This is a genomic window from Kluyvera sp. 1366 (genome assembly GCF_054823405.1).
This window is the reverse complement of record NZ_JBTRDW010000010.1, coordinates 51,658-109,053: the sequence shown is the minus strand read 5'-3', so window position 1 is coordinate 109,053 and position 57,396 is coordinate 51,658. Positions and strand designations below refer to the sequence as shown.

Genomic DNA, 57,396 nt, shown 5'->3' with positions numbered 1-57,396 from the left:
CGATGAAGGCGCGACCAGTTCGTACCCCAGCCACAAGCACGACCAGAAAAACAGCCCGGACGAAACCTATCTGGAAGAGACCTACTATCACCGTTTCGATCCTGAGCCAGGTTTCGCCATGCAGCGCGTTTATACCGACGACCGTTCCCTCGACGAGTGCATGGCGCCGTATAACCGCGATGTGGTGACGGTGCCGCGTGGCTATCATCCGGTGGCAACCATTGCCGGGTACGATAACTACTATCTCAACGTGATGGCGGGTCCAAAACGTCTGTGGAAATTTACCTGGGAGAAAGATCACGCCTGGGTGAACAGCGACCAGTATCCGCGTTCGTAACATGCGTACCAACGTAAAAAAGGGCAGCCACTTGGCTGCCTTTTTAGTTGGTGGCCGCCATAAATGGCGACTCTACGGAGTATTTATTCGCTGGCCACGTTGTTGTTCAGCGCCAGCGACACGGCAAGTGTCTGTGCCAGACACAGCGAGGCGACCTGCGAACGGAAGCCATCCACTTGCGCTTCACGCACCACAAAACACACATCGCTGAAGGCGGCCAGCGGGCTGACCTGGCTGTCGGTGATGGCGATCAGATGCGCGCCACGTTTGGCACCCAACTCAACCAACTCCACCGCTTCACGCGCGTATGGCGAATAGCTGATGGCGATCACCACGTCTTTCGGGTTCACCATGCTCAGCTGCTCGGTGAACATGCCGCCGAGGCCGTCGATCAGGAACGCACGACGCTCCAGATGGCGCAGCGCATACACCAGATACGATGCCACGCTGAATGAGCGACGCAGGCCGATGATGTAGATGTTCTCGGCTTCATCGAGCATTTTCACCGCGCGGTTGAGCTGGTCCGGATTTACCTGCATCGCCAGCTGTTGCAGCGCCTGACTATTCACCATGGTGAAGACATTGAGAATTTCGGCCGGGCTCTCTGGTGAAGTGGCGCTGTCGTCAGTGGCGGTCTGGCGGAACAGACGTGCGCGCTCGGTATAGTTAACGGTCTCTTCCATCAGGTGCTGACGGAAAACCTGTTTCATTTCGTTGAAGCCGCTGAAGCCAAAGGCGTTGGCAAAGCGGATCAGCGTGGAGGGCGGCACATCGGCATGTTGTGCAATGGAAGCAACGGTATCGAAAGCGATGCTGTTACTGTTATCAAGGATATAACGAGCCACCTGCTTCAGGCGTTTGCTCAGCGTCTCATAGCGACGACGGATCTCGTCCTGTAACAAGGTTAATTGCGTTGGATTATTGGTCATTACTTCGGCCCGCTAGAAAAGAAAATATGGCTGGATAATGAGCGCTATAGTACCAGATGGATGGAAAATTTCATTTGTTTGACATCATCGTGACGCTTATTTCATCGGTTTATGAAATGCCTCACAGAATATGCAGGTTTTCCCCTCACCCTAACTCTCTCCCGCAAGCGGGCGAGGGAACCGTCTTGTGCGGTACACCGGATCGCGTTCAATACTCAACAATTGCTGGATCGGTCCCTTCTCCCGCTGGCGGGAGAAGGCTAGGATGAGGGCCAGCGAGCACAATCAAAAAAGCGGCCAATTGGCCGCTTTTTCCCAGCTAACTTCGCACTTAACCGCGTACAGCGCGCCAGTAGCCGATCAACCGCAGGTAGTTCCCTTTCACGGTCTCAACCAGCGCTGTATCATCCAGCTCGCCTTGCAGCCACTGGCGTGACGGCTGGCCGAAGATGGTGCGACCTACCGCGAAACCTTTCACCCACGGCGCTTGCGCTGCGGCGGCGAAACCGGCTTTCAGCGTCTCTTCCGGGGCATCGAGGCCCAGCAGCAGAATGCCGCGGCAGTGCGGGTCGTTCTGCTCGATCAACCCGCTGATCGCCTGCCAGCTTTCGGCAGACAGCGGCGGCAGTTTCCACCAGTCTGGCTGAATGCCAAGGCTGTAGAAGTGGCTCAGCATGTCGTAATAGTAAGATTCGTTACGGTCCGGATTGCTCTCCGGCAGAATCAGCTCCAGCAGCAGTTCGTGCCCGCTCTTGTTACAGCCATTCCACACATCGAGCACCAGCTCATCCTGCTCTTTACGCAGTTCCGCGCTGTCGTGCGGATGGTAGAACACCAGACATTTCACCACGTGCTCGGCTGGCCAGTCGACCAGCTGTGAGCCGATGTTGCCGTGCTCAAGACGCAGCGGACGTGAACTTGGCAGCTCAATTGGACGCCCAATCCACCAGTTTTTACCGGTAATCGCGTTCAGCGCTTTCTGGCCGTAAGTGGTATCCGCGAGGATGCCGCTCTTTTCATTCAGGCCGGCTTCATTGGCCGCTTCTTCTGCGGCACGCAGCAGCAGCAGTTTCAATTCTGGGATGCGCGCTTCGCTGACGCCCGCTTCGCGCGCCATATCAGCCAGCTGTTTGCGATGGTCGAAGGCGAACACATTCAGCTCTGGCCACTGCTGTTTACGCGTGGTGACGCGATGCAGGTGATTGAGACGTACATCAAGATCCGGACGTTTCACCTCTTTATCGCGGCTTAGGAAATCATCCAGCTCTTCTTTGGTCGGCATCGCCGGTGCACAGCCGTGGCGCGAAACCACCAGCGCGCCACAGGCGTTCGCGTAACGGCACGCTTGCTCCCAGCTTTCATCATTCAGCCAGCCGCGCAGCAGGCCAGACATAAAGGCATCGCCGGCACCCAGCACGTTCAGCACTTCAACGCGCACGCCGCTCTGCAGTTTGGTCTGTTCCCAACTATCCGGGATCTCGCCCTCAAACACCACGCAACCCAGCGGACCGCGTTTGCACACTAATGTGGCCTGGCTCGATTTACGCACATTTTTCAGCGCGGTCAGCGTATCGGTGCTGCCACCAGCGATATGGAACTCTTCTTCCGTTCCGACCACCAAATCGAAATAGTGCAGCACTTCCTGTAGCTGTTGCGTCACTTCGCCCGATTCAATGAAACGCGTTTCGCCGTCGCCGAGTGAGGTCAATCCCCACAGTACCGGACGATAATCGATATCCAGCGCGGTGCGCAGGCCGTTGCGTTTGGCGATATCCAGCGCTTTCAGTACGGCGGCGCGGGTTTGCGGATGCGAAAGGTGCGTGCCGGTGACGGCGACCGCGCGTGAAGAGGTGATGAAATCTTCGTTAATATCTTCCGGCACCAGCCCCATATCGGCGCAGTTGTCGCGGTAGAAGATCAGCGGGAAGCTCTCTTCATCTTTGATCCCAAGGATCACCAGCCCGGTCAGGCGCTGCTTATCGGTAATCAGGCCATCGGTATTGCAGCCCGCACGTTGCAGCTCTTCACGCAAAAAGCGGCCGTTATGCTCGTCACCTACGCGCGCCAGCATCGCCGATTTCAGGCCCTGGATCGCCGTACCGTAGGCCACGTTGCCGGAAGACCCGCCGAGATATTTGTTGAAGCTGGTCATATCTTCCAGGCGTGATCCAATTTGCTGACCGTAGAGGTCGACGGCGATGCGTCCGATACAAATCACATCAAGCCGCTTCTGTTGTGTACTCATACCTATTGTTTCCTTCTGTGATAAGCAGACACTGCGGGCGCTGCCGCCCAACGTCGAGCGCTTTGCTTCCGGGTTCTCAAGGTGCCTGATTGGCTTTGGTCGCAGTATGAGGAATAAAAATTCCAAATTCAATATGAAATGAAACATCCATCACGATTTTGTGAGCCAGGTAAAACTCTGACCAGGCCGCAAAGCGGCGTTTGAATCGTCGGGAGTTTCAGTGATAGTCAGGCTTGTGAGCCAGGTCTCAGGAAAGTGCTGGCGAATCAAGGAAGCTACTGAAGTGAAATGAAATTTCGTTATGACCTGCAAATGACCTGTTACTGTTCCACTTTTCCCCCTTTCGCGGCTTGCGCAGCCCACGTTTCATTGCTGAATTTGATCTCCATCGCAAAATGAAATGTTTCTTCTGTAATCGTGTTTAATGAAAAAAATATTTGTTTATAATCGCCTCACGTTTCACTTAATCCGCGGGCGCCGTGAACGGCAGTTTTTACCCGAACCGCGATGTACCTCGCCGCAGGTACCAGCATGTAAAGGAAGAAGCATATGGGCACAATCAGACTCACCACGGCACAGGCGCTGGTAAAATTTCTTGATAACCAATACCTGAACGTTGACGGCGTTGAAACCAAATTTGTGAAAGGCATTTTTGCCATTTTCGGTCACGGCAACGTGCTGGGATTGGGACAGGCGCTGGAGCAGGACAGCGGCGATCTGGTGGTGCATCAGGGCCGTAACGAGCAGGGCATGGCGCACGCTGCTATTGGCTTTGCCAAGCAGTCGCTGCGTCGTCAGATTATCGCCTGTACCTCATCGGTCGGTCCCGGCGCGGCCAACATGATTACCGCTGCTGCCACCGCGACCGCCAACCGCATTCCTTTACTGCTGCTGCCGGGCGATGTGTTCGCTACGCGCCAACCGGATCCGGTATTGCAGCAGATCGAACAGAGCCACGATCTCAGCATCAGCACCAATGACGCGTTCCGCGCCGTGAGCAAATACTGGGATCGCGTCAGCCGCCCGGAACAGCTGATGACTGCCTGCATCAACGCCTTGCGCGTGTTGACCGATCCGGCAGAAACCGGCGCGGTGACGATTGCGCTGCCGCAGGACGTGCAGGGCGAAGCCTGGGACTTCCCGGAATACTTTTTCCAGAAACGTGTGCATCGTCTGGATCGCCGCTTGCCAACGGCCGCGCAATTAGAAGATGCGCTGGCGCTGATTGCGCGTAAACACAAGCCGCTGATCATTGTCGGCGGTGGCCTGAAATATTCCGATGCCGGGGATGCGCTGCTGAAATTTGCCGAGCGCTTCAACATTCCGTTTGCCGAAACCCAGGCCGGTAAAGGCACCATCGTTTCCGATCACCCGCTCAATGTCGGCGGCGTGGGCGAAACCGGCTGCCTGGCGGCCAACCTGCTGGCGAAAGAGGCCGATCTGGTGATTGGTATCGGTACGCGTTACACCGACTTCACCACCGCGTCGAAATGGATTTTCCAGAATCCGGACGTCAGCTATCTGAACCTCAACGTCAGCAACTTCGACAGCTACAAGCTGGATGCGGTGCAGCTGCTGGCGGATGCGCGTGAAGGTTTAACCGCGCTGGAAAGCGGGCTGCAAGGTTTCGAAAACCATTGGGGCGACCAGATTGAGCTGTCGCAAAGCAAGCTGTTGAAAGAGACGCAGCGCGTCTATGCCGCCACCTATAACACCGACGATTTCATTCCGGAAATCGCCGACCACGCCGATCGCGAAGCGCTGTTTGCCGAGTTTGAGCGCCTGACGAAATCGGTGCTGACGCAGAGCAGCGTGCTGGGCACCTTAAACGAGCAGCTCCCAAAGGATGCGGTGATCGTCGCGGCAGCGGGCAGTCTGCCGGGCGACCTGCAGCGCGTGTGGCGCACCAAAGATTACAACTCGTACCACGTTGAGTACGGCTACTCCTGTATGGGTTATGAAGTGAATGCCGCGCTGGGCGTAAAGCTGGCGCAGCCGCAGCGTGAAGTCTACGTCATGGTTGGCGACGGTTCGTTCATGATGCTGCACTCCGAGTTGGTCACGTCGATTCAGGAAGGGGCGAAAATCAACGTGGTGCTGCTGGATAACATGACCAACGGTTGTATCAACAACCTGCAGATGGAACACGGCATGGACAGCTTCACCACCGAGTTCCGCTTCCGTAATCCGGAAGGCGGCAAGCTGGATGGCGGCTTTGTGCCAGTGGACTTCGCGGCGATTGCCGGCGGATACGGCTGCAAAACCTACCGCATCACCACGCTGGAACAGCTGGAAGCCGCGTTGATCGACGCGCAGAAGCAGACCGTTTCCGTGCTGTTCGACATCAAAGTGCTGCCAAAAACCATGGTGCACAAATACTTCAGCTGGTGGCACGTCGGCGTGGCGCAAACCTCTACGTCAACGCGCACGCAAGAAGTGGCCGACAACCTTAACGTGCATATCGAACAAGCACGTAAGTATTAAAACCTCTTTTAGGCCGGAGCTCTCCGGCCTTGTTTTACCCTAACTTATCCGACTCTACAGGTGTAATTATGACGCTCAAACTCGGTGTAATTGGTACCGGTGCAATTGGTCAGGAACACATTCGTCGCTGCAATAACGTCTTGCAGGGTGCCAAAGTGGTGGCGGTTTCTGATATCAACGTGGAAGGGGCGCGCGCGGCGCTGCAACGTCTGAATATCGAAGCCGAGGTGTATCAGGATGGTCATCAGGTGATCAACTCGCCAGACGTTGACGCCGTGCTGGTGACATCCTGGGATCCGACCCACGAAGAGTTTACGCTGGCGGCAATCGCGGCCGGCAAACCGGTGTTCTGTGAAAAGCCGCTGGCGCTGAGCGCTGAAGGTTGCCGTCGCATTGTGGATGCCGAGATCAAACACGGTAAACGTCTGGTGCAAGTGGGCTTTATGCGCCCTTACGATGCCGGCTATCGCGCGCTAAAAAAAGTGATCACTGACGGTGAAATCGGCGAACCGCTGATGCTGCACTGCGCGCACCGCAACCAGAGCGTCGGCGAGAATTACACCACCGACATGGCGATCACCAACACCCTGATTCACGAGCTGGACGTGCTGCGCTGGCTGACCGAAGACGACTACAAAACCGTGCAGGTGGTGTTCCCGCGCACCACGTCGAAGTCTCATGCCAATTTGAAAGATCCGCAGATCGTGCTGTTCGAAACGCAGAAAGGTATCCGCATTGATGTGGAGATCTTTGTTAACTGCGCGTACGGCTACGACATTCAGTGTGAAGTGGTGGGCGAAGAGGGCATCGCTAAGCTGCCGGAGCCTTCGGCGATCCAAACGCGCAAAAACGCGCGTCTCGGCGTGCCGCTGCTAACCGACTGGAAAGACCGTTTCATTGATGCTTATGACGTTGAGCTGCAAGCGTTTATTAATGACGTGAAAGACGGCCAACTGACCGGACCTTCTGCCTGGGATGGATTCGCTGCCTCCGTGGCCGCCGATGCCTGCCATAAAGCGCAGAACAGCGGCGCGATTGAGCCGGTAACCATGCCACCGCGTCCGGATTTCTACGCTAAATAACTGAGCTGTGCGCTAAATACTCCTCGGCGGCTCAGCGGCCGCCTCTGTGAATCAGGGACAACAAGATGAACAAAGACAACGTTAAACTGGCGATTGCGCCAATCGGCTGGACTAACGACGACATGCCGGAGCTGGGCAGCGAAAACACCTTCCAGCAAACCGTGAGTGAAATGGCGCTCGCGGGCTTTACCGGCAGCGAAGTGGGCAGCAAATACCCGCGCGATCCGGCGATTCTCAAGCCGATGCTAGATATCCGTGGCATTCAGATCTGCAACGCCTGGTTCAGCACCTTCTTCGCCAACGGCGACAAAGCGAAAACCATTGACGAATTCACCAATCACATGAACTTCCTGCATGCGATGGGCGCGCGCGTGATTGGTTGCTCCGAGCAGAGCAAAAGTATTCAGGGCACCACGCTGGCGGTGCTGGAGCAGAAGCCGATTTTCAGCGATGAAGAGTGGCGCTTAACCGCGGAAGGCTACAACGAGCTGGCGGAGATCGCCGCGAAGAAAGGCATGCGCGTCACGCTGCACCATCACATGGGCACCGGGATTCAGACGCCAGCCGAGATCGACCGCTTTATGGAATCGACCAATGAGAATGTTGGCCTGCTGTACGATACCGGCCACATCTACTATTCCGAAGGTTCACAGCAGGCGATGCTGGATGTGCTGACCAAATATCTGCCGCGTATTTTCCACGTGCATCTGAAAGACGTGCGCGACAGCGTGGTAGCCGAAGTGCGTGAGAAATCGCTGTCGTTCCTGGACGGCGTGAAGAAGGGGACTTTCACCGTGCCGGGCGATGGCGTGATCGATTTTAAACCGGTGTTCAAAATCCTCGATGATTACGGCTATAAAGGCTGGATGGTGGTGGAAGCGGAGCAGGATCCGGCGTTGGCCAATCCGTTCGAATATGCGGTGAAAGCGCGTAAGTACATCCGCGAGAATGCGGGGTTATAAGGGCAAATGCTCGCAATGCATTGCGCCGCTACGGGATGTACACGCATTCGTAGCGGCGCGATTTATCGCGCTGTTTTCCATAAAAAAAGGCCGTTATCCCTTCAGGATAACGGCCTTTTAATTGGCTGAGATTATGACGCTAACGACAACGCCGGTTTCTGTGCGTTGACCGCCAGCCACTCTGCAATGCGCGCCTGCTCGGCTTCGTTCAGCCACATACCTTGTTTGGTACGACGCCAAATCGCATCATCCAGCTCGCGTACCCATTCGTTTTTCACCAGGTAACGCAGCTCGGCTTCGTAGAACTCGTGACCGAAGTTTTCACCCAGATCGTCGATGCTCTTCGCGCCTGCCAGCAGCTCTTCGGTGCGGCTACCGTAAGTCCGCGCAAAGTGACGCGCCATACCTTCGCTAATAAACGGATAGCGACGACGCAGGCTGGCGGTGTAATCCTCGCGTGAACCGGAGAAATCCCCGCCCGGCAATACCGCGTTTTTGGTCCACGCCGGGCCGATATTCGGGTAGTATTTAGTCAGTTTCTCCAGCGCATGTTCCGCCAGCTTACGATAGGTGGTCAGCTTGCCGCCGAACACGGACAGCAGCGGAGCCTGGCCATTGTCGTCATGCACATCCAGCGTGTAATCACGGGTGATGGCCTGCGGCGAATCCGATTCGTCATCGCACAGCGGACGTACGCCCGAGTAAGTCCAGACGATGTCATCTTTGCTCAGCTGCTGTTTGAAGTGTCCATTGAACACGTTCAACAGGTAGCTGATTTCGTTGTCATCGATCTTCACGTCTTTCGGATCGCCTTTGTACTCCACGTCGGTGGTGCCGATGATGGAGAACTCATCCATCCACGGAATCACAAACACGATACGGTTATCTTCGTTTTGCAGGATATACGCCTGCTTTTCGCGATGGACGCGCGGTACCACGATGTGGCTACCTTTGATCAGACGAATGCCGTACGGCGATTTCAGCTTCAGGCCATCGTCGAAGAACTCTTTTACCCACGGACCGGCCGCATTGACCAGACCTTTGGCGCGCCAGGTGTAGGTTTTACCGCTGTCGATATCTTCGGCTTCCACCATCCACAAACCGGCTTCACGCCAGGCGCGGGTCACGCGCGTGCGGGTGCGTACTTCGCCGCCCTGTTTTTCTACTTCCTGCGCATTGAGTACCACCATGCGCGCATCATCAACCCAGCAGTCAGAATATTCGAATCCGCGCGTGATCTCCGGCTTGAGGGCCGAATCCGCGCCAAAACGCAGGCTCTTACTGCCCGGCAGCGTGGTGCGTTTGCCGAGGCGATCGTACATAAACAGGCCCATACGGATCATCCACGCCGGACGCAGATGCGGACGGTGCGGCAGACGGAAGCGCATCGGGAAAGCGATGTGCGGGGCCATTTTCAGCAGCACTTCACGCTCTGCTAACGCTTCGCCCACCAGGCGGAATTCATAGTGTTCAAGGTAGCGCAGGCCGCCGTGAATCAATTTCGAGCTGTTGGAGGAGGTTGCACAGGCCAAATCCCGCGCCTCCAGCATCAGCACCGACAGTCCGCGTCCTGCAGCGTCCACTGCAATGCCGGCTCCGTTAATGCCGCCGCCGATCACGATCAGGTCTTTGGTTTCCACGTCATCTCCTCCGATGTTCGGAATAGTTCTAAAATGTTCGTTTTCGAGCGTAATAATAATCGGAAACCAACATCTACGCCAGCGGTTAACTGAATAAAAACATTTTTGCGTGATATAGCTAACATTCCGACAGGAAAAAAATCACATAACCACAGGACTTGTCAGGTTATCGCGGCGCGTTCTCAGGTTAAACTAGGCGCTAATTGTGATGAAGTAATGAGAGACACCATGGAAACCTTCGAGTGTATTAACGTCCTGCAGGCGCAAGAGCATCTGGCACAAGGTGCGCAGCTGGTGGATATCCGTGATCCGCAGAGCTTTATGATGGGCCACGCGGCGGGCGCGCAGCACCTGACCAACGACAATCTGGCGGATTTCATCGCCAACGCCAATCAGGCTTTGCCGGTGCTAGTGATGTGCTATCACGGCAACAGCAGCAAAGGCGCGGCGCAGTTCCTGCTGGGCCAGGGATTCAGCGCGGCGTACAGCATTGACGGCGGATTTGATGCCTGGCGCGCGGCATTCCCGGCGCAGGTTGCCCTCGGCGACGCCTGAGCCCATCGCATAAGGAAGGAGATCACCGCATGATGCGCATCACCCAGTTCAATAATCCGCGCATGGCGCAGGCGTTTGTCGACTACATGGCGACCCGCGGCGTGACGCTACGCATTGAGCGCGAAAGCCACTTTGTCATTATGTTGGATGACGAAAGCAAGCTGGAGAGGGTCGAAAACGAACTCGCGCAGTTCGTGCGCGATCCCAACCATCCGCGCTATCAGGCGGCCAGCTGGCATAGCGGCAACACCGAAAGTGGCTTGCGCTACGAGCGCACCCACATCTGGGCGAGCATTCGCGAACGCGCAGGTCCGCTCACCATGACCATCATGATCGCCTGCGTCGCGGTATTTATCCTGATGCAGATCGTCGGTGATGATGTGGCGCTGGATTGGCTGGCGTGGCCGGCGGATTCTTCGCAATATTTCCAGGTGTGGCGCTGGTTTAGCCATGCGCTGCTGCACTTCTCGCTACTGCATATCCTGTTCAACCTGATGTGGTGGTGGTATCTCGGCGGTGCGGTCGAGAAGCGTCTCGGCAGCGGCAAGCTGTTTGTGATTATGCTGATCTCGGCGCTGCTAACCGGCTGGATGCAGGCCAAGTTCAGCGGCGTGCTGTTTGGTGGCTTGTCGGGCGTGGTTTACGCGTTGATGGGTTACTGCTGGCTGCGCGGCGAGCGCGATCCCGAAAGTGGTATTTATCTCGAGCGCGGCCTGATTGGCTTTGCGGTCGTATGGTTGGTGATTGGCTGGTACGGCGCATTTGGTCTGTCGATCGCCAACGCCGCGCACGTCACCGGCTTGCTGGTGGGTTTAGCGATGGCATTTGTTGATACGCGTAAGATTACGCGTCGTTAGCAGCACCAATAAAAGAAGCGGCCACGAGCCGAGGAGAGAGATGTGAAGCAGACGCAACGTCATGACGCCATTATCGATCTGGTCCGGCGTCAGGGATATGTCAGTACCGAAGAGCTTGTTGATCACTTTGAAGTCAGCCCGCAAACCATTCGGCGTGACCTGAACGACCTGGCCGATCAGAACAAAATCATGCGCCATCACGGCGGGGCGGCGCTGCCGTCCAGCTCAGAAAATACCGCATGGCAGGATCGTAAAATGATGTGGTCGGCGGAGAAAGCGCGCATCGCTGAGCGTGTGGCGAGCCAGATCCCTGATGGCGCCACGCTGTTTATTGATATCGGCACCACGCCGGAAGCGGTGGCGCATGCGCTGCTCAATCACAACAATCTGCGCGTTGTCACCAACAACCTCAACGTGGCGATTCTGCTGATGGCGAAAGCGGATTTCCGCGTAATTATCGCCGGCGGCGAAGTGCGCACGCGCGATGGCGGCATCATGGGCGAAGCGACGCTGGACTTCATTTCGCAGTTTCGCCTCGATTACGGCATTCTCGGCATCAGCGGCATTGATATGGATGGTTCGCTGCTGGAGTTCGATTATCACGAAGTGCGCACCAAACGCGCCATCATCGAAAACTCGCGCTGCGTGATGCTGGTGGTGGATCACTCGAAGTTTGGCCGTAATGCGATGGTCAACCTCGGCAATATGAGCCTGATTGATTACATGTATACCGATCAAAGCCCGCCGGCCAGCGTGCTGAAAGTGATTGAACAGCACGAAGTTCACCTCGAACTTTGCTAATGCCGTAGCGGCGCAATTTATTGCGCGATAAATCGCGCCGCTACAAAAATCAGCACCGATTTTTTTCACCGCACCTGCATTTCCCTGTCGCTTTTTTCTGCGCCCCCAGCTTTACTTATCCATTCACCTCTTGCGCTCGCCCGGCTTTACCGTTAACGGACTCGAAGGGATTGATATGTCGCAGCAAAAATTCAATAAAACACGTTTCGACGCCGCGCTCACCCGCCAATGGCAGCATCTCGGGCTCACTTCCGCCCAGCAAATGACACCGCAGCAATGGTGGCAAGCGCTGAGCCGCGTGCTGGCAGAAATGCTGGCGACGCAGCCACCTGCGCCAGCCAAACACGGGCAGCGCCACGTCAACTATCTGTCGATGGAGTTTCTGCTGGGGCGTTTGACCGGCAACAATTTGCTCAATCTTGGCTGGTATAACGAAGTGCAAGCCGCGCTGGCGGAACATCAGGTTGAGCTGAGCGAACTGCTGGAAGAGGAGGTGGATCCGGCACTCGGTAACGGCGGATTGGGGCGTTTGGCCGCTTGCTATATGGATTCGATGGCGACCGTCGGCCAGGCTGCGATGGGCCACGGCCTCAACTATCAATACGGCCTGTTTCGTCAGACGTTTGCCGACGGACAGCAGCAGGAAGCGCCGGATGACTGGCAGCGCGATCGCTATCCGTGGTTCCGCTACAACGCCGCGCTGGATGTGCAAGTAGGCCTCGGCGGCAAGGTCAAAGAGAACCACGATGGCAGCCTCAGCTGGCGACCTAAAATTCACCTCAAAGGCGAAGCCTGGGATTTGCCGGTGGTGGGCTATCGCAACGGTATCACGCTGCCGCTACGCTTGTGGAAAGCCAGCAGCGCGCAGCCGTTCGATCTCACCGCGTTCAACAACGGCCAGTTCCTGGAGGCTGAGCAGCAAGGCATTGTAGCCGACAAGCTGACCAAAGTGCTTTATCCCAATGATAATCATGCCGAAGGTAAGCGGCTGCGCCTGATGCAGCAGTATTTCCAGTGCGCCTGCGCGGTGGGCGATATTCTGCGGCGTCATCATCTCGCCGGGCGCGCCATTCGCACCTTGCCAGATTTCGAAGTGATCCAGCTTAACGACACGCATCCCACCATCGCCATCCCGGAGATGCTGCGCGTGCTGCTGGATGAGCATCAACTGAGTTGGGACGATGCGTGGCATATCACCAGCCGCACTTTTGCTTACACTAACCACACGCTGATGCCGGAAGCGCTGGAGCGCTGGGATGAGAAGCTGGTGCGCGACCTGCTGCCGCGCCATATGTTGATCATCCGCGAGATTAATCGCCGCCTGAAAAAGGTGGTGAAGCAACGGTGGCCAGACGATAAAGCGATCTGGCACAAGCTGGCGGTGGTGGCTGATGGTCAGGTGCGCATGGCGAATCTGTGCGTGGTGAGCTGTTTCGCCGTCAACGGCGTGGCGGCGCTGCACTCCGAGCTGGTGGTGAAAGATCTGTTCCCGGAATATCACCTGCTGTGGCCGAACAAATTCCACAACGTGACCAACGGCATCACGCCGCGCCGCTGGTTAAAACAGTGCAATCCGCTGCTGGCGACGCTGATCGATGACAGCCTGCAGGTTGAGTGGGCCAACGATCTCGATGCGCTGGCGTGGCTGGCACCTTTCGCCCGCAAGAAGGCGTTTCGTCAGCAGTTCCGCCACATCAAGCAGCAAAACAAACAGCGGCTGACGCTCTACGTCAAGCGCGTGACCGGCATTGATATCAATCCGGATGCGCTGTTTGACGTGCAGATTAAGCGACTGCATGAGTACAAACGTCAGCACCTCAGTTTGCTGCATATGCTGCACTGCTATCGCCAGCTGCGCGACAACCCGGATAACCCCGACTTCGTGCCGCGCGTGTTCCTGTTTGGCGCCAAAGCCGCGCCCGGCTACTACCTCGCCAAAAATATCATCTATGCCATCAACAAAGTGGCGGAGGTGATCAACAACGATCCACTCGTCGGCGATCGCCTTAAAGTGGTGTTTATCCCGGATTACCGCATCACCGCCGCAGAGCTGATGATTCCGGCCGCCGATCTCTCCGAGCAAATTTCCACCGCCGGTTATGAGGCTTCCGGCACCGGCAATATGAAGCTGGCGCTGAACGGCGCGCTCACCATTGGCACGCTGGACGGCGCCAATGTGGAGATTGCTGAAGCGGTGGGCGCGAAGCATATCTTTATCTTCGGCAACAGCGTGGACGAGGTGAAAGCGCTGAAGGCGGGCGGCTACAGCCCGAAAAAGCTGCGTAAACAGAATCCTTATCTGGATGGTTTGCTGAAGGAGCTGGAGAAGGGCAAGTTCAGCGACGGCGATAAGCATGCGTTTGATTTGATGTTGCAAAGCCTGACCAAAAATGGCGATCCCTGGCTGGTGCTGGCCGACTTTGATGACTACATCGCCGCGCAGCAGCAGGTGGAAGCGTTGTGGAAAAACCCGGACGCCTGGACGCGCGCAGCGATCCTCAATACCGCTCACACCGGCCGCTTCAGCTCTGACCGTTCAATTCGCGATTATCAGCAGCGGATTTGGCAGGCGGCCCGATAAAGACACGATTGATGATTTTGGAGACACGATGACGCTCAACAAGCTGGACCAGGCGACACAGGATGCCGGCATTTCGCTGCGCTTTATCAATGCGCACGGCGAGCCGGAAACCATCAGCGATGAGACCAAACGCGCGTTGCTGGCAGTCATGGAAACGCCAACCGGTAAAGCGCCACCACTGCCGCCGGTGCAGGTATTTGCCGCTCGCAGCAAGCGCCAACTGACGCCACAAGGCAGCGGCACCTTTTCCTGGCAGCTACAAACCGAACAGGGCAAAAGCTTCAGCGGCGAAGTGCAGGGCGGAGAACCGCTCACACTGCCGCCGCGTCTGTCACAGGGTTATCACCAGCTCACGCTGCGCAAAGGTCGCCAGCAGTGGCAAACGCGCATCATCATTGCGCCACGCCGCTGTTTTATCCCGGCATCAGTCGAGCAAGGAGAGAAACTGTGGGGCGCGTTAGTACAGCTTTACACGCTGCGATCGGATGACAATTGGGGCATCGGTGACTTCGGCGATTTGGCGCAAATGCTGGAGAACGTTGCCAATAATGGCGGTGACTTCGTTGGCCTTAATCCTTTGCATGCGCTTTATCCTGCACAGCCAGAACATGCCAGTCCTTACAGCCCAACCTCGCGTCGCTGGCTCAACGTGCTGTATATCGACGTTAATCGGCTGGAGGATTTTCAGCGTAGCGAGGCAGCGCAGCGTTGGTGGCAAAGGGCGAAAACACGCAAAGCGCTGGATCAGGCGCGCGCGGCTGAGTTTGTCGATTACAGCACGGTGGCCAAACTGAAATTGGCCGCGCTGCGCTTTGCCTGGCAGCGCTTTCAGCCGCGCGCCGCTGAAGATGCCGGATTTCAGCAATTTATCGTTGAGGGCGGCGACCATCTGCGTTATCAGGCGGCGTTTGATGGCATTCTCGCCGAACGCAGCCAGCAGCATCCTGATGAATGGGGTTGGACCAACTGGCCGGAAGGCTGGCGCAACGCTTTGCTGCCGGAGGTGCAGCAATGGTGTGCGGAACACGAAGAGGAGATTCAGTTCTGGAGTTGGTTGCAGTGGGTGGCGCAAGAGCAGTTTGCCATCTGCTGTCAAATTAGCCAGCAGCTTGGCATGGAAGTGGGATTATATCGCGACTTAGCGGTCGGCGTGGCGCAAGGCAGCGCGGAAACCTGGCAGGATCCGGAACTGTATAAACTCGGCGCTTCCGTCGGTGCGCCGCCGGATCGCCTCGGTCCACAGGGGCAAAACTGGTGTTTGCCGCCGCTCGATCCACATGTGATGCGCGCGCGCGGCTATCAGCCTTTTATCGACTTGCTGCGCGCCAATATGCGTGACTGCGGCGCTTTGCGTATCGATCACGTGATGGCGCTGCTGCGCTTGTGGTGGATTCCCTACGGCGAAAGCGCGGATAAAGGCGCTTACGTGGCCTATCCGGTTGAGGATCTGCTAGCGATCCTGGCGCTGGAGAGTCAGCGCCATCGCTGCATGGTCATTGGCGAAGATCTCGGCACGGTGCCAAAAGAGATCGTCAGCCTGCTGCGCAAAAGCGGCATTTTCTCGTGGAAAGTGTTGTTCTTCGAGCAGCACGGCGATGGCCGCTATCGTCAGCCGCAAGAGTATCCCGTGCAGTCGATTGCCAGCGCCAGTACCCATGATTTGCCGACGTTGGCGGGATTCTGGAGATATGAGGATCTTTTTCTGGGTCACAAACTGGGCTTGTACCAGGAGAGCGTATACATGTCATTGCTAAGGCAAAGGGATAAACAAAAACAGGCGCTATTGGATGCGCTGCATCAGATGAATACGTTGCCTGCGCGCCACGGTACCGTTGCCAGCCGATTGTCCTTCACACCGATGCTCAATCGCGGCTTCCACCGCTATCTGGCGCGCACTAACAGCGCATTGCTGGGGCTGCAACCTGAAGACTGGCTTGCTATGACTTCACCGGTCAACGTGCCGGGTACGGTAGATGAATATCCAAACTGGCGGCGCAAGTTAAGCGTCACAATCGAAAAGATGTTTAGAGGAAACGTGCCGGGCTTATTGAATGCGGTAAATACCGGGCGCAGGAAGCGTTGAAGAACGCGCGGCAGCGTCGGGTCGCTGCCGCGTGCTTAATCAGTAGTACGAGTGCTCGCCGCGCTGGTGCTCGGTCAAATCGCGCACGCCTTTCAGCTCAGGGAAGGCTGCCAGCAGCTCTTTCTCGATGCCATCTTTCAGCGTGACGTCGATCATCGAACAACCATTACAGCCGCCGCCGAATTGCAGAATGGCGATGCCGTCATCGGTGATTTCCATCAGCGATACGCGACCGCCGTGGCCAGCCAGCTGCGGGTTAATCTGCGCTTGCAGCAGATATTCCACGCGTTCCACCATTGGCGCATCGTCAGAGACTTTCCGCATTTTGGCGTTAGGCGCTTTCAGCGTCAGCTGCGAACCGAGGTTGTCGGTAACAAAGTCGATCTCCGCGTCATCGAGGTACGGTGCGCTCAGCTCATCAACAAAGGCTGACAGTTTTTCGAACTTAAATTCGGTATCAGTCGCTTCTACTGCATCGGGTGGGCAGTAAGAAACACCGCATTCTGCGGTTGGCGTACCCGGATTAATGACGAATACGCGAATCTGAGTGCCATCTTCTTGTTTGGACAGCAATTTTGAGAAGTGCTCTTGCGCAGCATCAGTAATAACGATCATGGCGATTGCTCAATAGTTGACTAAATTACTTGGTTATAATACGCCCAACACCGACGCTCTACAAGGTACGGCACAGGCAACCAATGTGTACGCTGGCCGCGCCTTGCGCCAGCAGGATGCGGCTAATTTCCGCCACGGTACTTCCGGTCGTCACAACATCGTCGATAAGCAGGATATGGCGTCCGCGCACCGGCATTTCAAGGCGAAACGCGCCGCGCAGGTTCTTTTTGCGCGCGCTGGCGCTCAATGAATGCTGAACTGCGCCCTGTCGCACCCGCTTTACCGCTTCGCGATATTCACAGCCCAGCCAGCGAGCCAGCGGTTTTGCTAGCAGCGCCGCCTGATTGTAGCCGCGTTGCCAGGCGCGCCGACGATGCAGCGGTACGCTCAGCACCAAATCTACACGCGGCAGCCGGTAATCACGACGCATTGTTAACAATTTTAACAAAATCAGCCGCGCCAGCATCACTCTGAGTGCGGTTACGCGAGAAAACTTCAGCTGCTGCACCCAATCGCTCAGCGGCGGCAGGTAATCGCTGACGCAGCTCAGGCTCTGCCACGGCGGCGGGCGGCGCAGGCAGCGCCCGCAGGGCTGCATTCCACTGGCCGGTAAACCGCAGCAGGGACAGAGTGCCGGTAGCCGCGGAATTTGCTGCACGCAGCGGCTGCACAAACCGTGGCTGGCAATCTGCAACGGCAGGCGGCATAGCCAACACAGGGCCGGGATTGGTAGCATAGCGACCTCCTTATCACTTTTCCGGAGTGTAACCGATGAGTTCGCTTTACTGGCACACCACAGGCACGGGCGATCGCGATCTTGTGCTGCTGCACGGCTGGGGTTTGAACGCCGAAGTGTGGCAAAACATCGTTCCGCGACTCAGCTCGCATTTTCGCCTGCATCTGGTGGATCTGCCGGGCTTCGGCCGCAGCCAGGGTTTTGCGCCGCTGACCTTAGCGGAAATGGCGCAACAGCTGTTGCCGCAGTTACCCGACCGCGCGGTGCTGCTCGGCTGGTCGCTGGGTGGATTGGTGGCCAGCCAGCTGGCGTTAACCCAGCCGGAGCGCGTTGCAGCGCTGATCACTGTTGCCTCATCGCCGTGTTTTACCGCGCGTGATCAATGGCCCGGCATCAAGCCCGAAACGCTGCAAAATTTTCAGCAGCAGTTGAGCACGGATTTCCAGCGCACCGTGGAGCGCTTTCTGGCACTGCAAACCATGGGCACGGAGAACGCGCGACAGGATGCGCGTCAGTTGAAAGAGGTGGTGTTATCGCAGCCGATGCCGTCGGTTGCGGTGCTGGAAGGGGGATTAGAGATTCTGCGTCAGGACGATTTGCGTGCCGCGCTCGACGATCTGCCGCTGCCGTTTCTGCGCATTTACGGCTATCTCGATGGGCTGGTGCCGCGTCGTGTCGCAGAAGAACTGGATTCACGCTGGCCAGCTTCATCCTCGGTGGTGGTGGAGAAAGCCGCGCATGCGCCTTTCATTTCTCACCCCGATGAATTTACGCAGCTGATCATGACGTTTACCGCAGCCACATAAACTGCCACGCAGCCAGCGTTAAGGGCTGGCTGCCATCCAGCTTCTCCCCGCTAATCACATCCTGCATATGCCGCGCCAGCGGTAACTGTGTCGTCACCTCATGATGGCTGAGATTAAACACACACAGCAAACCCTCATCGCTATCCGGCTGATGGCGACGCAACACCAGCAGGCTATTTTCGCTTTCCAGCAGCGTCATCGGGTTATCGGGATGAAACGCGGGTTGCCGTGTGCGCAATTGAATCAGCGCGCTCAGGCGTTCATACACCTGTTGGCGCAGCGGATTGCCGCCGCTGATCCACTGTTCCATTTCACGCAGGCTGTACTTCTCCCGGTTGATGGCACGGTTGTGACCGGCGGCGCGCACGCCTTCATTATCGTTGCGCGAGCCAAGAATACTTTGAATGTAGATCGCCGGTACGCCAGGAAACGACAGCAGAATCGCGTGCGCCAGCAGGAAGCGGCGCAAACGCGTGTCATCGTCATCGTCCTGCTGATTGAGCGCATCGAAATAGGTGACATTGATTTCGTAAGGGCTGGTGGTGCCATCGGCATTGTTCTTGTAGGAGACCAGCGCGCCTTCCAGTGCTAAATCACGCACCAGCGCCACAATCTCCACTTCCGACAAAATGCCGCGCGCCGGATTGAGTCCAATGCCGTCGTGCGAGGCGAGAAAGTTAAAGAAAGTGGTCGTGCCGCCGCCTAAATCCAGCGTGCTGGCCCATTGACGCAGCGCACGCGCCGATCCGGAATGAATGGCGTGCAGCACCAGCGGCGGCAGCGAAAACTGATACACCATTTGCGCTTCATCTTTGCCGTTACCGAAATAGCTGATGTTGTCTTTGTGCGGCACGTTGGTTTCGGTGACGATCACCGTACCGGGCGCCACTTCATTGGCGATGGCGCGAAACAGCTTCACCAACTGATGCGTTTTCGGCAGGTGAATGCAGTTGGTGCCCGGCGTTTTCCACATGTAGCCCACCGCGTCGAGCCGCACATAATCCGCGCCTTTGTTCAGGTAGTCGAGCAGCACATCGACCATGCGAATCAGCACTTCCGGATTGCCAAAGTTGAGGTCGATCTGGTCGGCGCTGAAGGTGGTCCAGATATAGCGCGTCTCGCCGTCGGCCATCGCAAACGGTGTGAGCAGCGGCGAGGTGCGTGGACGCGTCACCGCGCTGAGATCGGTCGCCGGCGGCATGCTGATAAAGAAATCATCCCAACCCGGATCCTGCGCCAGAAAGTGTTGAAACCAGCGGCTGTGCGCCGACATGTGGTTGCAGACAAAATCAAACATCAGCCGCGTTTCGCTGTGCAGCGCGCTGATGTGCTGCCAGTCGCCGCAAATCGGATTGACCTGGTGATAGTCGATAACCGAGAAGCCATCGTCGGAAGAGTAGGGAAAAAACGGCAACAGATGCACCAGACTGAAAGTGGATTGCAGATGCTGCTGATAAAAACGCGAGAAGCTGGCAAGGGTTGGCTGTTCAGGTTCGCGGAATTGATCGGCATAGGTAATCAGCACCACATCTTTCTCATCCCAATGCGCCTTGCGCGGCAGTTTTACCGTATCGCGCGCGGCACGAATGTGTGAAAGCAGGCGTTCACGCGCCGCGACCGGAAAGCTGCCGTGATAAATCTCATCGATTAAGGCGTTGATAATATCCATTGGATCGCTGGGCCACGCGGAAGGTTATTTTTTCAGCGTAGTTGGATGAGGAGATTTATCAAGCTGATACGCGCGGAGACGAGGGTTTCTCCGCGCGTTATTTACGGCAGGAACTTAGCGTTTTTTACCGAATGCCGCGGCGAGCGCATCGCCCATCGCGCTGTTGCCGGCAGACGAGCTGGCAGGTTTGCCGCGACCTTTGTTATTGGCCGCCGGGCGGGCGTTTTCTTTGCCTGCGCTGCGGTTGCTGCCGCGGGCATTACTTTCACCGGGCTGCTCGTCCAGACGCATGGTGAGCGCAATACGCTTACGCTGCATATCCACTTCCATCACCTTCACTTTGACGATATCGCCGGCTTTCACCACCTGATGAGGATCTTCAACGAACTTGTCGGAAAGGGAAGAGATGTGCACCAAACCATCCTGATGCACGCCGATATCGACGAAAGCACCGAAGTTGGTGACGTTGGTGACGGCGCCTTCCAGCACCATGCCCGGCAGCAGATCGTTGAGCGTTTCCACGCCTTCAGCAAATTGCGCGGTTTTAAACTCCGGACGTGGATCGCGGCCCGGTTTTTCCAGCTCTTTGATGATGTCTGTGACCGTGGGCAAGCCGAAGCGCTCATCGGTAAAGTCGCGGGCATTCAGATCGCGCAGACCGCCAGCATTGCCCATCAGCTCATTCAGCGCCTGCTCGGTGGCGGCCAGAATGCGCTCGACCAGCGGATAGGCTTCCGGGTGCACGGTTGAGGCATCCAGCGGGTTATCGCCGTGGTTGATGCGCAGGAAGCCCGCGCACTGCTCAAAGGCTTTCGGCCCGAGGCGGCTCACTTTCAGCAGCTGCTGACGGTTCTGGAAGCGGCCATTTTCATCGCGCCAGCTAACAATATTCTGCGCCATCATGCGGGTTAAACCGGCCACGCGGGTCAGCAGCGCCACAGACGCGGTGTTGAGATCGACACCGACGGCGTTTACGCAGTCTTCCACTACCGCATCCAGCTTCTTCGCCAGCTGGCTTTGGCTGACGTCGTGCTGATATTGGCCTACGCCGATCGATTTCGGATCGATCTTCACTAGCTCGGCGAGCGGGTCCTGCAGGCGACGCGCGATGGAAACCGCGCCACGGATGGAAACGTCGAGATCCGGGAACTCCAGCGCCGCCAGCTCAGAGGCCGAATAGACCGATGCACCGGCTTCGCTGACGATCACTTTCTGCGCGTTGATTTGCGGGAACTGCTTCTGCACGTCGAGGAAGAAGCGCTCGGTTTCGCGCGAGGCGGTACCGTTACCAATCGCCACCAGTTCAACCTGATGTTTGGCGCACAGCGCCGCCACAGCCGTGGCCGCTTTCGCCGCCTGGCCGGTGTGCGGATAAATGGTATCAGTGGCGACCAGCTTGCCGGTGGCATCTACCACCGCAACTTTCACGCCGGTACGTAAGCCTGGATCGAGGCCCATGGTGGCGCGCATGCCCGCAGGCGCGGCCATCAGCAGATCGTGCAGGTTACGGGCAAATACGTTGATGGCTTCATCTTCGGCGCGTTCACGAAGGGTGCCCATCAATTCAGTTTCGAGGTGCAGCAGCACTTTGATGCGCCAGGTCCAGCTCACCACCGCTTTACGCCAGCTATCCGCTGGCGCGTTATTCAGGCGCAGCTTGAGGTGTTCGGCGATCAGCGTTTCGCCATAGCTTTCACGCGGGGCTTCGTCGAACTGCGGATCGGCATTCAGCGACAGCTGCAGCACGCCTTCATTGCGGCCGCGGAACATCGCCAGCGCACGGTGCGACGGTACGCCGCTCAGCGCTTCGTGATGATCGAAGTAGTCGCGGAATTTCGCGCCTTCTTCCTCTTTACCTTCCACCACGCGCGAAACCACATGCGCGTTCTTCCACAGATATTCACGCACTTTCGCCAGCAGCGTCGCGTCTTCGGCAAAGCGCTCCATCAGGATGTAGCGCGCGCCATCCAGCGCAGCGCGCACGTCGGCGACACCTTTGTCGGCATCAACGTAGCTGGCGGCCAGCTGCTCGGGATCCTGCGATGGGTCCTGCCACAGCGTATCGGCCAGCGGTTCCAGACCGGCTTCAATAGCGATCTGTCCGCGCGTGCGACGCTTCTGTTTGTACGGCAGGTAAAGGTCTTCCAGCTCGGTTTTGTTCAGCGTGCTGTTGATGGCGGTGGCGAGTTCAGGCGTGAGTTTGCCCTGTTCGTCGATGGATTTCAGAATCGACTGGCGACGATCGTCCAGCTCGCGCAGGTAACTCAGACGGCTCTCCAGCAAACGCAGCTGAGTGTCGTCGAGTCCGCCGGTCACTTCCTTACGATAACGTGCGATAAACGGCACGGTGTTCCCTTCATCAAGTAAGCGAACGGCAGCATCAACCTGGTCGGCGCGTGCCTTCAGCTCACCTGCGATAATCTGGCTCAGTGAATCTTTCATCATCATTAACAATGCTTACACAGGGTTGGAAATAGCGGACAGTTATACGGAATGAGGCCGAAAATTGCCAGCCGGTGGCCTGTGAATCCGTCTTTTTCTGAATGCAGCGCGCGCAATCTTGCTGATGGTCAATCGGTCGCTTATTGTTAGCCTCTTTGCTGCGAAGAACCGCCGTCACCACGAGTTGAAGTCATGAAAACCCAACTGATTACCCGCGAAGGCTATAACAAGCTGCGTGCCGAACACGACCATTTGTGGAACGAAAAGCGTCCGGAAGTCACCAAAATCGTCTCCTGGGCTGCCAGCCTCGGCGATCGTTCGGAAAACGCCGATTACACCTACAACAAGCGTCTGCTGCGCCAGATCGATCGCCGGGTGCGCTATCTGCGCAAATGCCTCGCCGATCTGAAAATCGTCGATTACGCGCCGCAGCAGGAGGGCAAAGTGTTTTTCGGTGCCTGGGTGCAAGTGGAGAATGAGCAGGGCGATGTGAAGCGTTTCCGCATTGTTGGCCCGGATGAAATTTATGGCGAGACGATGAAAGAGTACATCTCGATCGACTCGCCGATGGCGCGCGCGCTGATCAAGAAAGAAGTGGATGACGAAGTGGTGGTCAACACGCCGGAAGGGCAGAAGCTGTGGTTCGTCAACAGCATCGACTATGTCAAAGAGACGCCCTGAAACGGGTAATCGCCGTTAGTGTAGTACTCAACACTCTTTCGCAAAACGCACACATCGTCGCGGCGCAATTGACTGCGCGATTAATCGCGCCGCGACGTAATGCGGTACTGGATAGCAGAGGTGAACTGAATGGCCGTGATGCGTTATTTACCGGCCTGGGTCGCGGTGGTGGTTGAGGTACCGCTGCCACCTTTGTCGCCGCCGCCCATGGTCGCCAGCGCCACGCCGAGCAGCGCGCCTACCGCGCCAACACCGATCGCGTCAGAGTTACCCTTCGCCGTCGTGGATGCCTGCGCGCCAGCCGCTTCGCCCGCGCTGGTGGCCGCCTGAACCTGAGTGAAGCTGGTCAGTACCAGTGCGCCCAGCAGAATTACCGTTTTTTTCATTTTTCTCTCTCCACATGAACTCAATAACAACAGGTACGAATCCAGTGTCGGAGATCGAGAGAAGCGAGGAAAGAGGAGATTACTGATTGATTTGTAGGAATTAATTTAACACTGGCCTTGTTTTTCATCGCTCGGGAATTGTTCCGAAAACAGATGCGCATTCCGCAAGAGAAATGCCCTATTTTATGCTGCCATCACTCCAACTCAGGCCTATTCTTCACCATCACCTTAAGTCAAATCGCCCTGAACGCCTCTCTGGCGGCGGGATTTTTTGTCATGAACCAGTAACAGAAAGAAAATGCGCCAAATTTTCAGATAAGCGCTAAGCGGCTTGAAAGCACAGATAAAAAACGCGAAGCGAAGCGCATTTCAGGGTCAAAAATAAATATAAGCTGCTGTTTAATATGCTTTGTAACAATTTCGGCTAGAATATAAACCATTAATGACTGTCACACTGAGGCCTCTTTTTTTAACAATATTGGCTCAGGCAATGGCGCCTTTGGGAGTTGAACATGCAAGAGAACTACAAAATTCTGGTCGTCGATGATGATATGCGTTTGCGTGCGTTGCTGGAGCGCTATCTCACCGAGCAGGGCTTTCAGGTGCGTAGCGTTGCCAACGCCGAGCAAATGGACCGACTGTTAACCCGCGAATCCTTCCACTTGATGGTGCTCGACTTGATGCTGCCGGGCGAAGATGGTTTGTCTATCTGCCGCCGTTTACGCAGTCAAAGCAACCCTATGCCGATCATCATGGTCACCGCGAAAGGCGAAGAAGTGGATCGTATCGTCGGTCTGGAAATCGGTGCGGATGACTACATTCCAAAACCGTTTAACCCGCGCGAACTGCTGGCGCGTATTCGTGCCGTATTGCGTCGTCAGGCCAATGAGTTGCCGGGCGCGCCTTCGCAGGAAGAAGCGGTTATCGCCTTCGGTAAGTTCAAGCTGAACCTCGGCACCCGCGAGATGTTCCGTGAAGATGAGCCAATGCCGCTGACCAGCGGTGAGTTTGCTGTGCTGAAAGCGCTGGTGAGCCACCCGCGTGAGCCGCTGTCACGCGATAAGCTGATGAACCTGGCGCGTGGCCGTGAATACAGCGCCATGGAACGCTCCATCGACGTGCAGATTTCGCGTCTGCGCCGCATGGTGGAAGAAGATCCGGCGCATCCACGCTACATTCAGACCGTTTGGGGTCTTGGCTACGTATTCGTTCCGGACGGCAGCAAAGCATGAGGCGATTGCGCTTCTCACCTCGCAGTTCGTTTGCCCGCACCTTGTTATTGATTGTTACCTTGCTGTTCGTCAGCCTGGTAACAACCTATTTGGTGGTGCTCAATTTCGCCATTCTTCCCAGTTTGCAGCAGTTCAATAAGGTCCTCGCGTACGAAGTGCGTATGTTGATGACCGATCGGCTGCAGCTGGAAGACGGAACGCAGTTGGAAGTGCCACCGGCCTTCCGACGCGAAATTTATCGTGAGCTGGGCATCTCGTTGTATACCAACGCGGCGGCGGAAGAGAGCGGTTTGCGCTGGGCGCAACATTACGAATTCCTCAGTGAGCAGATGGGCCAGCAGCTGGGCGGTCCCACCGATGTCCGTGTCGAGGTGAATAAAAACTCGCCGGTGGTGTGGCTGAAAACCTGGCTGTCGCCGGATATCTGGGTGCGCGTGCCGCTCACCGAAATCCATCAGGGCGACTTCTCACCGCTGTTCCGCTACACGCTGGCGATTATGCTGCTGGCGATTGGCGGCGCCTGGCTGTTTATCCGCATCCAGAACCGACCCCTGGTGGATCTGGAGCATGCGGCGTTGCAGGTCGGTAAAGGCATCATTCCACCGCCGCTGCGTGAATACGGCGCGTCGGAAGTGCGTTCGGTGACGCGGGCGTTTAACCAAATGGCGGCAGGTGTGAAGCAGTTGGCCGACGATCGTACCTTGTTAATGGCGGGTGTCAGCCACGATTTGCGTACGCCGCTGACGCGCATTCGTCTCGCTACTGAGATGATGGGCGAGCAGGATGGTTATCTGGCCGAGTCGATCAACAAAGATATCGAAGAGTGCAACGCGATTATCGAGCAGTTCATCGACTATCTGCGTACCGGTCAGGAGATGCAGACAGAGCGTGCCGACCTCAACAGCGTGCTGGGCGAAGTGGTGGCGGCAGAGAGCGGCTACGAGCGCGAGATTGAGAACGCGGTGATGTCCGAGGATTTGATGCTGGATATCAACCCGCTGTCGATCAAGCGCGCGCTGGCGAATCTGGTGGTCAACGCGGCGCGTTATGGTAATGGATGGATTAAGGTCAGCAGCGGCAAGGAGCTGAACCGCGCGTGGTTCCAGGTGGAAGATGATGGTCCGGGCATCAAGCCGGATCAGCTACAGCATCTGTTCCAGCCGTTTGTGCGCGGCGACAGCGCGCGCAGTACCAGCGGCACCGGTCTCGGTTTGGCGATTGTGCAGCGTATTATCGATGCGCATGAAGGCTCGCTGGAGATTGGTGACAGCGACCGGGGCGGATTGCGGATTCGTGCCTGGTTGCCGATTCCGGAAGGCAGCAGCGCTACGGCGGTGGCGAGTATCAATCACAGTGCGTGATACCCGGCGGGCATTTATGCCCACCGGGTTTTCACATCACAACTGCGGACCCGCCTGCACTAGCGCTTTACCCGCATCGTTATCGGTATATTTCTCAAAGTTAGTAATAAAGCGCTGCGCCAGATCCTGCGCGGCTTGCTGCCAGGCCGCTTCTGTCGGCCAGCTGCGGCGCGGATCGAGAATCGCGCTATCCACCTGCGGCAGAACTTTAGGCATCTGCAGGTTGAACACCGGCAAGGTGTCAGTCTCAACCTCATCCAACTCCCCAGCCAGAATCGCATTGATGATGGCGCGCGTGTCTTTCAACGAAATGCGCTTGCCGCTGCCGTTCCAGCCGGTATTCACCAGATACGCCTGCGCACCTGCCGCTTCCATGCGCTTCACCAGCACGTCGGAATATTGCGTTGGGTGCAGCGTAAGGAACGCCGCGCCAAAGCAGGCAGAGAAGGTGGGCGTTGGCTGCGTGACGCCGCGCTCGGTGCCGGCCAGTTTGGCGGTAAAGCCAGACAGGAAATGGTATTGCGTCTGTTCCGGCGTCAAGCGTGAAACCGGCGGCAGCACGCCAAAGGCATCGGCGGTAAGGAAAATCACCCGCTTCGCATGGCCCGCTTTCGACACCGGCTGCACGATGTTCTCGATATGCTCGATCGGATAAGAGACGCGGGTGTTCTCGGTCTTGCTGCCGTCGGCGTAATCTACGCTGCCATCGGCGCGCACCACCACATTTTCCAGCAGCGCATTGCGGCGAATCGCCCGGTAGATCTCCGGCTCCGCCTGCTCAGACAGATTGATGGTTTTGGCGTAGCAGCCGCCTTCAAAGTTGAACACGCCGTCGTCATCCCAGCCGTGTTCGTCATCGCCAATCAGCTGGCGATCCGGATCGGTGGACAATGTGGTTTTACCGGTGCCGGACAGGCCGAAGAACACCGCCACATCGCCCGCTTTGCCGACGTTAGCCGAACAGTGCATTGAAGCGATGCCTTTCAGCGGCAGTAGGTAGTTCATGATGGCGAACAGGCCTTTCTTCATCTCGCCGCCGTACCAGGTGCCGCCAATCAGCTGCATGCGCTCGGTCAGGTTGAAGGCGACGAAGTTCTCGGAGTGCAGACCTTGCGCCTGCCAGTCTGGATTGGTGCACTGCGCGGCGTTCATCACCACGAAATCCGGTTTGAAGTCAGCCAGTTCGGCTTCGCTCGGGCGGATAAACATGTTTTTGACGAAGTGCGCCTGCCAGGCCACTTCCATCACGAAGCGCACGCTGAGGCGCGTGTCAGGATTGGCACCGCAGAACGCATCAATCACAAACAGGCGTTTGCCGGAAAGCTGCTGGGTGCAGCGATCTTTCAACGCCTGCCAGGTTTCCTGTGACAGCGGCTGGTTATCATTTTTGCCGTTGCCGACATCGTTCCACCACAGCGTGTCGCGCGTGGTGTCATCCCGAACGATGTACTTATCTTTTGGCGAGCGACCCGTGAAGATGCCGGTATCCACGGCAATAGCACCGCTCTGCGTCAGAATGCCTCGCGCATAACCTTCCAGCTCTGGGCGAGTTTCTTCCTGAAACAGGGTGTCGAAATCAGGGTTGTACACCACTTCGGTGGTGCCACTGATGCCCATAGAGGCGAGGTCTTGCGATGTCAGGCCGTTAACGCGCATGTGACTGCTCCTTTAATCGGTATCTGTTACTGCATATTTTTTATGGGTGATTCTGCCGCCTGCCTGCATAGCCACGCAGGGCAGATCGCGCGCAGTGTACTCTTCTGAGCACAGCGGAAAAGAGAAGATAGTCAGAAATGCGAGCTGGAACGTGACAAGTAGAGAAATCTGCCACTTATGAAACTAAAGTCAGCGTTATTTAGCTAATAACCGTGATAAATGATAGGGATACGTTCAGCAGGAATGCGGGCGGATGAACCGCCCGGCAGGTAATTAATGCACGTGATCGCTGTTGTTGGTTGGCGCGTTACGAATGGCGGCAATATCCACTGCATCGAACACGTAATGCGATCCGCAATAGTCGCAATTCATATCGATTTCGCCATCCTCTGCGAGGATTTCGTCCACTTCCTCAACCGGCAACGTGCTCAGCACTTCACCGCAGCGCTCGCGTGAACAGGTGCACTTGAAGCTGACTGGCGACGGATCGAACACGGTGGCTTCTTCCTGATGATACAGGCGCCACAGCACGTCGGTGGCGGGCAGCTCAATCAGCTCTTCGCTCTTCACGGTTTCGGTCAGCGTGGCGAGGTGATTGAAATCATCCAGGCTCGGTTCTTGCGCTGGCAGCACCTGCAGCAGAATACCCGCTGCGCCTTTGTCGCTGGTGCGGATAAACAGGCGCGTTGGCAACTGCTCAGAACGCATGAAGTAATCTTCCAGACAACCCGCCAGCGTATCCGCTTCCAGGCCAACCACGCCCTGATAGCGCTCGCCTTTCTCTGGCGAAATGGTGATCACCAGATAGCCGTTACCGACCATCTCTTTCAGGCTGCTGCCGGGTGCGATCTCCGCGTCTTCTTGCACGCGCGCCACGCCACGCAACTCCTGACGGTTGTTACCGTTGATCACCGCCAGCGTCAGCGGACCGTCGCCCTGTAACTGCACCGTGATATCACCGTCAAACTTCAGCGTTGCCGTTAGCAGGCTGGTGGCTACCAGCAGCTCGCCCAGCAAGGTTTTTACCGGCTCAACGTAGTGGTGATTTTCGACGATTTCACGCCAGGTTTCGCTCACATTGACCAGCTCGCCGCGCACGGCGACGTTTTCGAACAGGTAACGGTGCAGTTGATCGTTTGCAGACATAGTGTTTCTCTCGTTGGGGGCGCGTTATTTATCACCCGACAATTTAAATTTCATCAGATCGCGGCGCTCTTTCTTATCCGGGCGGCGATCGGGGTGCGGCATGGTTAAGGCATTCATCTTGCGTGCCAGCGCGGTTTTCTCGCGCTTGTCGATGCTGGCGGCGGTTTCGGCATACAGCGCCTGGGCTTCGCTGGCCGGACGACGCTGATCGGTCACGGCGGTGATCACCACGGTGCGCTCATCGTTGCCCTGACGCAGCGTCAATTCAGCATTGAGCTCCACCAGTTTGCTCGGCTTGCTGCGCTGACCGTTGTAATGCACTTTGCCGCCTTCGACCATTTCGCGTGCCAGCGCACGCGTTTTGTAGAAGCGCGCGGCCCACAGCCATTTGTCGAGGCGCACGCCTTCGCTCACTTTCTCTTTCATGGTATTGCGGCTCCTGCTTTAACGCAGCGTCTCACACAATTGGCGATAATCGCGTACCGCCGGATGACGCTGGAAAGATTGATCGGGCCGACCGGAATCCGGATTGCTGACGCCTAAGCACCAGCGGATGCCCCAGCGTGTTGCTGCATCCAGAATCGCTTCGCTGTCATCAATGAATAGCGTGCGCGCGCTGTCAAACGCAGTGTGTTGCTGAACGGCTTGCCAGAGACGCGGATCCTCTTTCGGATATCCAAAGGTATGGGTGGAAAGTAATAAATCAAGGTGGGCAGCTAATCCGGTCTGCTCCAGTTTCACATCCAGATTGTAAGGATGCGCATTGGTCAACAGAATCGTGCGCTTACCTGCGGCACGCAGCGCCTGCAATAGCGGCAGCGTATCTTCACGCATTGCCGCGCGGTGGCGCTTTTCCCACGTCATGGCGCGAATATCCAGCGCCAGTTCCTGCGACCAGTAATCGAGACAATACCAGTTTAGCGTATGCACCACGGCCTGGTATTTCTGCTCAATCAGCTGATGCGCTTCGTCCAGCGTGATGGCGCGTTCGCGGCTCAGGGTTTCCGGAACGTGTTCCAGCCAGAAGTGGCGATCAAAGGCGAGATCGAGCAAGGTGCCGTCCATATCCAGCAGCACGGTATCAATCTCTGACCAGTTAAGCGTAACCTGCATTGTCTTTCTCGCCGCAAAAAAGTGGGCGACAGGGTAGCACAGAAGGAGAGGGCTCAGAACAGCGAGCGCACGCTCTGCATAGTGTTCAGATTGTGGTTGAAGCACTTATCGTAATACTGCTGAATTTCCGCCATGCGCAGGCGATTGCGATGAATACGACGCAGCGCCAGCAAGCCGTTGATCACCGCGCTGGCAATCAGCACCAGCATCAACAGCGTGGTACCCAAATAGCGCCATTGCGTCATGGCATCCGGCTCGTTATGCAGCGCGATATGGCGTGTGCCGTTGGCATCGGTGGTGATACTGGTGATGATGCCGCTGGCGGCGAATGGCGTATGCAGCAGCATGCCGGACATGCGTTGCAGTTCGCGCCATTGCGAAGGCGCATCAAGATCGAACAGCGGTACCGACGGCTGCGGCTGCATCACCATCTGACGACCTTCATCACTGACAATCAGGAAGCCACCCGGCGGTGGACTATTAAGGTTTTCAGCCGCACGGCGCGTTTCACGCGCGAAGAAGCTGGAGGTGGCGGTGTTCACCAGATTTTCCAGCGCTTCGGCACTCACCGGACGCAGCAGGACGTTCATGCCATTCAGCTTGCCAGAATCCGCACGGTGAATCAGTGAATCCCAATCTTTGGCGTTGCCGAGATTCACCAGCGCATTTTTCAGGCGTACGCAATCCTGCTGCTGGCTGCACAGATCCTGGGTTTTCAGCACCAAATCCGAGAAGTCATCCAGCAGAATCATGCCCGATTTCTGAATCGCCGAGGCGAGCTGCGGATTGAGTTTGGGATCGGTATTGGTTTCCGGATGCAGCTGGCGCGTGGTGGTATCGAGCAGCGCCGAGGCTTTATCAATGATCTCCGATTGCGGCTGAGGCAGCGGCGCGGCGTTATTCCAGTAAATCGCCGAGCAGTCGAACGGCATGTAGGCGTAGCTACGATTGCTTTGATAATTGCCCGGTACCGAACACATGCCGGTGCCGCCCACTTTCAAAATGTCGCCGATGTGCAGCGGCAGCGCATTCAGCTTATCCACGCTATTCACTTCAATGCTCTCGGTGCCTTTCACCCACGCAAGGCTGAGTTTGATCGGCATGCTGAGAGGAATCCAGGTGAATAGCATGACCAGCACCAGCAGCGAGCCGCACGCCAGCACCAGATTTTTACGCCAGCGCTGCACCGGGAAGTTACGCACTTCGTCCTGGAGCGACAGGAAGCGACCCTGACGCACTACCTGACGATTGAGGTACATATCGACGTCGGTGGTTTGGCCTAAATCGTGCGCTACATACGGCTGCCAGTGCGCGGGATAGATTAAATCAATAATGCCCAGCGAGATGTTGCTCTGCTCCTGATTGGATTCACCAAACAGGCCCCAGCGCTTGGGCGCACCGCGCAGGCAATGCACATCGCGCAAACCTTTGGCGCCAGGGAAGCGATAGAGGAACCACAGGCTAACGGCGATCATCAGGCAGCCGAGCAGCGCAATCCAGCCCATCAGGCTGCCGGGCAGCACCAGACTCAGGAAGAACAGCAGGAAAGCGAAACAGATGGCGACCGCTTCACGCGTGCCGTCGGCGCGAGAAAGCTGATACTCTTCTGAGGTCTCTTTGCGTACCTGCAGCAGCTCAACATTCTCGCTCTCTTCTTTACGAATCGACGCGTTAGTGGACATCGGACGCACCAGTGGCGGCAGCGCCGGTTGTTCTACCGCGTAATTCACCAGCGAATGTCCGTTAAGCGAAATCACCAGCGGCAGCGTTTGCGTGCGGATCAGCTCTACGTGGTTCTCTTCGGCTATGTACTGTTCCCAAAGCGGCGGAAGATGAACTTCGACTTCATCGAGATAGTAGCGCCACTTCTGCGGATCGTCGGTGGAGAGGCCATAGCGGGTGATGGAGCGGGTGACAGGATAAACATTGTTGCTTTGCGCGGTGAGCGTCAGCGCTTGAGGTTCGCGCGGCTTCTTTGCGGATCGCGCGCTGCTGTGTTGCTGCTGTTTCACTAGTAGCGCGATGTACTTTTCAACGGCAGCGCGTTCTTCGTCGGTGAGCTTGCGATTAGGCGGACTGATAAACGGCAGTGGTTTCGCCAACGGCGGACGATGCCGCATAGCGAACCAATAGCCGATACCTGCTAATAAGGAACAGGCGAGCATGACAGCCAGAATGACAATATAAGTGCTCATGCTTTGCTCAATCCAGCCAAAAAACTGCCTTCACGTTAACGAATTACTCCCGGTGAATCCATCAATACAAGTCAATTTTGGCGAGCAGATGTCATTCTGACAAGGGAAAAGTCAGATAAAATAACGCGCAAAATCATTTAATTATAGTTTGTTAGATCATTCCTTAACGGGATGTTAACCAGACATGACTCAACTAAATATCGGTATTTTCTGAATTTAACCCCGCGCCGTTGACTTATTGTGAATTTTTAACTGCATAGATAACAAGAAGTTGTTAGCAGCCATAAGTGAATGTGTGTCACCATAGTTTACTTACGCTGCGTGTCGCACAATAGTTCTGGCTTCGGTATGCTGGCGTCATCACGTTTCACAGGGTTGTGCTAAGTTTGAGGCTGATATGAAAACCCCAATGAAAAAACCTGACATCCTCAATGTGGCAGCGGTGGCCCGCTCCCGCCTGTTCACCATCGAAGCGGTCGATCTCGTTTTCAGCAATGGCGCGCGCCGCGTTTATGAGCGGATGAAACCTTCCGACCGTGAAGCGGTGATGATTGTGCCGATTATTGGCGATGACGTGATCCTGATCCAGGAGTACGCCGTCGGTCTGGAAAGCTATGAACTGGGTTTTCCTAAAGGGCTAATCGATCCTGGCGAAAGCGCCTTTGAAGCCGCCGATCGTGAACTGAAAGAAGAAGCAGGATTTGGTGCCACCAAACTGGAAGCGCTGGGCAAGCTGACCATGGCGCCCTCATATTTCTCCAGCAAGATGAACATCGTGGTGGCGGAAGGTTTGTACGAAGAGAAGCTGGAAGGTGATGAGCCGGAGCCGCTAATTGTCCATCGCTGGCCGCTGAATAATCTGCTGGCGCTGCTGGATGAACCCGACTTCCGCGAAGCGCGTAACGTCAGCGCGCTGTTTATGGTGCGTGAGTGGCTGGTGAAGCAGGGCCGTTTAAGCTACTAAATTGCATCATCATTAAAAAAAGAAAGCCGGCGCATTTGCCGGCTTTTTTGATCAGAACAGTTCGTGGCTTTCGCCGTTGTCCATGAGGGTGGTGCCGACATCATGCACCGAATACTCGGTCGGCTGGGTGCCGTTGATGAAGTACTCCTGACGCGAGTTACCGCCGTTAGCCAACTTGCCGGTGCCGCGATCGATGTTAACGGTAACCACGCCATCTGGCGGTGTTAGCGGCTGTACCGGCACGCCTTCCAGCGCGGATTTCATATAGTCATCCCACGCTGGCTGTGCACTCTTCGCGCCGCCTTCGTAACCGGAGATTTGATCCGGTATCGCGCCTGACATGGTGGAGCGACCCAACGCGCGTGAATCATCGAAACCAATCCACACCGACGTTACCACGCCCGGACCATAACCAGAGAACCACGCATCTTTCGAGCTGTTGGTGGTACCGGTTTTGCCGCCGATATCGTTACGCTTCAGGTCACGACCGGCACGCCAGCCCGTTCCCATCCAGCCCGGCTCGCCGAAGATGTTGGTGTTCAGCGCGCTCTTGATCAGGAATGACAGCGGCGTGTTGATCACGTGCGGAGCATACTGCTGCTCGCCACCCGGCTGTGCAGGCACTTGCTCCAGCTCCGGTTGCGGCACGGTTTGGTTCTGCGATTGATCGGAGGTCGCGACATTCTCGACGCTCTCTTCATTCAACGCGACCGACTTTTTGGTATCGCCATAGATCACCGGCAGGTTGCACTGCGGACAGGCAATCTTCGGTTTCTCTTCGAAGATCACGCCGCCTTGTTCATTCTCAATCTTCGCGATGAAGTACGGATCAATCAGGAAGCCGCCGTTCGCCATCACCGCGTAGCCGCGTACCACCTGCATTGGGGTAAAGGACGCCGCGCCTAAGGCTAACGATTCGGTATGCACGATGTTCTGCGCCGGGAAGCCGAAACGCTGCAGATATTCCGCCGCGTAATCAACGCCCATCGCACGCATCGCACGTACCATCACCACGTTTTTCGACTCGCCTAACCCCTGACGCAAACGGATTGGACCTGCATACGTTGGCGGTGAGTTCTTCGGACGCCAGTCAGCACCCGCACCGGCATCCCAGCGCGAAATCGGCACGTCGTTGAGAATCGATGCCAGCGTTAAACCGCGATCCATCGCTGCGGTATACAGGAAGGGTTTGATGTTGGAACCCACCTGACGCAGCGCCTGGGTTGCGCGGTTGAACATGCTCTGGTTGAAGTCGAAACCGCCGACCAGCGCGCGAACCGCACCATCTTCTGGATTGAGTGATACCAGCGCCGAGTTCACCGCCGGAACCTGGCCGAGCCACCAGTCGTCATTCACTTTACGCACCCAAATCTGCTGGCCGGTCTGCAGCACCTGCGTCACGCTGCGCGGCGTTGGGCCTTGCAGCGTGTCAGATTTGTAAGCGCGTGCCCAGCGTACGCCGGCCATATTCAGCGTAACGCTGCTGCCATCTTTCAGCATCGCCGTGGCGTGATCGGCGCTGGCGCTGGTGATCACCGCAGCATTCAGCGGTCCGTAAGTTGGCAGATTTTTCAGCGCATTCTGGATGCGGGTTTGATCCCAGCTCGCTTCGCCCACTTTCCACAGCACATTGGTTGGACCGCGATAGCCGTGGCGCATGTCATACGCCATCACATTGTTACGCACCGCCTGCTGCGCGGCTTCCTGCAGATGGCGGGTGACGGTGGTGTAAACCTTGTAACCATCTTCATAGGCTTTATCGCCATAACGCTTCACCATCTCCTGGCGCACCATTTCACTTAAGTAAGGTGCAGAGAAGGCGATTTCCGGGCCGTGATAGCTGGCCGTCAGCGGCGAGTTACGCGCTTCGTTATATTGCTGCTGCGTGATGTAGTTTTGATCCAGCATACGCGCCAGCACCACATTACGACGCGCCAGCGCACGCGTATGAGAATAGAGCGGGTTGAACGTCGAAGGTGCTTTTGGCAACCCAGCAATCATCGCCATTTCACTCAGCGACAGTTGATCAATAGGTTTACCAAAGTAGACCTGCGCCGCCGCGCCCACGCCGTACGCGCGATAGCCGAGATAAATCTTGTTGAGATAGAGCTCAAGGATTTCATCTTTGCTCAGCAGCTGTTCGATACGGATCGCGAGGAACGCTTCCTTGATCTTACGCATCAAGGTGCGTTCCGGGCTGAGGAAGAAGTTACGCGCCAGCTGTTGAGTAATGGTACTGGCGCCCTGCGAGGCGTGACCGGACATCAGCGCAATGCTGGCTGCACGGAAAATCCCCACCGGATCGACACCGTGATGCTCGTAGAAACGGCTATCTTCGGTGGCAATAAACGCTTTGATTAACTCAGGCGGCATCTGTTGTAGGGTCAGCGGGACACGGCGCTTCTCGCCGTACTGGGCGATCAGATCGCCATCCGCGCTGTAAACCTGCATAGGCGTTTGCAGGCGCACATCTTTCAATGTGTTCACATCAGGCAGCTGCGGCTCTATGTATTTGTACAAACCATAAACCGTGCCGGCTCCCAGCAAAATGCAACACACTGCAAGGATCAATAAATACTTTACGAACTTCACCTGAGAATTCCCATCTGTTGTCGTTTGAGCAGTTTATAAGCAACCGCGCGGTAGTATAAAGACAAGCCTGACGCATTCATATACCTGTCAGGCTTGAAGTTGCCGGGGTATCAGCACTCTGACCTTTTAATGATAAGGAGATCGCGCGTATGGCTTTTCAGCGCTGGCAAATTGGACTGGATATCCAAAACGGACAACTGTGTGCCCTTGGCATCGAACGCCGACGTCATGGTTGGCAGTTGCGACACTGGTGGCAACAAACGCTGCCGCAAGATACGTTAAGAAACGGCGTGCTGCAAACCACGCCTGCGTTACTGGATATGTTAGGGCGCTGGCAGCGCCATCTGCCGAAGCGCTATTCACTGCGCGTTGGCCTGCCGCCGCAGTTGGTATTGCAACGCACTTTGCCGCTGCCGGAAACCTCGCTGCGTGAACCCGCGCTGGGGCGCTATGTGGCGGCTTCTGCGCAGCGTCTGTTTCACGTCGAACCCGCTTCGCTGTCGCTGGATTATCGCTCACCGGGCAAGGATGCACCGCTTTACGTTACCGCGGCACGGCGCGAGGTGATTACGCAATGGCTGACGCCGCTCAAGCAGGCAGGTCTGCGACCGGACGTATTCGAACTGAGTAGCCTGGCGCTGACGCAGATCGCCATGCGCCTGCCGTTACGCCACAACCACTTATTGATTCATCCGCTTAGCGATCATTGGCTATGGACGCTGGTGGGGGAAAGCACTACATCAGGCGCGGCCACCGAACCTCTCACCCTCGCACAGCTGCGCGAAACCTTCCCGCAGATGGAAAGCGTATTCTGCACCTCAACTCAGGTTTTGCCTGAGGAGCAGGTTAAACGCTGCAAGCCGTTTTCGCTGCTGCACTATTTGCAACCGCCGTTGCCTGCAAAGGAAGGTATTTTTGCCATCGCGCTTGGGCTGGCGCTGCGCCCGGAGGATATCTGATGCTGGCGGTCAACCTGCTTCCCTGGCGCCTCCAGCAATCGCAGCGGCGGCGCCAGCAGAGTCTCTCGCTGCTGTCGCTCACGCTGGCCTGCACCTTGCTGATCCTCTCATTGCTGTGGTGGCGCGGCGTCATTGCACGGCAGCAACAAACGGACGCGCTGATGGATATCACTTCTCTCCTCAGCTTACTGCAGCAACAGCTGGAACAGCAGCAATCGCTGTTGAAGCTGCGTGAATCACTTCTTCAGGCGCAGCAGGCACAGCTGCAACGGCAAGATCAGCATCAGCGCTGGCAGCATTTTTGGCAGCAACTGCCGGAGTTAATGCCAGACACCTTGTGGCTCAATCGCCTCGAACGTCGGCAAGGGCAACTGGTGTTGGAAGGGCGGGCGCAGAGCATGGCGGCTGTCAGTGATTTTCGTCATCAGCTCATGACTCAGCCGCTGTTCAGCAGCGTAAAGCAGGGCGGTGTGAAGCGCGAAGCGGGCGGCGACTATCGTTTTGCTTTGCATGCGCGCGTGCAGGAGGTAGCCGATGAATGAACTCCTGCAGCGCTGGCTGATGCTCACGCTGCCGCTGCGCATGCTGGGACTTTTGACGTTATCGCTGGGGCTGTTTGCGCTGACGTGGATCGTGCTGCTTCGTCCGCAGCAGCAGATGCGTGAAGCGCAAGCGCGGCAGCTGGAACAGATGCGTCAACAGCAGCAACAGCGGTTGCAACAGCTGGCTTCACTTCCGGCTATTGATGTGTTGCAGAGCGAGATTAGCCTGCTGCAGCAACCCACGAAGGATACCGGCACTCAGCAAACGCTGGAGCGAATCGTGGCAGCGCGCGGCAATCAGCTGGAAGCCTGGCATCCGGATAGCCAGCCGCAGCAGCTGCAATTAAGGCTTGCCTGGCCGCAATTTCTGCCGCTGTTTAGTGAACTAGCCAGCACCCGATTACCGGTGCCACAACGCTTTCAGCTGCAAGCCGAGCAAGGCGTATTGAACACGCAACTGTGGCTGGAGAGTGACGATGCGGAGTAGCGCCTTGCTGTTGTTACTCTGCAGCTCGCTGGCACTGGCGCGCGATCCTTTCCAGCCGCTGGCAGCAACGCTGTGTCAGACGCAGGTTGCTGCGCCAGAAGGCTGGCGCTTGCAGGGCATTATTGGCACGGCGCCGCACTACGTGGCGTGGCTGGTGTCACCTCAAGGCAAAAGCCATCGGGTGGATAATCAAGCGCCTTTTCCCCAGCCGCCCTGGCAAGTCGTGCAGCTTACGTCGCGCATGCTGGTATTGAGTGCAGCACAAAGCTGCACGCCACAGCAAATCACATGGGTAATAAAAGGAGGTTTTTATGAAATGGATGACGTTACTGATGCTGCTGTGTCTGAGCATGCCGCTGCGCGCTAACGACGACCGATTAAGTCTGACGTTTGATGATGCGCCGGTTGAACGCATTTTGCAGGCGCTGGCAGATTATCAGCAGACCAACCTGCTGATTGCGCCGGGCGTTGAAGGTCGGCTGTCGCTGCGCTTAGACAATGTCGGCTGGGATCGCGCGCTCGCGCTGGTGACGGAGCTGGCAAAACTCACCGTGGTGCAGGAAGAGGGCGTTTTGCTGGTCTATCCGGAAAGCTGGCAGCAGCAGCAGGCGCAACAGGAAAAGGTGGAGCGTGAGGAGGAGAAGCAGCAAACGCCGCTGGAACAACAAACCGTGACGCTGCATTACGCCAGCGCCAGCGATATTTACCGCAGCCTGCAAGCCGAACGTTCGTTGATGACGCCGCGCGGTAGCGTCACGGTCGATAGCCGCACCAACAGTTTGCTGCTACGCGATACGGCTGAGGCATTGCGTGACACCGAGCGCTGGTTAAAAGCGCTGGATTTGCCGCTCGAGCAGGTTGAGCTCGCGGCACACATCGTCACCATCAATGAAGAGCATCTGCGCGAGTTAGGTGTTAACTGGGGCACGTCACCGGCAGAAGTGGTAACGCAGGCGTTGCGCAACCCGCTGCTCGAGATTCCTCTTGCGGTGAGTAATCCGGCGTTTCGCGCGGGCGTGACGCTGGGCCAGGTCAGCGGCGAACTGCTCAACCTGGAACTGAGTGCGCTGGAGCAGGAGAACCAAATCGAAATCATCGCCAGTCCGCGCTTGTTTACCTCGCATCAGCAAACCGCCAGCATCAAACAGGGCACGGAAATCCCTTATGAGGTGAAATCGGGCAACAGCGGTGCCACCGCCATTGAATTTAAGGAAGCGGTTTTAGGCATGGAAGTGACGCCGGTGGTGCTGGGAAATGGCCGCATCCAGCTCAAACTGCGGCTGAGCCAGAACTTGCCAGGGCGCAGTGTAAACATTGGCGACAACCAGGTGCTGAGTATTGATAAGCAGGAGATCGAGACTCAGGTGACGCTGCGCGATGGCGAAACCTTAGCGCTGGGCGGCATTTTCCAGCAGCAGCGTACGCAGAGCGAAAAACGCGTGCCCTGGCTGGGCGATATGCCTTTATTAGGGAATTTGTTCCGTCAGCAAACTGATGAGCAGAAGAAAAAGGAGCTGGTGATCTTTATTACTCCCAGACTGGTCAGGGAAGCAGCGCTTACTGCCGGATAAAGCGGAAAATTCGTTCTGTGAGGCCAACTGCGTTGACGCAGGGCTGGAATTAGCTTACAAGGTTTAGCGATTTTCAAAACGGTGTAACGGAACGCGGCAGAATAACCTTCCGAATGACGTTAGTCACAAGCGATACTGACGTCAAAAGAAATATCGCCAAAATAATTCGAGCTCCAGTAAGACGTTAAATGAGTGAATGCACTGTGCTTACATCGGTAAGCGATGACAGTGGATGACCCCGGCCAGCGTGCCTGTAGCACGAAATATAGCGGATCAGCGGAGGTGCGTTACCGTCTCGCGAACCACAGACCGGTCCTGTTAAGAGGTCGCCGGGGGCAATTTATTCGGTTGCCAAACGGCCATGAGTGTTGAGATAATTTTCCGTCTGACTCTTGTTAACGCTCATGAGGTCTCAGTTCCTGTCCCGCCAGCTATGCTGAACGCGGGGTATCATCAACGAATTCTTAGTAATACCGATAAAATGGCAGAGAAACGCAATATCTTTCTGGTTGGGCCGATGGGTGCCGGCAAAAGCACTATTGGTCGTCAGTTGGCTCAGCAACTCAATATGGAATTTTTCGATTCCGATCAGGAAATTGAGCGACGCACCGGAGCGGATGTAGGCTGGGTATTTGATGTGGAAGGCGAAGAAGGCTTCCGCGATCGTGAAGAAAAGATCATTAATGAGCTGACCGAGAAGCAAGGCATTGTCCTCGCGACCGGTGGCGGCTCAGTCAAATCCCGCGAGACCCGTAATCGTCTCTCCGCCCGCGGTGTGGTCGTATACCTTGAAACCACCATCGAAAAGCAACTTGCACGAACCCAGCGTGATAAAAAGCGTCCGCTGTTGCAGGTTGAATCACCGCCGCGCGAAGTACTGGAAGCGCTAGCTGGTGAACGTAATCCGCTTTATGAAGAGATCGCTGATGTCACTATTCGCACTGACGATCAGAGTGCAAAAGTGGTGGCCAATCAGATCATCAACATGCTGGAAAAGAACTAATCCAGCGCCCTGAGGGCTCAGCAATAGGTATCGGTCATCATGGAGAAGATCACTGTCTCACTCGGGGATCGCAGTTACCCCATCACCATCGCTGCCGGACTGTTTAACGATCCGGCTTCTTTTTGGCCGCTCAAAGCAGGCGACAATGCCATGCTGGTGACAAACCAGACCCTGGCGCCGATCTATCTTGAACCCCTGTCAGCGCTGCTCAGCAATGCCGGCATTAAGGTAGATCAGGTCATTTTGCCTGATGGTGAGCAGTACAAAACCCTGGCGGTCATGGACGAGGTGTTCACCGCGCTGCTGAAAAAGCCGCACGGTCGTGATACCACGTTGATTGCACTCGGTGGTGGCGTGATTGGTGACTTAACCGGATTTGCTGCAGCCAGCTATCAGCGTGGCGTGCGCTTTATTCAGGTGCCGACCACGTTGTTGTCTCAGGTTGACTCCTCCGTCGGTGGAAAAACCGCGGTAAACCATCCACTCGGCAAAAACATGATTGGGGCGTTTTATCAGCCCGCGTCTGTCGTAGTGGATACCCATTGCCTGACCACTCTGCCACCGCGCGAACTAGCGTCCGGTCTGGCGGAAGTGATCAAATACGGCATTATCCTTGATGGCGAATTCTTCCAGTGGCTAGAGCAAAATCTTGATGCTCTGCTGGCGCTGGATGAAAAAGCCCTGGCTTACTGCATCCGTCGCTGCTGCGAGCTAAAAGCAGAAGTGGTTGCGGCTGATGAGCGCGAAACCGGCGTACGTGCACTGCTCAATCTGGGCCATACTTTTGGTCATGCGATTGAAGCGCACATGGGCTACGGCAACTGGCTGCACGGCGAAGCGGTGTCGGCTGGCATGGTGATGGCCGCACGTACCGCTGAACGTTTAGGGCAGTTCACCTCGGTTGAAACCGATCGCATTATCGCACTGCTGCTGCGTGCTGGTTTGCCTGTACATGGCCCGGCGAGCATGGCGGCGGAAGATTATTTGCCACACATGATGCGCGATAAGAAAGTGCTGGCGGGCGAGCTGCGTCTGGTGCTGCCTCTCGCTATTGGCCGCTCTGAAGTGCGTGGCGGTGTGGCTCATGATATGGTGCTGGCAGCAATCAACGATTGCCAGAAACCCTGATTATTAGAAGTGATGAGTGGTGATGCGGCGTGTGGGAAGCGCGTCGTTTTACGGAGGAGGCTAAATGGATGAGTTCAAACCGGAAGACGAGTTAAAACCTGACGCCAGTGACCGCCGTCCGACGCGGCCACGCAAATCGTCTTCTGCGCCGAAAGTGAAAGTACCGGTTTCCCGTCAACATATGATGATGGGCATTGGTATTTTGGTTCTGCTGTTGGTGGTGCTGGGGATTGGTTCAGCATTAACCGGCCCAGACGAGAAGAAACCTGCAACCAATACCGCAAATAATGGCGCGGCACCTTCTGCCGGTGGCAGCGAAAAGAACATCGACCTTTCGGGATCGACGTCCATGAGCGGCCAGCAAAACGCCACGCCTTCTGCTGAAGGCAGCGTAGCGCAAAACACCGCGGGCACAACTGCACCAGCGGGCAGCGATGGTCAATCCATCTCGATGCCATCAGTCTCCTCGACGCCGACGCAAGCTGCGCCTGTGGATACGCCAGCTAATCAACAACGTGTCACGCTGCCGGGCGATCTCAATAGTGCGCTGAACAATCAGCAAGGTTCTGTCGATGCCGCAGCACAAGGCGCGCAGGGTAATAGCTCGCTGCCAACCGCGCCAGCCACAGTCAGCGGCAACGGTAAAGCGATCACGCCGCCAGCCATGCGTTCAGAAACCCCCGCGCGCACCAGCAACAACGGTACACGCGAGACGCACGCGTCGACGCCGCATAAAACACCGACCGCCACTAAACCAGCAGCTGTGAAAGAGAACAACACCCGCACCACCGCGACGCGTAATCCCGCGCCTGCCAGTGCGAGCGGTGCCAGCAAATCGTTGCCGTCGGGCGGGAACTACACGCTGCAGTTGAGCGGTGCGTCGAAAGAAGAGAGCCTGAACGCCTGGGCGAGAAAACAGAACCTGAGTGGTTATCACGTGTATAAAACCACGCGTAACGGCGAACCTTGGTATGTGTTGGTGAGCGGCGCTTACGCCACGCCAGCCGATGCGAAACGCGCCGTGGCATCGCTGCCAGCGGAAGTGCGTGCGGCCAATCCGTGGGTAAAACCGCTTAGCCAGGTGAAGAAAGAAAGCCAGTAATGAGATGTGGGGCCGCAAAAATGCGGCCCCGTTTAAAGCGCAGAGCTGCTGTCGGTTCCACCACAGCCAATAATTAAGATGTAATAACCACGACAGCATGAAAAAAAATCGCGCTTTCCTGAAATGGGCCGGAGGGAAATACCCGCTCCTCGATGACATCCGTCGTCATTTGCCACAAGGTGATTGTCTAATCGAACCCTTTGTCGGCGCCGGTTCCGTGTTCCTCAACACCGACTATGACCGCTATCACCTGGCGGACATCAACGGTGATCTCATCAATCTGTATAACATCGTCAAAACGCGTACCGCGGCTTTCATTGAAGACGCGCGACAGCTTTTCAACGCCGAAGGCAACACTGCAGAAACCTACTACGCGCAGCGCATCGCCTTTAATGCGAGCAAAGATGAATATCAGCGCGCGGTGCTGTTTCTGTATCTCAATCGCCACGGTTATAACGGTCTGTGCCGCTACAATTTGCGCGGTGAGTTTAACGTGCCTTTTGGCCGGTATCGCAAGCCGTACTTCCCGGAAGCGGAGCTGCTCTGGTTTGCCGAACGGGCGCAAAAAGCGACCTTTGTCTGTGAATCGTACGATGTTACTCTGAACAACGCCGTTGAAGGCTCAGTGGTTTATTGCGATCCGCCGTATGCCCCGCTTTCGGCGACAGCGAATTTTACCGCTTACCACACCAACAGTTTTAGTCTGCGCGAGCAGCAGCATCTGGCTGAGTTAGCCAATAAGCTTTCGCAGCAAAATCGCATCCCGGTACTGATTTCAAACCACGATACGGTACTCACGCGTGAGTGGTATCAGAATGCGGATTTACACATAGTCAAAGCCCGGCGTTCCATCAGCCGAAGCATAAGTGGTCGCACGCAAGTCGACGAACTGCTAGCGCTTTTCCGCTAGCCTGTTTCGTCCGCGACCAAGGCATTACGCCAGCTCAGGCTGGCGCACAAAATTGGGAGAATCGGATGAAACAATTTTTACTGGCCCCATCAATTCTGGCTGCTGACTTCGCGCGTTTGGGTGAAGACACGGCCAAAGCGCTGGCGGCAGGTGGTGATGTGGTCCATTTCGATGTGATGGATAACCACTACGTTCCCAATCTGACGATGGGGCCGATGGTGCTTAAAGCGCTGCGCGATTACGGCATCACTGCACCTATTGATGTGCATCTGATGGTTAAACCTGTGGATGCATTGATCCCGGAATTCGCTAAAGCGGGCGCCACCTTCATCACTTTCCACCCGGAAGCCAGCGAGCATGTTGATCGCACGCTGCAGCTGATCAAAGAGCATGGTTGCAAAGCGGGTCTGGTGTTCAACCCTGCGACGCCGCTCCACTACCTCGATTATGTAATGGATAAGCTGGACATCATTCTGCTGATGTCGGTGAACCCAGGCTTTGGCGGTCAATCCTTCATTCCCGGTACGCTCGACAAACTGCGTCAGGCGCGTCGCCTGATTGATGAGAGTGGCTACAACATTCGTCTGGAAGTGGATGGGGGCGTGAAAATCGATAACATCGGCCAGATTGCTGCCGCCGGTGCCGATATGTTTGTTGCCGGTTCCGCGATCTTCGGTCATCCGGATTACAAAAAAGTGATCGATGAGATGCGTGGCGAACTGGAGAAAGTTAATGGCTCATTTCACTGATATCCGCGCGCTGGCGTTTGACCTCGACGGTACGCTGGTCGATAGCGCGCCGGGCCTGGCACAAGCCATCGATCATGCGCTGAGCGATCTGCAGCTGCCGCCGCCGGGTTTGGCATTGGCTTCTACCTGGATTGGTAACGGCGCTGACGTGATGATGACCCGCGCGCTGACCTGGGCGCTGGGACGCGAGCCGCATGCCGAAGAGCAACGCGATGCGCGTGCGCTGTTTGACAAGTATTACGCGCAAACGGTAGAAGCGGGCAGTACGCTGTTCCCGCAGGTAGTAGAGACGCTGGCGGCCTTGCAGGCGAAAGGCCTGCCATTGGCGATCGTCACCAACAAGCCAACGCCATTTGTGGCGCCGCTGCTGAAGTCGCTCGGGATTGCTGAGTACTTCACGCAGATTATCGGCGGTGACGACGTAATTGTGAAAAAGCCCCATCCAGCGGCCATTTTCCTCGTCCTTGGCCATTTTGGCGTGCTTCCGGGACAATTACTGTTTGTCGGCGATTCTCGCAATGATATTCTCGCGGCCCAGGCGGCAGGCGTACCGAACATCGGTATGACATTCGGCTACAACTACGGCGAGCCGATTGCTACCAGCCAACCCGATTTAACTCTCGACTCTTTTGACGAACTTTTGCCCGCTATCGGGCTGTGATTATCAGGACATAACATGAGCAAACCCATCGTTTTCAGCGGCGCCCAGCCTTCCGGTGAACTGACCATTGGCAACTATATGGGTGCGCTGCGTCAGTGGGTGCAGATGCAGGATGATTTTCACTGCATTTACTGCATCGTCGATCTGCACGCCATCACCGTACGTCAGGATCCAACCGCGCTGCGTAAAGCCACGCTGGATACCTTAGCGCTCTATCTTGCCTGCGGCATCGACCCGGCGAAGAGCACCATCTTTGTACAGTCGCACGTGCCAGAGCATGCGCAGCTGAGCTGGGTGCTGAACTGCTACGCCTATTTTGGCGAGCTGAGCCGCATGACGCAGTTCAAAGATAAATCCGCGCGCTACTCGGAAAACATCACCGCAGGCCTGTTTGATTATCCGGTGCTGATGGCGGCCGATATCCTGCTGTATCAAACCAATCAGGTGCCGGTTGGCGAAGATCAGAAGCAGCACCTGGAGCTGAGCCGCGATATCGCCCAGCGTTTCAATGCGCTGTACGGCGATGTGTTCAAAGTGCCTGAACCGTTCATTCCGAAATCGGGTGCACGCGTGATGTCGCTGCTTGAGCCGACCAAAAAAATGTCCAAGTCAGACGACAACCGTAACAACGTGATTGGTCTGCTGGAAGACACCAAAGCGGTGGTGAAGAAGATCAAACGTGCGGTAACCGACTCCGCCGAGCCGCCAGTGGTGCGCTACGACGTCAAAGAGAAAGCCGGTGTATCAAACCTGCTGGATATTCTTGCGGGCGTGACCGGTAAAACCATTGCGCAGCTGGAGCAAGAGTTCGAAGGAAAAATGTACGGCCATCTGAAAGGTGAAGTGGCTGAAGCGGTTTCCGGTATGTTGACCGAGCTGCAGGAGCGCTATCATCGTTTCCGTAACGATGAAGAGTTGCTGAATCAGGTGATGCGCGATGGCGCAGCAAAAGCCCGCGCTCATGCGCAGGAAACGCTGAAGAAAGTGTATGAAGCGGTAGGTTTTGTCGCACAGCCGTAAGCGGTTTGCGGAATAGAACAGAACGGCGGGTCATTTGACCCGCCGTTTTTTATTTGATGCGATGTAACGCCAGTTCCGCGCCATCCCAGAACAGGCGGGCGTTACCGTCAGCCAGCACGCTGATCACCGCGCCCGGCGCAGGTCCCCACGCCTGGTTGCCACAACTCACATTGAAACCGTAACGGAAGGTGAAATCACGATCCTGGCCCGCGCCATTGGCGGCGCTCAGGCGCGGTTTAGCGTTGCAGTTATCGACGGAAGGATTGATGCTGCGCTCAGCAGTACCGCGCGTCCAGGTGATCGCATTCGGCTTAAATGCCACGCGCGCGCCCATAAACTGTGGATCATTCTTGATATACAGCTGACCGACTTCCTTCTTAGGCGTTACCGCCACCACCTGCCATTCACCCACCACGTTCGACCAGGTAACCGGTGCGGCGGTAGCAACCGCGCTTAACGGCAATAACAACGCGCAAACCCGTGAAGCAACGCGCATGGAAACTCCTTATTGACGAGAAAGATGGCCCATAGCCTGGCGACAAAGCGCAGCGCTGTACAGTTTTTTGCCGTTTCAGAACCAGCGTAACTGAGAACGCAGTTCCACCACGCGCCCAACGATAATCAGAGCCGGACTGGCAAACTGCTGCGCCAGCGTAGCCAGTTCCGCCAGCGTTGCGGTCTTAACGCGCTGCTGCGGCGTGGTGCCGTTCTGCACGATCGCCACCGGCATCGCAGCATCCATGCCGTGTTGCAACAGCTGCTGCTGAATTTCCGGCGCCTGCGCCAGCCCCATATAGAACACCAGCGTTTGCTGTTCAGCCGCCAGCTTGCGCCACTCGATTTCGCCATGCTGCTGCAAATGGCCGGTGACGAAACGTACGCTCTGCGCGTGGTCGCGATGCGTCAGCGGAATACCGCTGTAAGCAGAACAGCCCGAGGCGGCGGTGATGCCCGGCACCACGCTAAACGGGATGTTGTGCTGCGCCAGCAGTTCCAGCTCTTCACCGCCGCGGCCGAAGATAAAGGGATCGCCACCTTTTAGTCGCACCACCCGCTTGCCGCTCTGCGCCTGCTCAAGTAAAACCTGGTTGATCTGCGATTGCGGTACGCAGTGATTGCCGGCTTGTTTGCCGACAAAGATGCGCTCCGCATCGCGGCGGACCAGATTAAGAATCGGCGCCGAGACCAGGCGGTCATACACCACCACATCGGCCTGCTGGATGTGCTGCAAACCTTTCAACGTCAGCAGCCCCGCATCGCCCGGCCCGGCGCCTACCAGCACCACTTCGCCTTGCTGCGACAGCGGCGCATCGAACAAGGTCTCGACAATGTGCTCGGCGCGTGGTCGATCACCATTCGCCAGGGTTTGCGCCAGACGATCGCTCACGAAGAAGCGCTCCCAGAAAGCGCGCCGCTGCGCCATGCTGTTAAAGCTACGCTTCACACGATTGCGCAACGATCCGGCTAAGGACGCTAATTCACCCAGATGTTGTGGCAGCATCGCTTCAAGTTTTTCACGCAGCAAACGCGCCAGCACCGGCGCGCGACCGCCAGATGACACGGCGATCATCAGCGGCGAACGGTCGACAATCGACGGCATAATCGCGCTGGCTTCCTGCGGCGCATCCACCAGATTGCAAAAGATGCGCCGCCGCTCAGCCGCATCGCCAACCTGCTGATTCACCGCATCATCATCGGTGGCGGCAATCACCAGCCAACAACCCGCGAGCCAGCGCTCGTCAAACGCGCCGGGGAGTAAGGTCAACTTTCCCTGTTGTGCCCACTGCTGAAAAGCGGGAGAGAAATCCAGCGCGCCAACCTGCAAATTGGCACCGGCGTCCAACAGCAAACGCGCTTTGCGTTCTGCCACATCGCCACCGCCCACCAGCAAACAGCGCTTGCCTTGCAGGCGGCAAAACAGCGGAAAGTAGTCCATAGCTCATCCTGAAAAAAGCCCGCGCAAGGCGGGCTGAAAAAGTGTTATGCGGTTTTGAGCGGCGCGGCTTGCGCTTCGGCCTGCGGGCGCTGCGCCTGCGGTGTGGCGTACCAGTAACCGAGGCCCATCAGCACCATGCCGGAGAACATATTGCCCAGCGTCACCCACAGCAGGTTGTGGCCGATGCCGCTTAGCGTGAAGTCGGCATTATGCTGACCAAACCACGACAGCGCAAAGACCGTCATGTTGGCAATCGAGTGTTCGTAGCCGGAAGCGATGAACGCCAGCAAACACCACCAGATGGCGATGAACTTCGCCGTGCCTTCGGTACGCACCGCCATCCAAATCGCCAGGCAGACCAGCCAGTTACAGAGCGCGCCTTTAAAGAACAGCGCCATGGCTGGCTGCGTGGTTTTTGCCAGCGCCGCGCTGTGCAGCAGCGATCCGGCATTTGGCAGCAGCGGACCCGCCGCATAGTAATAAATCAGCGCGACGAATACTGAACCGACAAGATTACCCAGCCAGGTTTGCGGCAGCACGCACCACATCTGGCCTTGCTTGATGCTGCCGGCTTTGACGCCGATGGTCAGGAACATGGTGTGGCCGGTGAACAACTCGGAACCAGCGATGATCACCAGCGTTAAAGCGATACCGAAAGTCGCGCCCATCAGCAGCGGACGATAAGCCGGATCGACCAGATTGCCGAGCGTGAAGATCAGGATAATCGCCAGGCCAACGTAAGCGCCCGCCATCGCCGAGCTGATCCAGAAGGCCTGCGGGCTGTGCTGCGCCGTACGCACAATGCGCGCCGCGTTGGCGGCGCATTTATTCAGGGTGTCAGTAAACATAGTGACGTCTCATAAAGTAAAGGAATGCTGTCAGGCGCAGATCTCGACCTTGCCATCGCGAACGCGCACCGGATAGCTCGCCACCGAGCACGCTTCGTCTTCCAGACACAAGCCATCGCTCAGGCGGAAGCGCTGTTTCTTCAGTGGACTCGCCACCCACAGCGCCTGCTGGTGCTCCGCAATCAGACCGCGTGACAACACGCTGGCTTGGGCGAAAGGATCGATATTGCTCAAGGCGTAGAGTTGCTCATCGTCGTGCGGACGGAAGAGGGCAATCTGCTGGCCTTTGATCAGCGCACATATGCCGGTCGCAGGCAGAATTTGGCTGAGTTCACACACCGAATGCCACTGGCTCATGCGTCGATCTCCTCAATCAGAGTGACCGCAATGCGCTCGGCGGGTTGCGCCGGACGATGCTGATCGCGTTGGTTGATGTGCTGTACCAGCGGATCGCGGCGATCGCTGTTGATGAAAGTGCGGAAGTGACGCTGCTGCTGCGGATCCTGCAGCGTCGCGGTCCATTCACATTCCACTGCCGCGCGCAGACGCGCCAGCTCCGTTTCAAGCTGCGTATTCAGACCGAGTTTGTCATCAATAATCACGCTGCGTAGATAGTCAATGCCGCCTTCCATGCTTTCCAGCCACAGCGAGGTGCGCTGCAGGCGATCGCCGGTGCGGATGTAGAACATCATGAAGCGGTCGAGATAGTGCAGCAGCGTATCGCGATCAAGATCGGCAGCCAGCAAATCGGCGTGACGTGGCTTCATGCCGCCATTGCCGCACACATACAGGTTCCAGCCTTTCTCGGTGGCGATGATACCCACGTCTTTGCCCTGCGCTTCGGCGCATTCGCGCGTGCAGCCGGAGACGCCAAACTTCATCTTGTGCGGGGTACGAATGCCTTTGTAGCGATGCTCCAGCTCAATGCCGAAGCCGAGGCTATCGCCTACGCCAAAGCGGCACCAGACGCTGCCGACGCAGGTTTTCGCCATGCGCAGCGCTTTGGCATACGCTTGTCCGGTTTCAAAACCGGCAGCAATCAGCTGCGTCCAGATCGCCGGCAGATCGTCGCGCTGTGCGCCAAACAGGCCAATACGCTGCGAGCCAGTGATTTTGGTGTAGAGATTGTACTGGCGCGCCACGGCGCCAATCGCCATCAATCCTTCCGGCGTGATTTCGCCTCCGGCCGAGCGCGGGATCACCGAGTAAGTACCGTCTTTCTGAATATTGCCGAGGAACAGATCGTTGCTGTCCTGCAGCGGTGCGAGCTGTGGCTTCAGCACATATTCGTTCCAGCAGGAAGCCAGCAGTGAACCAACCGTCGGTTTACACACCTCGCAGCCGTAGCCCTGACCATATTTCGCCAGCAGCGCGTCGAACGATGTGATCTCTTCCACGCGAATCAGGTGATAAAGCTCCTGACGCGAATAGGGGAAGTGCGCACACAAATGATTGTTCACTTCGATGCCCTGACGGCTCAATTCAGCGTTCAGCACCTGAGTAATCAACGGAATACAGCCGCCGCAGCCGGTGCCGGCGCGGGTTTCGGTTTTCAGTGCCGCGACGGTGTGGCAACCGCCTTGCACCGCTCTGACGATATCGCCTTTGCTGACGTCGAAGCAGGAGCAGATTTGCGCGCTGTCCGGCAGCGCATCAGCGCCCATTACCGGTTTCTCGCCGCTGCCCGCAGGCAGGATCAGCAACGCCGGATTTTCCGGTAGCGCGATGTTATTCAGCGCCAGCTGCAGCAGATTGCCGTAATCGCTGGTGTCACCGACCAGCACCGCGCCCAGCAGCGTGCGGTTATCTTCGCTGACGATCAGGCGCTTATAGATATTTTTCTGCTCATCGAGCCACACGAAGCTGCGCGCGCCCGGCGTGCGGCCATGCGCATCACCAATGCCACCGACATCAACGCCCAGCAGTTTCAGCTTGGCGCTCATATCTGCTCCGGCAAACGCGTTGTCGCGGCCAACCAGCCGATCGCTGGCGACCTGCGCCATTTTGTAGCCCGGCGCGACTAAGCCATAAATACGGTTCTGCCAGGCGGCACACTCACCAATGGCGAAGATATCCGCATCGCTGGTCTGGCAATGATCGTCAATGGCGATACCGCCGCGCGCGCCCAGCTGCAGGCCGCACTGTTTGGCCAGCTTGTCTTGCGGGCGAATGCCGGTGGAGAAGACGATAAAATCGACATCCAGCGCGCTGCCGTCAGCAAACTCCAGCGTTTTACCGCCTTGCGCGTGATGGACGATCTGCTGGGTGTTTTTGCCGGTGTGAACGCATACGCCCATCTGCTCGATCTTACGACGCAGCTGCTCGCCGCCTTGCGGATCGAGCTGTTCTGCCATCAGCACCGGCGCGAACTCAATGACGTGGGTTTCGACGCCGAGGTTTTTCAGCGCGCCTGCCGCTTCCAGTCCCAACAGTCCGCCGCCAATTACCGCGCCGCGTTTGCTGCGGCGTGAACAGGCTTCAATGGCGTTGAGATCTTCAATGGTGCGATAGACATAGCAATCACTGCCTTCCGCGCCGGTAATCGGTGGAATCCACGGATAAGAGCCGGTGGCGAAAATCAGCGTGTCGTAATGCACCGCGCGACCGCTATTCGAGTGAATCAGTTTTTCATCGCGGTTAATGGTGATGGCGCGTTCGCCGAGCAGCAGCTTTACCTGATGCTTTTCGTAATACCCTTCGCGAACCAGTGAGAGTTCTTCGGCGGTGTGATGGGAAAAATAGGCGGAAAGGTGGACGCGGTCATAGGCGACGCGGGGTTCTTCACAGAAAACGGTTATCGCAAACTGATTAGATTCATCTTTATCGATAAGTTCTTCTATAAAGCGGTGGCCGACCATGCCGTTGCCAATAATAACGACACTGTGCTTGCTCATGCTTGCCTCAAAAATTGCGGTATCTGCGCCTACCTTAGCGCGGCGCTTTTGGAACTTATTGATATACATCAAGCGCACCCTTATATACCTATTTCGAGTTATGCAACTGATTTTGAACGAATTAGTTAAGTGGCTTATTTGGTTGATAATTACCTAATCATTTCTTCGCCGCACATTCCGTAGCGGCACGATTCATCGCGCAATAAATTGCACCGCTACGGAATGTGCCCGCGGTGACAGGCTTTTTCATGCTAGCTTTAGGTTTTGTGTTTTACAGGAGTACGGCATGGCCAACCCGTCACTGAAGTGGATCAACAACCTGCGCTTAGCGGGCCAGCAAGGCTTGTGGCAGATCGAAATCGCCAACGGCAAGATTGCGCAGATTCGCCCGCAGCCGCCGCAAACTGCAGCCCAGCCTGACGCGCTGGATGCGGAGGGCGGACTGGCGAGCGCGCCGTTTATCGAGCCGCATATTCACCTCGATACCACGCAAACCGCTGGCGAACCCGCCTGGAACCAATCCGGCACGCTGTTTGAAGGCATCGAGCGCTGGGCGGAGCGCAAAGCGCTACTGAGCCATGACGACGTGAAACAGCGCGCGCAGCAAACCCTGAAGTGGCAAATCGCCAACGGGATTCAGCATGTGCGGACTCACGTCGATGTCTCCGATCCCACGCTGACCGCGTTAACAGCGATGCTGGAGGTGAAAGCGGAAATGGCGCCGTGGATCGACATCCAGATTGTGGCGTTTCCGCAGGAAGGGATTCTCTCTTATCCGAACGGCGAAGCGTTGCTGGAAGAGGCGCTGCGCATGGGCGCGGATGTGGTGGGCGCGATTCCGCACTACGAATTTACCCGCGAATACGGCGTGGAGTCGCTGCATAAAACCTTTGCGCTGGCTAATCGCTACGATCGGCTAGTGGATGTGCACTGCGACGAGATCGACGATGAGCAGTCGCGCTTTGTCGAAACCGTGGCGGCGCTGGCACACCGCGATGGCAACGGCGAGCGCGTCACCGCCAGCCACACCACGGCGATGCACTCCTACAACAATGCCTACACGTCGCGGCTGTTCCGTCTGCTTAAGCTCTCAAATATCAACTTTGTCGCCAATCCGCTGGTGAATATCCATCTGCAAGGGCGCTTTGATAGCTATCCGAAACGTCGCGGCATCACGCGGGTGAAAGAGCTACTGGAAGCGAATATCAACGTCTGCTTTGGCCACGATGATGTGTTCGATCCCTGGTATCCGCTCGGCACTGCCAGCATGCTGCAGGTGCTGCACATGGGATTGCATGTCTGTCAGCTGATGGGTTACGAGCAGATTGATAATGGATTGCAGCTGATTACCGCCAACAGCGCCAAAACCCTGCAGCTGGCGAATTACGGTATTGAGGCAGGTAATGATGCCAGTCTGATTATTCTGCCGGCGGAGAGTGGATTTGATGCGGTGCGGCGTCAGGTGCCGGTGCGTTATTCAGTGCGTAAAGGTGTGTTGGTCGCTGCGACGCAGCCCGCCAGCAGCGAGATCTATTTAGCGGGAAAAGAAGCGGTAACCTTCAAACGTTGAAGAGCAGGGCGGACTGCGGTCCGCCCGTCAAACTTAGTGGGTGACGTGACCGTGCTGGCGATGTTTGGTCACAAAGCCGAGCAGAACACACATCACAAACACCACGGCGTACAAACCGTTAGCCGTTGAGAGCGCAGCATGTGCGCCACCTTGCGCCACGATTGGGCCGGTTACCACGAAGGTCAACATGGTGCCGACGGTGCCGCAGGTCAGGATGAAGTTCACCAGCTTCGGTGAAGAGACTTTGGTTTGCAGCGATCCCAGCGTGATGATGGTGGTGTAAATCGCGCTGGAGCTGAAGCCCAGCGTCATGATGATCCAGTGCAGCATGCTGGCGTCTTTGGAGGTGACGAACCAGTACATCAAGCCGGTTGCCAGCGCCGCCAGCACCATCAGGATGCGCTGCAGATCGAAGAAGCGCAGCACGAAGCTGAACACCCACATGCCGACCATGTACGCGGTCCAGAAGTTACCCACCAGCTGACCGGCAGCGGCGATATCCATGCCCATCGATTTGGTAGCGTATTCCGGCACCCACGAGATGAAGCCGAGCTGGCCGAGGATATAGCAGAGTGCTGCAATCGACAGGAACAGCACGCCGATGCCCCATTTCTCTTTCTCAACGCCTGGCTTAGCGGTTTCGCTTTTCAGCACCGGGAACTCAATGAACAGCGTCAGCACAAAGATCGCGACATAAATGATGCCGATGCAGGCGTAAACCCAATACCACGGCAACGCGCGCGCCAGCAAGATTCCGGCGATGATCGGGAAGATGGTGCCCGCCATGCTGAAGAACGAATCGGTAAACAGCAGACGTGCGCCGCGCTGACGGCCATCGTACAGATGGGTGATCAGGAAGGTACCGATCGACATCGTGATGCCGCTGACGACGCCGAGGATGAACATGCACAGCGAGAAGACGGTGAGATCGTGGCTGGTCATCAGGCCGGCAACGGCGAGGATCATCAGCACAAAGCCAAAGATCAGCTGGCGCTTCAACGGCACAATCACCATCAGCCAGGCGTTCAGGAACACCGACACCAAAATGCCCGCATTGAGGAATGTGAAGGTGTTGCTCATTTCTGAAATAGGGCGCTGGAAATACTGCGCGATATTGTCCAGCACCATACCGGTAACGATCACCAGTGCGCCGGTGAGCGCATAGGAGAAATAGCTAATCCAGGTAAGGCCAATGCGATTACGGTTTGTCATGTTCTGAACCTGTTAAGCGCCGAAGGTGGCAAAAAGTGTCATGAATTGTAAGTGTTGCTGTGATCTTAATAAACAACGAGTGTAACAAGGCGGAAATATTTCATTGAGAGTGTGATTTTCATCACGCAAATGATTGCGTGGCGGCAAAAGTATGACAATAGCAACATCCGCGTAAATATCGGTAAAACGCTGGCTCTTGGATCACATGCTCTTTACAATCAATCTCGTTTTTGAGCTAGCTCTCCATGGTAAGGAATCTTTCATGCTTAAACGTACTTTGACAGCGGCGGTTGCCCTGTTAGCGCTCTCTTCCGTATCGTCTGCCGCGCTCGCCGCAAAAGGCGATCCTCATGTGCTGCTCACCACCTCTGCGGGCAATATTGAACTCGAACTGAACAACCAGAAAGCCCCGGTTTCGGTGAAAAACTTCGTTGATTACGTCAACAATGGTTTCTACAACAACACCATTTTCCACCGCGTTATTCCTGGCTTTATGATTCAGGGCGGCGGTTTCACTACCGACATGCAGCAGAAGCAAACGGTAGCGCCGATCAAGAACGAAGCCGACAACGGCTTGCGTAATCTGCGCGGCACCATTTCGATGGCGCGTACCGCAGATAAAGACAGCGCCACCAGCCAGTTCTTCCTCAACGTAGCCGATAATGCGTTCCTCGATCACGGTCAGCGTGATTTCGGCTATGCGGTATTTGGTAAAGTTGTGAAAGGCCAGGATGTGATCGACAAGATTGCGCAGGTCCCTACCAAAGATGTGGGACCGTACCAAAATGTGCCGTCAAAACCGATTGTTATCCTCTCCGCCAAAGTCCTGCCTTGATTCTGAAACGCGCCATTTTCGCATGGCGCGTCATTGGCTCTCCGGCAAAGCAAAAAATTGCTGCTTATACTTAGGGCTCATTGCTTGCCGGAGGCGCTATGACTAGCAAACTCACTGAGAAACAGAAAGCCACTTTGTGGCAGCAGCGCCGTGCTGCGAGCTACCAGGCCAGCTGTCGACTGGCCGGATATACCTATAGCGAAGCTCTTATCGATGCCGAACATGCTGAGGAGCGACTCGAGTCGCTGAGGAGGCAATATGGTGGATAACAGCTTAGCGGTACGCGATCCCTATTTGTGGCACAACGACAATGTGTTGAAGAATCGCCTCGATATTCATGATGAAGCCCAGCTGCGCAAAGCGGAACTGGCTTTCAGCACCGCGCGCCTGGCGACGCTAGAACTTGGCCAGCGCAGCATCGGGTTGCCACGTCTTTGCCATATTCATCGCACGCTGTTTCAGGATCTCTACAGCTGGGCGGGAGAATTGCGCACCATTGATATCTGGCGCGATGAAACGCCGTATTGTCATTGCGAATACATCGAGAAAGAGGGCAACACGCTGATGCAGGCGCTGGAGGAAGAGCGCGGCCTGGCTGACCTTGAGCAGGAAGCCTTCGTGGCGCGTATCGCACATTACTATTGTGAGATCTTCGTGCTGCATCCGTTCCGCGCCGGCAATGGCCGCGCGCAGCGCATCTTCTTCGAGCAGTTGGCACTGCATGCCGGGTATCAGCTTTCGTGGGAAACACTCGAACGCGATGCGTGGCGCGCTGCGATCTCGGCGGGCGTCGCCGGCGATCTGGCACCGCTTACCGCGCAGTTTGCGAAAGTGGTGAGCCCGGCGAAGGTTTTACAGTAACACTTCAAGCCCGTGTTTTTGCACCACGGACAACAGCTTAAGAGAGATTCCGCCGGGGCGTTTAGCCCCGGTTTCCCATTTCTGCACGGTTGACACACTGGTGTTGAGATAGCGGGCAAAAACCGGCTGACTAACATTCAAATTCTCGCGCAAGTTCTTAATCGCCTGCGCATCGAGCGCGGCGACATCGCTCAGGCAACGTTCATCAAAATCACGCATGCTCTGTTTGCTGATGGCATCTACTTCAAACAATCCGGATGCCGCGCTGTGAATGGCTGCAAAAGCCGGACTTTTAAATTTACGCGTTATGGTCATGACACATCTCCACTAACTCCCGAACGGCGAGCAGCCGATTCAGAGTCTCATTCGAAATCAGCGAGTATTGTTTTGCCAGCTCACGAAAGCCCTCAAGTTCGCTTTCACTCAGGTTGCTCTGATCCTGTTTGGCAAATAAAAAGGTATAAATCCAGTTTTTACCCCCTTTGGCCAGAATGATGGCGCGATCGCGATTTTGCTGCAGACGCTTTTTAAATACGCCACCACCCAAATCATCGGCACAACCCAGTTTTACTGCTGCAATTGCCCGACAAAGTTCTTTATCGCCAATGAGATGCCGACGGGCTTGCTTACTGAACCATTTGGTTTTGAATACTCGCGTTGTAGCTGACATAGTCACTCTCCAAAATATAGCACTGGGTGCGAGAGTAATCAGAATCTTTTTCGTCAGCTAGCGGGTATTAAGATTGAAGGTGTTAACATGGCTTTTTTGCGACCTTTCTTGCGCTAGTTGCCGCAATGACACACTGCTACGACCTACTATGCTGCTGCTAATCGATAACTACGACTCCTTTACCTGGAATATCTACCAATACTTCTGCGAGCTGGGCGCGGATGTGCGTGTGGTGCGCAACGACGCCATTACGCTGGATGAAATGGCAGCGTTGCCGCTGACGCATCT

The 57,396-nt window shown here is 56.4% G+C and carries 53 protein-coding genes (2 of these 53 cut by a window edge); 31 read left to right on the top strand and 22 right to left on the bottom strand.

Annotated elements, in window-relative coordinates; genetic code table 11:
* Positions 1-337, top strand: the 3' portion of a protein-coding gene (gene iolB, locus ACVLVH_RS20830; protein WP_192414804.1) for a 5-deoxy-glucuronate isomerase. It extends 479 nt beyond the left edge of the window; only the last 337 of its 816 coding nucleotides appear in the window; its start codon lies off the left edge, out of view; the stop codon is at positions 335-337.
* Positions 338-420: 83 nt separating this feature from the next.
* Here the strand turns inward: iolB and ACVLVH_RS20825 are convergent, their stop codons facing one another.
* Together ACVLVH_RS20825 and ACVLVH_RS20820 are read right to left on the bottom strand one after the other, a co-directional pair.
* Entirely contained in the window at positions 421-1,266 is an 846-nt protein-coding gene (locus ACVLVH_RS20825) for a MurR/RpiR family transcriptional regulator (protein WP_192414806.1), read from the bottom strand.
* 331 nt (positions 1,267-1,597) lie between these two features.
* On the bottom strand, positions 1,598-3,511 hold the full coding sequence (locus ACVLVH_RS20820; protein WP_137386672.1) for a bifunctional 5-dehydro-2-deoxygluconokinase/5-dehydro-2-deoxyphosphogluconate aldolase: 1,914 nt from the start codon (positions 3,509-3,511) through the stop codon (positions 1,598-1,600).
* Positions 3,512-4,060: 549 nt separating this feature from the next.
* On the opposite strand from ACVLVH_RS20820, the gene iolD reads away from it, so the two are divergent.
* From iolD to iolE, 3 genes are all read left to right on the top strand, one after another.
* A complete protein-coding gene (gene iolD, locus ACVLVH_RS20815; protein ID WP_312464233.1) occupies positions 4,061-5,995 on the top strand; it encodes a 3D-(3,5/4)-trihydroxycyclohexane-1,2-dione acylhydrolase (decyclizing) in 1,935 nt (644 codons plus the stop codon).
* Between the two features lie 68 nt (positions 5,996-6,063).
* Positions 6,064-7,077, top strand: coding sequence for a bifunctional inositol 2-dehydrogenase/D-chiro-inositol 1-dehydrogenase (gene iolG / locus ACVLVH_RS20810; protein ID WP_217549901.1), 1,014 nt, complete (start codon positions 6,064-6,066; stop codon positions 7,075-7,077).
* A 65-nt stretch (positions 7,078-7,142) separates the two neighbouring features.
* A complete protein-coding gene (gene iolE / locus ACVLVH_RS20805) occupies positions 7,143-8,039 on the top strand; it encodes a myo-inosose-2 dehydratase (RefSeq protein ID WP_137386669.1) in 897 nt (298 codons plus the stop codon).
* Positions 8,040-8,170: 131 nt separating this feature from the next.
* Here iolE and glpD read toward each other — a convergent pair whose 3' ends face one another.
* Positions 8,171-9,679, bottom strand: a complete 1,509-nt coding sequence (gene glpD / locus ACVLVH_RS20800) for a glycerol-3-phosphate dehydrogenase (RefSeq protein ID WP_110867634.1) — start codon at positions 9,677-9,679, stop codon at positions 8,171-8,173.
* A 228-nt stretch (positions 9,680-9,907) separates the two neighbouring features.
* On the opposite strand from glpD, the gene glpE reads away from it, so the two are divergent.
* The 5 genes from glpE (at position 9,908) to malQ (ending at position 16,556) form a co-directional block, all read left to right on the top strand.
* The gene (glpE, locus tag ACVLVH_RS20795) at positions 9,908-10,234 is read left to right on the top strand and encodes a thiosulfate sulfurtransferase GlpE (protein ID WP_008107933.1); all 327 of its coding nucleotides are present in this window, start codon (positions 9,908-9,910) and stop codon (positions 10,232-10,234) included.
* Between the two features lie 32 nt (positions 10,235-10,266).
* Positions 10,267-11,091 (top strand): rhomboid family intramembrane serine protease GlpG, encoded by an 825-nt coding sequence (glpG, locus tag ACVLVH_RS20790; RefSeq protein ID WP_110867722.1) that lies wholly within the window; start codon positions 10,267-10,269, stop codon positions 11,089-11,091.
* A 42-nt stretch (positions 11,092-11,133) separates the two neighbouring features.
* Positions 11,134-11,892 (top strand): DeoR/GlpR family transcriptional regulator, encoded by a 759-nt coding sequence (locus ACVLVH_RS20785; RefSeq protein WP_101762688.1) that lies wholly within the window; start codon positions 11,134-11,136, stop codon positions 11,890-11,892.
* Between the two features lie 175 nt (positions 11,893-12,067).
* Positions 12,068-14,473 carry a maltodextrin phosphorylase gene (gene malP, locus ACVLVH_RS20780; RefSeq protein WP_498950008.1) on the top strand — a complete coding sequence of 802 codons (2,406 nt, stop codon included), beginning with the start codon at positions 12,068-12,070 and terminating at the stop codon, positions 14,471-14,473.
* 28 nt (positions 14,474-14,501) lie between these two features.
* Positions 14,502-16,556, top strand: coding sequence for a 4-alpha-glucanotransferase (gene malQ, locus ACVLVH_RS20775; protein ID WP_498950007.1), 2,055 nt, complete (start codon positions 14,502-14,504; stop codon positions 16,554-16,556).
* Between the two features lie 39 nt (positions 16,557-16,595).
* Here malQ and nfuA read toward each other — a convergent pair whose 3' ends face one another.
* Together nfuA and gntX are read right to left on the bottom strand one after the other, a co-directional pair.
* A complete protein-coding gene (nfuA, locus tag ACVLVH_RS20770; protein WP_064741235.1) occupies positions 16,596-17,171 on the bottom strand; it encodes a Fe-S biogenesis protein NfuA in 576 nt (191 codons plus the stop codon).
* Between the two features lie 58 nt (positions 17,172-17,229).
* Positions 17,230-17,907 carry a DNA utilization protein GntX gene (gntX, locus tag ACVLVH_RS20765; protein WP_101762685.1) on the bottom strand — a complete coding sequence of 226 codons (678 nt, stop codon included), beginning with the start codon at positions 17,905-17,907 and terminating at the stop codon, positions 17,230-17,232.
* Between the two features lie 35 nt (positions 17,908-17,942).
* On the opposite strand from gntX, the gene bioH reads away from it, so the two are divergent.
* On the top strand, positions 17,943-18,713 hold the full coding sequence (bioH, locus tag ACVLVH_RS20760; RefSeq protein ID WP_498950006.1) for a pimeloyl-ACP methyl ester esterase BioH: 771 nt from the start codon (positions 17,943-17,945) through the stop codon (positions 18,711-18,713).
* On the opposite strand, the gene ACVLVH_RS20755 is transcribed toward bioH, so the two are convergent.
* Positions 18,697-20,382 (bottom strand): alpha-amylase family glycosyl hydrolase, encoded by a 1,686-nt coding sequence (locus tag ACVLVH_RS20755; RefSeq protein ID WP_498950005.1) that lies wholly within the window; start codon positions 20,380-20,382, stop codon positions 18,697-18,699. The genes bioH and ACVLVH_RS20755 overlap by 17 nt on opposite strands.
* A gap of 114 nt (positions 20,383-20,496) precedes the next feature.
* A complete protein-coding gene (locus ACVLVH_RS20750; protein WP_110867721.1) occupies positions 20,497-22,824 on the bottom strand; it encodes a Tex family protein in 2,328 nt (775 codons plus the stop codon).
* 192 nt (positions 22,825-23,016) lie between these two features.
* On the opposite strand from ACVLVH_RS20750, the gene greB reads away from it, so the two are divergent.
* A complete protein-coding gene (gene greB, locus ACVLVH_RS20745; protein WP_101762682.1) occupies positions 23,017-23,505 on the top strand; it encodes a transcription elongation factor GreB in 489 nt (162 codons plus the stop codon).
* Between the two features lie 143 nt (positions 23,506-23,648).
* Here greB and yjbE read toward each other — a convergent pair whose 3' ends face one another.
* Positions 23,649-23,891: an exopolysaccharide production protein YjbE gene (gene yjbE / locus ACVLVH_RS20740; protein WP_101762681.1), complete on the bottom strand. Its 243-nt coding sequence runs from the start codon at positions 23,889-23,891 to the stop codon at positions 23,649-23,651.
* Between the two features lie 512 nt (positions 23,892-24,403).
* On the opposite strand from yjbE, the gene ompR reads away from it, so the two are divergent.
* Both ompR and envZ read left to right on the top strand, forming a co-directional pair.
* Positions 24,404-25,123 carry an osmolarity response regulator transcription factor OmpR gene (ompR, locus tag ACVLVH_RS20735; protein WP_001157751.1) on the top strand — a complete coding sequence of 240 codons (720 nt, stop codon included), beginning with the start codon at positions 24,404-24,406 and terminating at the stop codon, positions 25,121-25,123.
* The gene (envZ, locus tag ACVLVH_RS20730; protein WP_101762680.1) at positions 25,120-26,484 is read left to right on the top strand and encodes a two-component system sensor histidine kinase EnvZ; all 1,365 of its coding nucleotides are present in this window, start codon (positions 25,120-25,122) and stop codon (positions 26,482-26,484) included. Before ompR ends, envZ begins: the two co-directional genes overlap by 4 nt.
* A 36-nt stretch (positions 26,485-26,520) precedes the next feature.
* Here the strand turns inward: envZ and pckA are convergent, their stop codons facing one another.
* From pckA to ACVLVH_RS20705, 5 genes are all read right to left on the bottom strand, one after another.
* A complete protein-coding gene (pckA, locus tag ACVLVH_RS20725) occupies positions 26,521-28,140 on the bottom strand; it encodes a phosphoenolpyruvate carboxykinase (ATP) (protein WP_101762679.1) in 1,620 nt (539 codons plus the stop codon).
* 273 nt (positions 28,141-28,413) lie between these two features.
* Complete coding sequence (gene hslO, locus ACVLVH_RS20720) at positions 28,414-29,286, bottom strand: Hsp33 family molecular chaperone HslO (RefSeq protein ID WP_192414824.1); 873 nt, start codon at positions 29,284-29,286, stop codon at positions 28,414-28,416.
* Positions 29,287-29,310: 24 nt separating this feature from the next.
* Positions 29,311-29,712, bottom strand: coding sequence for a ribosome-associated heat shock protein Hsp15 (gene hslR, locus ACVLVH_RS20715; RefSeq protein ID WP_101762677.1), 402 nt, complete (start codon positions 29,710-29,712; stop codon positions 29,311-29,313).
* Positions 29,713-29,730: 18 nt separating this feature from the next.
* Entirely contained in the window at positions 29,731-30,399 is a 669-nt protein-coding gene (gene yrfG / locus ACVLVH_RS20710; protein ID WP_192414826.1) for a GMP/IMP nucleotidase, read from the bottom strand.
* Positions 30,400-30,452: 53 nt separating this feature from the next.
* Positions 30,453-32,594 (bottom strand): intracellular growth attenuator family protein, encoded by a 2,142-nt coding sequence (locus ACVLVH_RS20705; protein ID WP_192414830.1) that lies wholly within the window; start codon positions 32,592-32,594, stop codon positions 30,453-30,455.
* A gap of 397 nt (positions 32,595-32,991) precedes the next feature.
* Here ACVLVH_RS20705 and nudE point away from each other — a divergent pair, with 397 nt between their 5' ends.
* Positions 32,992-33,558 (top strand): ADP compounds hydrolase NudE, encoded by a 567-nt coding sequence (gene nudE, locus ACVLVH_RS20700; RefSeq protein ID WP_192414833.1) that lies wholly within the window; start codon positions 32,992-32,994, stop codon positions 33,556-33,558.
* 51 nt (positions 33,559-33,609) lie between these two features.
* Here the strand turns inward: nudE and mrcA are convergent, their stop codons facing one another.
* On the bottom strand, positions 33,610-36,150 hold the full coding sequence (mrcA, locus tag ACVLVH_RS20695; protein ID WP_101762673.1) for a peptidoglycan glycosyltransferase/peptidoglycan DD-transpeptidase MrcA: 2,541 nt from the start codon (positions 36,148-36,150) through the stop codon (positions 33,610-33,612).
* Positions 36,151-36,299: 149 nt separating this feature from the next.
* Here mrcA and pilM point away from each other — a divergent pair, with 149 nt between their 5' ends.
* The 12 genes from pilM to trpS all read left to right on the top strand — a co-directional run bounded on the left by pilM (position 36,300) and on the right by trpS (position 46,282).
* Positions 36,300-37,109: a pilus assembly protein PilM gene (pilM, locus tag ACVLVH_RS20690; RefSeq protein ID WP_192414835.1), complete on the top strand. Its 810-nt coding sequence runs from the start codon at positions 36,300-36,302 to the stop codon at positions 37,107-37,109.
* The gene (locus ACVLVH_RS20685; protein ID WP_192414838.1) at positions 37,109-37,651 is read left to right on the top strand and encodes a PilN domain-containing protein; all 543 of its coding nucleotides are present in this window, start codon (positions 37,109-37,111) and stop codon (positions 37,649-37,651) included. The genes pilM and ACVLVH_RS20685 overlap by 1 nt, the downstream gene beginning before the upstream one ends.
* The gene (locus ACVLVH_RS20680) at positions 37,644-38,138 is read left to right on the top strand and encodes a HofO family protein (RefSeq protein WP_101762670.1); all 495 of its coding nucleotides are present in this window, start codon (positions 37,644-37,646) and stop codon (positions 38,136-38,138) included. Before ACVLVH_RS20685 ends, ACVLVH_RS20680 begins: the two co-directional genes overlap by 8 nt.
* Complete coding sequence (locus tag ACVLVH_RS20675; RefSeq protein ID WP_192414840.1) at positions 38,128-38,505, top strand: HofP DNA utilization family protein; 378 nt, start codon at positions 38,128-38,130, stop codon at positions 38,503-38,505. The genes ACVLVH_RS20680 and ACVLVH_RS20675 overlap by 11 nt, the downstream gene beginning before the upstream one ends.
* A complete protein-coding gene (hofQ, locus tag ACVLVH_RS20670; RefSeq protein WP_192414842.1) occupies positions 38,450-39,709 on the top strand; it encodes a DNA uptake porin HofQ in 1,260 nt (419 codons plus the stop codon). The genes ACVLVH_RS20675 and hofQ overlap by 56 nt, the downstream gene beginning before the upstream one ends.
* Before the next feature lie 481 nt (positions 39,710-40,190).
* Positions 40,191-40,712 carry a shikimate kinase AroK gene (aroK, locus tag ACVLVH_RS20665; RefSeq protein WP_008107887.1) on the top strand — a complete coding sequence of 174 codons (522 nt, stop codon included), beginning with the start codon at positions 40,191-40,193 and terminating at the stop codon, positions 40,710-40,712.
* A gap of 39 nt (positions 40,713-40,751) precedes the next feature.
* Entirely contained in the window at positions 40,752-41,840 is a 1,089-nt protein-coding gene (gene aroB, locus ACVLVH_RS20660) for a 3-dehydroquinate synthase (RefSeq protein WP_192236981.1), read from the top strand.
* A 64-nt stretch (positions 41,841-41,904) separates the two neighbouring features.
* On the top strand, positions 41,905-42,942 hold the full coding sequence (locus ACVLVH_RS20655; protein ID WP_192236982.1) for an SPOR domain-containing protein: 1,038 nt from the start codon (positions 41,905-41,907) through the stop codon (positions 42,940-42,942).
* 97 nt (positions 42,943-43,039) lie between these two features.
* Complete coding sequence (gene dam, locus ACVLVH_RS20650) at positions 43,040-43,852, top strand: adenine-specific DNA-methyltransferase (RefSeq protein ID WP_101762665.1); 813 nt, start codon at positions 43,040-43,042, stop codon at positions 43,850-43,852.
* Positions 43,853-43,917: 65 nt separating this feature from the next.
* Positions 43,918-44,601, top strand: coding sequence for a ribulose-phosphate 3-epimerase (gene rpe / locus ACVLVH_RS20645; RefSeq protein WP_101762664.1), 684 nt, complete (start codon positions 43,918-43,920; stop codon positions 44,599-44,601).
* Complete coding sequence (locus ACVLVH_RS20640; protein WP_101762663.1) at positions 44,585-45,262, top strand: phosphoglycolate phosphatase; 678 nt, start codon at positions 44,585-44,587, stop codon at positions 45,260-45,262. Before rpe ends, ACVLVH_RS20640 begins: the two co-directional genes overlap by 17 nt.
* 15 nt (positions 45,263-45,277) lie before the next feature.
* Positions 45,278-46,282, top strand: a complete 1,005-nt coding sequence (trpS, locus tag ACVLVH_RS20635; RefSeq protein ID WP_101762662.1) for a tryptophan--tRNA ligase — start codon at positions 45,278-45,280, stop codon at positions 46,280-46,282.
* Between the two features lie 49 nt (positions 46,283-46,331).
* Here trpS and ACVLVH_RS20630 read toward each other — a convergent pair whose 3' ends face one another.
* The 5 genes from ACVLVH_RS20630 to nirB all read right to left on the bottom strand — a co-directional run bounded on the left by ACVLVH_RS20630 (position 46,332) and on the right by nirB (position 51,960).
* Complete coding sequence (locus tag ACVLVH_RS20630; RefSeq protein ID WP_217549920.1) at positions 46,332-46,778, bottom strand: hypothetical protein; 447 nt, start codon at positions 46,776-46,778, stop codon at positions 46,332-46,334.
* Between the two features lie 75 nt (positions 46,779-46,853).
* Positions 46,854-48,218 (bottom strand): siroheme synthase CysG, encoded by a 1,365-nt coding sequence (gene cysG, locus ACVLVH_RS20625; RefSeq protein WP_498950004.1) that lies wholly within the window; start codon positions 48,216-48,218, stop codon positions 46,854-46,856.
* A 44-nt stretch (positions 48,219-48,262) separates the two neighbouring features.
* A complete protein-coding gene (gene nirC, locus ACVLVH_RS20620; RefSeq protein ID WP_101762659.1) occupies positions 48,263-49,066 on the bottom strand; it encodes a nitrite transporter NirC in 804 nt (267 codons plus the stop codon).
* Positions 49,067-49,096: 30 nt separating this feature from the next.
* On the bottom strand, positions 49,097-49,423 hold the full coding sequence (gene nirD / locus ACVLVH_RS20615; RefSeq protein WP_192414860.1) for a nitrite reductase small subunit NirD: 327 nt from the start codon (positions 49,421-49,423) through the stop codon (positions 49,097-49,099).
* On the bottom strand, positions 49,420-51,960 hold the full coding sequence (gene nirB / locus ACVLVH_RS20610) for a nitrite reductase large subunit NirB (RefSeq protein ID WP_192414863.1): 2,541 nt from the start codon (positions 51,958-51,960) through the stop codon (positions 49,420-49,422). Before nirB ends, nirD begins: the two co-directional genes overlap by 4 nt.
* A gap of 286 nt (positions 51,961-52,246) precedes the next feature.
* Here nirB and ACVLVH_RS20605 point away from each other — a divergent pair, with 286 nt between their 5' ends.
* Positions 52,247-53,530: a cytosine deaminase gene (locus tag ACVLVH_RS20605; RefSeq protein WP_312464255.1), complete on the top strand. Its 1,284-nt coding sequence runs from the start codon at positions 52,247-52,249 to the stop codon at positions 53,528-53,530.
* A gap of 33 nt (positions 53,531-53,563) precedes the next feature.
* On the opposite strand, the gene tsgA is transcribed toward ACVLVH_RS20605, so the two are convergent.
* Positions 53,564-54,742, bottom strand: a complete 1,179-nt coding sequence (gene tsgA / locus ACVLVH_RS20600) for an MFS transporter TsgA (RefSeq protein WP_312464256.1) — start codon at positions 54,740-54,742, stop codon at positions 53,564-53,566.
* Positions 54,743-55,004: 262 nt separating this feature from the next.
* Between tsgA and ppiA the strand changes: the two genes are divergently transcribed.
* The 3 genes from ppiA to ACVLVH_RS20585 all read left to right on the top strand — a co-directional run bounded on the left by ppiA (position 55,005) and on the right by ACVLVH_RS20585 (position 56,438).
* Positions 55,005-55,577, top strand: coding sequence for a peptidylprolyl isomerase A (ppiA, locus tag ACVLVH_RS20595; protein WP_008101803.1), 573 nt, complete (start codon positions 55,005-55,007; stop codon positions 55,575-55,577).
* Positions 55,578-55,675: 98 nt separating this feature from the next.
* Positions 55,676-55,846 carry a YhfG family protein gene (locus ACVLVH_RS20590; protein ID WP_101762654.1) on the top strand — a complete coding sequence of 57 codons (171 nt, stop codon included), beginning with the start codon at positions 55,676-55,678 and terminating at the stop codon, positions 55,844-55,846.
* Positions 55,836-56,438: a putative adenosine monophosphate-protein transferase Fic gene (locus ACVLVH_RS20585; protein ID WP_192236990.1), complete on the top strand. Its 603-nt coding sequence runs from the start codon at positions 55,836-55,838 to the stop codon at positions 56,436-56,438. The genes ACVLVH_RS20590 and ACVLVH_RS20585 overlap by 11 nt, the downstream gene beginning before the upstream one ends.
* On the opposite strand, the gene ACVLVH_RS20580 is transcribed toward ACVLVH_RS20585, so the two are convergent.
* Positions 56,430-56,753 (bottom strand): helix-turn-helix domain-containing protein, encoded by a 324-nt coding sequence (locus ACVLVH_RS20580; protein ID WP_192236991.1) that lies wholly within the window; start codon positions 56,751-56,753, stop codon positions 56,430-56,432. The genes ACVLVH_RS20585 and ACVLVH_RS20580 overlap by 9 nt on opposite strands.
* Entirely contained in the window at positions 56,737-57,108 is a 372-nt protein-coding gene (locus ACVLVH_RS20575; protein WP_498950003.1) for a type II toxin-antitoxin system RelE/ParE family toxin, read from the bottom strand. The genes ACVLVH_RS20580 and ACVLVH_RS20575 overlap by 17 nt, the downstream gene beginning before the upstream one ends.
* Positions 57,109-57,256: 148 nt before the next feature.
* Here ACVLVH_RS20575 and ACVLVH_RS20570 point away from each other — a divergent pair, with 148 nt between their 5' ends.
* On the top strand, positions 57,257-57,396 hold the start of the coding sequence (locus ACVLVH_RS20570) for an aminodeoxychorismate synthase component II (RefSeq protein ID WP_192414869.1). 436 nt of this gene lie beyond the right edge of the window; only the first 140 of its 576 coding nucleotides appear in the window; the start codon lies at positions 57,257-57,259; its stop codon lies off the right edge, out of view.

Bases quoted from the DNA above. Each gene is read 5' to 3' on its own strand.
- greB (WP_101762682.1), top strand. From the start codon at position 23,017: ATGAAAACCCAACTGATTACCCGCGAAGGCTATAACAAGCTGCGTGCC.
- ACVLVH_RS20685 (WP_192414838.1), top strand. From the start codon at position 37,109: ATGCTGGCGGTCAACCTGCTTCCCTGGCGCCTCCAGCAATCGCAGCGG.
- tsgA (WP_312464256.1), bottom strand. From the start codon at position 54,742: ATGACAAACCGTAATCGCATTGGCCTTACCTGGATTAGCTATTTCTCC.
- malP (WP_498950008.1), top strand. From the start codon at position 12,068: ATGTCGCAGCAAAAATTCAATAAAACACGTTTCGACGCCGCGCTCACC.
- iolE (WP_137386669.1), top strand. From the start codon at position 7,143: ATGAACAAAGACAACGTTAAACTGGCGATTGCGCCAATCGGCTGGACT.
- malQ (WP_498950007.1), top strand. From the start codon at position 14,502: ATGACGCTCAACAAGCTGGACCAGGCGACACAGGATGCCGGCATTTCG.
- nfuA (WP_064741235.1), bottom strand. From the start codon at position 17,171: ATGATCGTTATTACTGATGCTGCGCAAGAGCACTTCTCAAAATTGCTG.
- ppiA (WP_008101803.1), top strand. From the start codon at position 55,005: ATGCTTAAACGTACTTTGACAGCGGCGGTTGCCCTGTTAGCGCTCTCT.
- ACVLVH_RS20675 (WP_192414840.1), top strand. From the start codon at position 38,128: ATGCGGAGTAGCGCCTTGCTGTTGTTACTCTGCAGCTCGCTGGCACTG.
- ACVLVH_RS20640 (WP_101762663.1), top strand. From the start codon at position 44,585: ATGGCTCATTTCACTGATATCCGCGCGCTGGCGTTTGACCTCGACGGT.
- glpG (WP_110867722.1), top strand. From the start codon at position 10,267: ATGCGCATCACCCAGTTCAATAATCCGCGCATGGCGCAGGCGTTTGTC.
- ACVLVH_RS20580 (WP_192236991.1), bottom strand. From the start codon at position 56,753: ATGACCATAACGCGTAAATTTAAAAGTCCGGCTTTTGCAGCCATTCAC.
- pilM (WP_192414835.1), top strand. From the start codon at position 36,300: ATGGCTTTTCAGCGCTGGCAAATTGGACTGGATATCCAAAACGGACAA.
- envZ (WP_101762680.1), top strand. From the start codon at position 25,120: ATGAGGCGATTGCGCTTCTCACCTCGCAGTTCGTTTGCCCGCACCTTG.
- ACVLVH_RS20755 (WP_498950005.1), bottom strand. From the start codon at position 20,382: ATGGATATTATCAACGCCTTAATCGATGAGATTTATCACGGCAGCTTT.
- ompR (WP_001157751.1), top strand. From the start codon at position 24,404: ATGCAAGAGAACTACAAAATTCTGGTCGTCGATGATGATATGCGTTTG.
- aroB (WP_192236981.1), top strand. From the start codon at position 40,752: ATGGAGAAGATCACTGTCTCACTCGGGGATCGCAGTTACCCCATCACC.
- ACVLVH_RS20680 (WP_101762670.1), top strand. From the start codon at position 37,644: ATGAATGAACTCCTGCAGCGCTGGCTGATGCTCACGCTGCCGCTGCGC.
- rpe (WP_101762664.1), top strand. From the start codon at position 43,918: ATGAAACAATTTTTACTGGCCCCATCAATTCTGGCTGCTGACTTCGCG.
- ACVLVH_RS20705 (WP_192414830.1), bottom strand. From the start codon at position 32,594: ATGAGCACTTATATTGTCATTCTGGCTGTCATGCTCGCCTGTTCCTTA.
- ACVLVH_RS20575 (WP_498950003.1), bottom strand. From the start codon at position 57,108: ATGTCAGCTACAACGCGAGTATTCAAAACCAAATGGTTCAGTAAGCAA.
- bioH (WP_498950006.1), top strand. From the start codon at position 17,943: ATGAGTTCGCTTTACTGGCACACCACAGGCACGGGCGATCGCGATCTT.
- dam (WP_101762665.1), top strand. From the start codon at position 43,040: ATGAAAAAAAATCGCGCTTTCCTGAAATGGGCCGGAGGGAAATACCCG.
- trpS (WP_101762662.1), top strand. From the start codon at position 45,278: ATGAGCAAACCCATCGTTTTCAGCGGCGCCCAGCCTTCCGGTGAACTG.
- ACVLVH_RS20605 (WP_312464255.1), top strand. From the start codon at position 52,247: ATGGCCAACCCGTCACTGAAGTGGATCAACAACCTGCGCTTAGCGGGC.
- nirC (WP_101762659.1), bottom strand. From the start codon at position 49,066: ATGTTTACTGACACCCTGAATAAATGCGCCGCCAACGCGGCGCGCATT.
- yjbE (WP_101762681.1), bottom strand. From the start codon at position 23,891: ATGAAAAAAACGGTAATTCTGCTGGGCGCACTGGTACTGACCAGCTTC.
- nudE (WP_192414833.1), top strand. From the start codon at position 32,992: ATGAAAACCCCAATGAAAAAACCTGACATCCTCAATGTGGCAGCGGTG.
- nirD (WP_192414860.1), bottom strand. From the start codon at position 49,423: ATGAGCCAGTGGCATTCGGTGTGTGAACTCAGCCAAATTCTGCCTGCG.
- pckA (WP_101762679.1), bottom strand. From the start codon at position 28,140: ATGCGCGTTAACGGCCTGACATCGCAAGACCTCGCCTCTATGGGCATC.
- gntX (WP_101762685.1), bottom strand. From the start codon at position 17,907: ATGCTACCAATCCCGGCCCTGTGTTGGCTATGCCGCCTGCCGTTGCAG.
- ACVLVH_RS20825 (WP_192414806.1), bottom strand. From the start codon at position 1,266: ATGACCAATAATCCAACGCAATTAACCTTGTTACAGGACGAGATCCGT.
- nirB (WP_192414863.1), bottom strand. From the start codon at position 51,960: ATGAGCAAGCACAGTGTCGTTATTATTGGCAACGGCATGGTCGGCCAC.
- iolG (WP_217549901.1), top strand. From the start codon at position 6,064: ATGACGCTCAAACTCGGTGTAATTGGTACCGGTGCAATTGGTCAGGAA.
- iolD (WP_312464233.1), top strand. From the start codon at position 4,061: ATGGGCACAATCAGACTCACCACGGCACAGGCGCTGGTAAAATTTCTT.
- ACVLVH_RS20750 (WP_110867721.1), bottom strand. From the start codon at position 22,824: ATGAAAGATTCACTGAGCCAGATTATCGCAGGTGAGCTGAAGGCACGC.
- hslR (WP_101762677.1), bottom strand. From the start codon at position 29,712: ATGAAAGAGAAAGTGAGCGAAGGCGTGCGCCTCGACAAATGGCTGTGG.
- hofQ (WP_192414842.1), top strand. From the start codon at position 38,450: ATGAAATGGATGACGTTACTGATGCTGCTGTGTCTGAGCATGCCGCTG.
- yrfG (WP_192414826.1), bottom strand. From the start codon at position 30,399: ATGCAGGTTACGCTTAACTGGTCAGAGATTGATACCGTGCTGCTGGAT.
- hslO (WP_192414824.1), bottom strand. From the start codon at position 29,286: ATGTCTGCAAACGATCAACTGCACCGTTACCTGTTCGAAAACGTCGCC.
- ACVLVH_RS20585 (WP_192236990.1), top strand. From the start codon at position 55,836: ATGGTGGATAACAGCTTAGCGGTACGCGATCCCTATTTGTGGCACAAC.
- aroK (WP_008107887.1), top strand. From the start codon at position 40,191: ATGGCAGAGAAACGCAATATCTTTCTGGTTGGGCCGATGGGTGCCGGC.
- ACVLVH_RS20655 (WP_192236982.1), top strand. From the start codon at position 41,905: ATGGATGAGTTCAAACCGGAAGACGAGTTAAAACCTGACGCCAGTGAC.
- ACVLVH_RS20630 (WP_217549920.1), bottom strand. From the start codon at position 46,778: ATGCGCGTTGCTTCACGGGTTTGCGCGTTGTTATTGCCGTTAAGCGCG.
- ACVLVH_RS20820 (WP_137386672.1), bottom strand. From the start codon at position 3,511: ATGAGTACACAACAGAAGCGGCTTGATGTGATTTGTATCGGACGCATC.
- ACVLVH_RS20590 (WP_101762654.1), top strand. From the start codon at position 55,676: ATGACTAGCAAACTCACTGAGAAACAGAAAGCCACTTTGTGGCAGCAG.
- glpE (WP_008107933.1), top strand. From the start codon at position 9,908: ATGGAAACCTTCGAGTGTATTAACGTCCTGCAGGCGCAAGAGCATCTG.
- cysG (WP_498950004.1), bottom strand. From the start codon at position 48,218: ATGGACTACTTTCCGCTGTTTTGCCGCCTGCAAGGCAAGCGCTGTTTG.